At 36.0% G+C, this 57,671-nt stretch carries 62 protein-coding genes, 1 pseudogene and 1 riboswitch (2 of these 64 cut by a window edge); of the genes and pseudogenes, 22 read left to right on the top strand and 41 right to left on the bottom strand.

The annotated features are described in order from the left end of the window. A protein-coding gene (locus DN389_RS07930; protein WP_149236999.1) for an ABC transporter ATP-binding protein crosses the window boundary here: on the bottom strand, window positions 1-1,303 show its 5' portion. It extends 698 nt beyond the left edge of the window; the window shows 1,303 of its 2,001 coding nt (coding positions 1-1,303); it begins with the start codon at window positions 1,301-1,303; its stop codon lies off the left edge, out of view. Next, window positions 1,300-3,060, bottom strand: a complete 1,761-nt coding sequence (locus tag DN389_RS07925) for an ABC transporter ATP-binding protein (RefSeq protein ID WP_098802200.1) — start codon at window positions 3,058-3,060, stop codon at window positions 1,300-1,302. Before DN389_RS07925 ends, DN389_RS07930 begins: the two co-directional genes overlap by 4 nt. 585 nt (window positions 3,061-3,645) lie before the next feature. On the opposite strand from DN389_RS07925, the gene gapN reads away from it, so the two are divergent. The 6 genes from gapN (at window position 3,646) to DN389_RS07890 (ending at window position 11,447) form a co-directional block, all read left to right on the top strand. Then, window positions 3,646-5,085 (top strand): NADP-dependent glyceraldehyde-3-phosphate dehydrogenase, encoded by a 1,440-nt coding sequence (gapN, locus tag DN389_RS07915; RefSeq protein WP_000213652.1) that lies wholly within the window; start codon window positions 3,646-3,648, stop codon window positions 5,083-5,085. Between the two features lie 178 nt (window positions 5,086-5,263). After that, window positions 5,264-5,445, top strand: a riboswitch (Lysine riboswitch). 146 nt (window positions 5,446-5,591) lie between these two features. Further along, window positions 5,592-7,016 (top strand): amino acid permease, encoded by a 1,425-nt coding sequence (locus tag DN389_RS07910; RefSeq protein ID WP_087985765.1) that lies wholly within the window; start codon window positions 5,592-5,594, stop codon window positions 7,014-7,016. Between the two features lie 60 nt (window positions 7,017-7,076). Continuing rightward, on the top strand, window positions 7,077-8,276 hold the full coding sequence (locus DN389_RS07905; RefSeq protein WP_149236998.1) for an ABC transporter permease: 1,200 nt from the start codon (window positions 7,077-7,079) through the stop codon (window positions 8,274-8,276). A gap of 192 nt (window positions 8,277-8,468) precedes the next feature. Then, entirely contained in the window at window positions 8,469-10,466 is a 1,998-nt protein-coding gene (locus tag DN389_RS07900; protein WP_149236997.1) for a catalase, read from the top strand. 23 nt (window positions 10,467-10,489) lie between these two features. Beyond that, window positions 10,490-11,005, top strand: a complete 516-nt coding sequence (locus DN389_RS07895) for a type 1 glutamine amidotransferase domain-containing protein (RefSeq protein WP_088062087.1) — start codon at window positions 10,490-10,492, stop codon at window positions 11,003-11,005. 238 nt (window positions 11,006-11,243) lie between these two features. Further along, window positions 11,244-11,447: a hypothetical protein gene (locus tag DN389_RS07890; RefSeq protein WP_001063864.1), complete on the top strand. Its 204-nt coding sequence runs from the start codon at window positions 11,244-11,246 to the stop codon at window positions 11,445-11,447. A 46-nt stretch (window positions 11,448-11,493) separates the two neighbouring features. Here DN389_RS07890 and DN389_RS07885 read toward each other — a convergent pair whose 3' ends face one another. Further along, window positions 11,494-12,756, bottom strand: coding sequence for an MDR family MFS transporter (locus tag DN389_RS07885; RefSeq protein WP_149236996.1), 1,263 nt, complete (start codon window positions 12,754-12,756; stop codon window positions 11,494-11,496). A 105-nt stretch (window positions 12,757-12,861) separates the two neighbouring features. On the opposite strand from DN389_RS07885, the gene DN389_RS07880 reads away from it, so the two are divergent. Together DN389_RS07880 and DN389_RS07875 are read left to right on the top strand one after the other, a co-directional pair. Beyond that, complete coding sequence (locus tag DN389_RS07880; protein WP_149236995.1) at window positions 12,862-14,601, top strand: SgrR family transcriptional regulator; 1,740 nt, start codon at window positions 12,862-12,864, stop codon at window positions 14,599-14,601. A 181-nt stretch (window positions 14,602-14,782) separates the two neighbouring features. Next, a complete protein-coding gene (locus DN389_RS07875) occupies window positions 14,783-15,301 on the top strand; it encodes a general stress protein (protein WP_098802206.1) in 519 nt (172 codons plus the stop codon). Between the two features lie 44 nt (window positions 15,302-15,345). Here the strand turns inward: DN389_RS07875 and DN389_RS07870 are convergent, their stop codons facing one another. Both DN389_RS07870 and DN389_RS07865 read right to left on the bottom strand, forming a co-directional pair. Further along, window positions 15,346-15,894, bottom strand: coding sequence for an NAD(P)H-dependent oxidoreductase (locus DN389_RS07870; protein WP_088121521.1), 549 nt, complete (start codon window positions 15,892-15,894; stop codon window positions 15,346-15,348). A gap of 19 nt (window positions 15,895-15,913) precedes the next feature. Then, complete coding sequence (locus tag DN389_RS07865; protein ID WP_000511566.1) at window positions 15,914-16,453, bottom strand: ester cyclase; 540 nt, start codon at window positions 16,451-16,453, stop codon at window positions 15,914-15,916. Between the two features lie 170 nt (window positions 16,454-16,623). Between DN389_RS07865 and DN389_RS07860 the strand changes: the two genes are divergently transcribed. Then, complete coding sequence (locus DN389_RS07860; RefSeq protein ID WP_001059466.1) at window positions 16,624-16,962, top strand: winged helix-turn-helix transcriptional regulator; 339 nt, start codon at window positions 16,624-16,626, stop codon at window positions 16,960-16,962. 53 nt (window positions 16,963-17,015) lie between these two features. Here the strand turns inward: DN389_RS07860 and DN389_RS07855 are convergent, their stop codons facing one another. From DN389_RS07855 to DN389_RS07835, 5 genes are all read right to left on the bottom strand, one after another. Beyond that, a complete protein-coding gene (locus tag DN389_RS07855) occupies window positions 17,016-18,218 on the bottom strand; it encodes an MFS transporter (RefSeq protein ID WP_149236994.1) in 1,203 nt (400 codons plus the stop codon). Between the two features lie 210 nt (window positions 18,219-18,428). Next, window positions 18,429-19,007 carry a TetR/AcrR family transcriptional regulator gene (locus tag DN389_RS07850; protein WP_149236993.1) on the bottom strand — a complete coding sequence of 193 codons (579 nt, stop codon included), beginning with the start codon at window positions 19,005-19,007 and terminating at the stop codon, window positions 18,429-18,431. Window positions 19,008-19,157: 150 nt separating this feature from the next. Further along, on the bottom strand, window positions 19,158-19,472 hold the full coding sequence (locus tag DN389_RS07845) for a DMT family transporter (protein ID WP_000539670.1): 315 nt from the start codon (window positions 19,470-19,472) through the stop codon (window positions 19,158-19,160). Window positions 19,473-19,474: 2 nt separating this feature from the next. Beyond that, window positions 19,475-19,819 (bottom strand): DMT family transporter, encoded by a 345-nt coding sequence (locus DN389_RS07840; RefSeq protein ID WP_048545668.1) that lies wholly within the window; start codon window positions 19,817-19,819, stop codon window positions 19,475-19,477. Window positions 19,820-20,234: 415 nt separating this feature from the next. Next, on the bottom strand, window positions 20,235-20,594 hold the full coding sequence (locus DN389_RS07835; RefSeq protein WP_046957245.1) for a MerR family transcriptional regulator: 360 nt from the start codon (window positions 20,592-20,594) through the stop codon (window positions 20,235-20,237). A gap of 137 nt (window positions 20,595-20,731) precedes the next feature. Here DN389_RS07835 and DN389_RS07830 point away from each other — a divergent pair, with 137 nt between their 5' ends. Next, window positions 20,732-21,502, top strand: coding sequence for an SDR family NAD(P)-dependent oxidoreductase (locus DN389_RS07830; protein ID WP_098802209.1), 771 nt, complete (start codon window positions 20,732-20,734; stop codon window positions 21,500-21,502). Window positions 21,503-21,569: 67 nt separating this feature from the next. Here the strand turns inward: DN389_RS07830 and DN389_RS07825 are convergent, their stop codons facing one another. Beyond that, a complete protein-coding gene (locus DN389_RS07825) occupies window positions 21,570-22,025 on the bottom strand; it encodes an N-acetyltransferase (protein WP_000689146.1) in 456 nt (151 codons plus the stop codon). A gap of 128 nt (window positions 22,026-22,153) precedes the next feature. Then, window positions 22,154-22,648, bottom strand: a complete 495-nt coding sequence (locus tag DN389_RS07820) for an Lrp/AsnC family transcriptional regulator (protein WP_000446102.1) — start codon at window positions 22,646-22,648, stop codon at window positions 22,154-22,156. A 205-nt stretch (window positions 22,649-22,853) separates the two neighbouring features. Here DN389_RS07820 and DN389_RS07815 point away from each other — a divergent pair, with 205 nt between their 5' ends. Then, window positions 22,854-23,765 carry a DMT family transporter gene (locus DN389_RS07815; RefSeq protein WP_098190540.1) on the top strand — a complete coding sequence of 304 codons (912 nt, stop codon included), beginning with the start codon at window positions 22,854-22,856 and terminating at the stop codon, window positions 23,763-23,765. Window positions 23,766-23,798: 33 nt separating this feature from the next. On the opposite strand, the gene DN389_RS07810 is transcribed toward DN389_RS07815, so the two are convergent. From DN389_RS07810 to DN389_RS07765, 9 genes and pseudogenes are all read right to left on the bottom strand, one after another. Beyond that, window positions 23,799-24,284: a PRK06770 family protein gene (locus DN389_RS07810; RefSeq protein ID WP_098190539.1), complete on the bottom strand. Its 486-nt coding sequence runs from the start codon at window positions 24,282-24,284 to the stop codon at window positions 23,799-23,801. Beyond that, window positions 24,284-24,685: a nuclear transport factor 2 family protein gene (locus DN389_RS07805; RefSeq protein ID WP_046957249.1), complete on the bottom strand. Its 402-nt coding sequence runs from the start codon at window positions 24,683-24,685 to the stop codon at window positions 24,284-24,286. The genes DN389_RS07810 and DN389_RS07805 overlap by 1 nt, the downstream gene beginning before the upstream one ends. A gap of 155 nt (window positions 24,686-24,840) precedes the next feature. Then, entirely contained in the window at window positions 24,841-25,245 is a 405-nt protein-coding gene (locus tag DN389_RS07800; RefSeq protein ID WP_098190538.1) for a DoxX family protein, read from the bottom strand. A 160-nt stretch (window positions 25,246-25,405) separates the two neighbouring features. Next, a complete protein-coding gene (locus tag DN389_RS07795; RefSeq protein WP_098190537.1) occupies window positions 25,406-26,470 on the bottom strand; it encodes a DUF871 domain-containing protein in 1,065 nt (354 codons plus the stop codon). A 48-nt stretch (window positions 26,471-26,518) separates the two neighbouring features. Next, complete coding sequence (locus DN389_RS07790) at window positions 26,519-27,883, bottom strand: PTS transporter subunit EIIC (RefSeq protein WP_000711310.1); 1,365 nt, start codon at window positions 27,881-27,883, stop codon at window positions 26,519-26,521. A 24-nt stretch (window positions 27,884-27,907) separates the two neighbouring features. Continuing rightward, window positions 27,908-28,792: an N-acetylmuramic acid 6-phosphate etherase gene (gene murQ / locus DN389_RS07785; RefSeq protein ID WP_088062067.1), complete on the bottom strand. Its 885-nt coding sequence runs from the start codon at window positions 28,790-28,792 to the stop codon at window positions 27,908-27,910. 296 nt (window positions 28,793-29,088) lie between these two features. Next, window positions 29,089-29,952 carry a MurR/RpiR family transcriptional regulator gene (locus DN389_RS07780; protein WP_000648163.1) on the bottom strand — a complete coding sequence of 288 codons (864 nt, stop codon included), beginning with the start codon at window positions 29,950-29,952 and terminating at the stop codon, window positions 29,089-29,091. Window positions 29,953-30,218: 266 nt separating this feature from the next. Further along, a pseudogene (locus tag DN389_RS07770) lies at window positions 30,219-30,452 on the bottom strand (outer surface protein); the annotation flags it as partial. Between the two features lie 125 nt (window positions 30,453-30,577). Next, window positions 30,578-31,801 (bottom strand): cation:proton antiporter, encoded by a 1,224-nt coding sequence (locus DN389_RS07765; RefSeq protein ID WP_052767423.1) that lies wholly within the window; start codon window positions 31,799-31,801, stop codon window positions 30,578-30,580. A 179-nt stretch (window positions 31,802-31,980) separates the two neighbouring features. On the opposite strand from DN389_RS07765, the gene DN389_RS07760 reads away from it, so the two are divergent. After that, window positions 31,981-33,384 (top strand): branched-chain amino acid transporter BcaP, encoded by a 1,404-nt coding sequence (locus DN389_RS07760; RefSeq protein ID WP_098190534.1) that lies wholly within the window; start codon window positions 31,981-31,983, stop codon window positions 33,382-33,384. A 28-nt stretch (window positions 33,385-33,412) separates the two neighbouring features. Here the strand turns inward: DN389_RS07760 and DN389_RS28380 are convergent, their stop codons facing one another. The 4 genes from DN389_RS28380 to DN389_RS29140 all read right to left on the bottom strand — a co-directional run bounded on the left by DN389_RS28380 (window position 33,413) and on the right by DN389_RS29140 (window position 36,852). Next, a complete protein-coding gene (locus DN389_RS28380) occupies window positions 33,413-33,583 on the bottom strand; it encodes a hypothetical protein (RefSeq protein WP_001174844.1) in 171 nt (56 codons plus the stop codon). Between the two features lie 12 nt (window positions 33,584-33,595). Continuing rightward, window positions 33,596-33,799 carry a hypothetical protein gene (locus DN389_RS07755; protein WP_000391504.1) on the bottom strand — a complete coding sequence of 68 codons (204 nt, stop codon included), beginning with the start codon at window positions 33,797-33,799 and terminating at the stop codon, window positions 33,596-33,598. An 80-nt stretch (window positions 33,800-33,879) separates the two neighbouring features. Continuing rightward, complete coding sequence (locus tag DN389_RS07750) at window positions 33,880-36,342, bottom strand: LamG-like jellyroll fold domain-containing protein (RefSeq protein WP_149236992.1); 2,463 nt, start codon at window positions 36,340-36,342, stop codon at window positions 33,880-33,882. 261 nt (window positions 36,343-36,603) lie between these two features. Then, a complete protein-coding gene (locus tag DN389_RS29140; RefSeq protein WP_306651601.1) occupies window positions 36,604-36,852 on the bottom strand; it encodes a hypothetical protein in 249 nt (82 codons plus the stop codon). Here DN389_RS29140 and DN389_RS07745 point away from each other — a divergent pair. After that, a complete protein-coding gene (locus tag DN389_RS07745; RefSeq protein WP_370512816.1) occupies window positions 36,737-37,120 on the top strand; it encodes an S-Ena type endospore appendage in 384 nt (127 codons plus the stop codon). The genes DN389_RS29140 and DN389_RS07745 overlap by 116 nt on opposite strands. A 57-nt stretch (window positions 37,121-37,177) precedes the next feature. On the opposite strand, the gene DN389_RS07740 is transcribed toward DN389_RS07745, so the two are convergent. The 4 genes from DN389_RS07740 to DN389_RS07725 all read right to left on the bottom strand — a co-directional run bounded on the left by DN389_RS07740 (window position 37,178) and on the right by DN389_RS07725 (window position 38,908). Then, window positions 37,178-37,522, bottom strand: coding sequence for a DUF3992 domain-containing protein (locus tag DN389_RS07740; protein WP_000525810.1), 345 nt, complete (start codon window positions 37,520-37,522; stop codon window positions 37,178-37,180). Between the two features lie 20 nt (window positions 37,523-37,542). After that, the gene (locus DN389_RS07735) at window positions 37,543-37,911 is read right to left on the bottom strand and encodes a DUF3992 domain-containing protein (RefSeq protein WP_001277546.1); all 369 of its coding nucleotides are present in this window, start codon (window positions 37,909-37,911) and stop codon (window positions 37,543-37,545) included. 98 nt (window positions 37,912-38,009) lie between these two features. Further along, the gene (locus DN389_RS07730; RefSeq protein ID WP_046957258.1) at window positions 38,010-38,615 is read right to left on the bottom strand and encodes a DedA family protein; all 606 of its coding nucleotides are present in this window, start codon (window positions 38,613-38,615) and stop codon (window positions 38,010-38,012) included. A gap of 11 nt (window positions 38,616-38,626) precedes the next feature. Then, window positions 38,627-38,908: a YkvA family protein gene (locus DN389_RS07725; protein WP_098190532.1), complete on the bottom strand. Its 282-nt coding sequence runs from the start codon at window positions 38,906-38,908 to the stop codon at window positions 38,627-38,629. Between the two features lie 351 nt (window positions 38,909-39,259). Here DN389_RS07725 and ku point away from each other — a divergent pair, with 351 nt between their 5' ends. Beyond that, entirely contained in the window at window positions 39,260-40,072 is an 813-nt protein-coding gene (gene ku / locus DN389_RS07720; RefSeq protein WP_060487610.1) for a non-homologous end joining protein Ku, read from the top strand. Between the two features lie 17 nt (window positions 40,073-40,089). Here ku and DN389_RS07715 read toward each other — a convergent pair whose 3' ends face one another. Both DN389_RS07715 and DN389_RS07710 read right to left on the bottom strand, forming a co-directional pair. Further along, complete coding sequence (locus tag DN389_RS07715; protein ID WP_060487609.1) at window positions 40,090-40,869, bottom strand: DUF2935 domain-containing protein; 780 nt, start codon at window positions 40,867-40,869, stop codon at window positions 40,090-40,092. A gap of 14 nt (window positions 40,870-40,883) precedes the next feature. After that, window positions 40,884-41,297, bottom strand: a complete 414-nt coding sequence (locus tag DN389_RS07710; RefSeq protein ID WP_097857980.1) for a VOC family protein — start codon at window positions 41,295-41,297, stop codon at window positions 40,884-40,886. 48 nt (window positions 41,298-41,345) lie between these two features. On the opposite strand from DN389_RS07710, the gene DN389_RS07705 reads away from it, so the two are divergent. The 4 genes from DN389_RS07705 (at window position 41,346) to brnQ2 (ending at window position 43,949) form a co-directional block, all read left to right on the top strand. After that, window positions 41,346-41,561: a spore coat associated protein CotJA gene (locus DN389_RS07705; protein WP_149236990.1), complete on the top strand. Its 216-nt coding sequence runs from the start codon at window positions 41,346-41,348 to the stop codon at window positions 41,559-41,561. Between the two features lie 8 nt (window positions 41,562-41,569). Continuing rightward, the gene (locus DN389_RS07700) at window positions 41,570-41,833 is read left to right on the top strand and encodes a spore coat protein CotJB (RefSeq protein ID WP_000194492.1); all 264 of its coding nucleotides are present in this window, start codon (window positions 41,570-41,572) and stop codon (window positions 41,831-41,833) included. Window positions 41,834-41,845: 12 nt separating this feature from the next. Then, window positions 41,846-42,415: a spore coat protein CotJC gene (cotJC, locus tag DN389_RS07695; RefSeq protein ID WP_000265275.1), complete on the top strand. Its 570-nt coding sequence runs from the start codon at window positions 41,846-41,848 to the stop codon at window positions 42,413-42,415. A 217-nt stretch (window positions 42,416-42,632) separates the two neighbouring features. Further along, window positions 42,633-43,949 carry a branched-chain amino acid transport system II carrier protein BrnQ2 gene (gene brnQ2, locus DN389_RS07690; RefSeq protein ID WP_060487607.1) on the top strand — a complete coding sequence of 439 codons (1,317 nt, stop codon included), beginning with the start codon at window positions 42,633-42,635 and terminating at the stop codon, window positions 43,947-43,949. Between the two features lie 44 nt (window positions 43,950-43,993). Here the strand turns inward: brnQ2 and DN389_RS07685 are convergent, their stop codons facing one another. The 3 genes from DN389_RS07685 to DN389_RS07675 all read right to left on the bottom strand — a co-directional run bounded on the left by DN389_RS07685 (window position 43,994) and on the right by DN389_RS07675 (window position 46,692). Beyond that, window positions 43,994-44,998 (bottom strand): ABC transporter permease, encoded by a 1,005-nt coding sequence (locus tag DN389_RS07685; protein WP_098190531.1) that lies wholly within the window; start codon window positions 44,996-44,998, stop codon window positions 43,994-43,996. Window position 44,999: 1 nt separating this feature from the next. After that, complete coding sequence (locus tag DN389_RS07680) at window positions 45,000-45,866, bottom strand: ABC transporter permease subunit (protein WP_141555591.1); 867 nt, start codon at window positions 45,864-45,866, stop codon at window positions 45,000-45,002. Window positions 45,867-45,957: 91 nt separating this feature from the next. After that, entirely contained in the window at window positions 45,958-46,692 is a 735-nt protein-coding gene (locus tag DN389_RS07675; RefSeq protein WP_087985789.1) for a YwaF family protein, read from the bottom strand. 211 nt (window positions 46,693-46,903) lie between these two features. Here DN389_RS07675 and DN389_RS07670 point away from each other — a divergent pair, with 211 nt between their 5' ends. The 4 genes from DN389_RS07670 to entC all read left to right on the top strand — a co-directional run bounded on the left by DN389_RS07670 (window position 46,904) and on the right by entC (window position 51,850). Further along, window positions 46,904-48,007, top strand: coding sequence for an efflux RND transporter periplasmic adaptor subunit (locus DN389_RS07670; RefSeq protein WP_060487604.1), 1,104 nt, complete (start codon window positions 46,904-46,906; stop codon window positions 48,005-48,007). Continuing rightward, on the top strand, window positions 48,004-48,678 hold the full coding sequence (locus DN389_RS07665; RefSeq protein ID WP_000609098.1) for an ABC transporter ATP-binding protein: 675 nt from the start codon (window positions 48,004-48,006) through the stop codon (window positions 48,676-48,678). The genes DN389_RS07670 and DN389_RS07665 overlap by 4 nt, the downstream gene beginning before the upstream one ends. A 26-nt stretch (window positions 48,679-48,704) precedes the next feature. Next, window positions 48,705-49,856, top strand: a complete 1,152-nt coding sequence (locus DN389_RS07660; protein WP_438264003.1) for an ABC transporter permease — start codon at window positions 48,705-48,707, stop codon at window positions 49,854-49,856. 602 nt (window positions 49,857-50,458) lie between these two features. Then, a complete protein-coding gene (gene entC / locus DN389_RS07655) occupies window positions 50,459-51,850 on the top strand; it encodes a cell wall-binding protein EntC (protein WP_097844517.1) in 1,392 nt (463 codons plus the stop codon). A gap of 229 nt (window positions 51,851-52,079) precedes the next feature. Here the strand turns inward: entC and DN389_RS07645 are convergent, their stop codons facing one another. From DN389_RS07645 to DN389_RS07615, 7 genes are all read right to left on the bottom strand, one after another. Next, the gene (locus DN389_RS07645; RefSeq protein ID WP_149236987.1) at window positions 52,080-53,165 is read right to left on the bottom strand and encodes a DUF871 domain-containing protein; all 1,086 of its coding nucleotides are present in this window, start codon (window positions 53,163-53,165) and stop codon (window positions 52,080-52,082) included. Further along, on the bottom strand, window positions 53,155-53,433 hold the full coding sequence (locus DN389_RS07640) for a hypothetical protein (RefSeq protein WP_149236986.1): 279 nt from the start codon (window positions 53,431-53,433) through the stop codon (window positions 53,155-53,157). The genes DN389_RS07645 and DN389_RS07640 overlap by 11 nt, the downstream gene beginning before the upstream one ends. Continuing rightward, window positions 53,409-54,719: a PTS sugar transporter subunit IIC gene (locus DN389_RS07635; RefSeq protein ID WP_001013048.1), complete on the bottom strand. Its 1,311-nt coding sequence runs from the start codon at window positions 54,717-54,719 to the stop codon at window positions 53,409-53,411. Before DN389_RS07635 ends, DN389_RS07640 begins: the two co-directional genes overlap by 25 nt. 79 nt (window positions 54,720-54,798) lie before the next feature. Then, on the bottom strand, window positions 54,799-55,104 hold the full coding sequence (locus DN389_RS07630) for a PTS sugar transporter subunit IIB (protein ID WP_000275649.1): 306 nt from the start codon (window positions 55,102-55,104) through the stop codon (window positions 54,799-54,801). A gap of 1 nt (window position 55,105) precedes the next feature. Continuing rightward, complete coding sequence (locus tag DN389_RS07625) at window positions 55,106-55,426, bottom strand: PTS lactose/cellobiose transporter subunit IIA (protein ID WP_088082161.1); 321 nt, start codon at window positions 55,424-55,426, stop codon at window positions 55,106-55,108. A gap of 110 nt (window positions 55,427-55,536) precedes the next feature. Further along, the gene (locus DN389_RS07620; RefSeq protein WP_149236985.1) at window positions 55,537-57,477 is read right to left on the bottom strand and encodes a BglG family transcription antiterminator; all 1,941 of its coding nucleotides are present in this window, start codon (window positions 57,475-57,477) and stop codon (window positions 55,537-55,539) included. 76 nt (window positions 57,478-57,553) lie between these two features. Beyond that, window positions 57,554-57,671: the 3' end of a DUF871 domain-containing protein gene (locus DN389_RS07615; RefSeq protein WP_061680157.1), read on the bottom strand. 971 nt of this gene lie beyond the right edge of the window; the window shows 118 of its 1,089 coding nt (coding positions 972-1,089); its start codon lies beyond the right edge, outside the window; it ends in the stop codon at window positions 57,554-57,556.

The raw sequence follows: 57,671 nt of genomic DNA, 5'->3' as shown, positions 1-57,671 counted from the left end.
ACGACACATTATCAAACTTTACATTTCCTTGTAAGCGAGGCATACGTTCCTCTTCTACTGCTTCCCCTTTTTCCTCTAACAATTCAAAAACACGTTCTGATGCAACACGCGATTGTTCTAAGTTAGCAAGCTGATTTACCATATTTGTAATTGGCGAGAACAATCGTGTTAAATAATCAACGAACGCATACAGTATCCCTAGAGAAATGACGCCTGAAGCACTTAATGAAGCACCACCGAAATACCAAATCACACCTGTGAAAGCGATATTTCTTAATACAGACACTAAATTATGAGAAGTTGCTGCATTTAAATTCAAAATTTTATTTTGATATTTAAAATAATCGCCATTTAGTTCTTCAAACTCTTTCTTCGTTTCACGCTCTTGACGAAACGCTTGAATAATCGGCATCCCTTGAATAGATTCATTCACTGTTCCGTTAATATCAGATAAACGTGAGCGCATTTTATGATTGTATACAGACGCATACTTTCTATAAAGAATTGCCCAAACAATTAAAATCGGGATAATAAGTAAACATAACGTCGCCAATTTTACATCGAGTAAAAATAGCGCAGCGAATATCCCAATAATATAAATGATACTAGAAACGAATGTCGCCAGTACCGTTACGTATAAATCACGAATGGCTTCCGTATCATTCGTTACACGCGATACAATTTTCCCTGCTGGTAAATGATCGAAATAACGAATCGGCAACGTTTGAATATGAGAAAAGACATCTTCCCTCATAATTTGAATAATTTTGTTCGCTGCCTTCTGTAGGAAAAATTGCTTTCCGTATGCAAATAATGAGACAACTACTAATAAAGCGAAATAACCACCACCAAGTAATAATAGGGGGTTTATTTCTGGTTTATAAAACGCAAACACTTCTTCTTTCGTTAATGCTTTCGATTTATACACTTGCACCGCCTTACCATTTTGAACGGTAATCATATCACCTTTTACAGTACGTGATCCTTCCAGATTTACTTTATTCGGTACAAAATAATATTGAAAACCAACTTGCATCACACGTACTTCTTTTCCTTTTTTCTCCCCTTCTCCAAAGCGATCACTTCGCTTATAGAAGGTGCCATTATACGAAACAGCCTCTTCACTCTTTTCTGTTTCATACCACGGTTTCTCTATTCCAACGATATGATCGTCAATCATCGTTTTCGCGACGAAAGGACCAGCAAGCTCTGCGATGACGAAAATAAATAACATTAGCATCGCTGCAAAAATCGTCCCTTTCACTTTCATCGCATATTGAAACAATCGTTTTGAAACACTCATATTTTCACCCCACTATCCGCACTTTCACTTTCACCTTGTTGTCTTTCAAACTGCTCCGCATACCAGCCTCCGCTTTTGATAAGCTGATCATGCGTACCTTCTTCTATTACTTCACCTTCATCCATAACGAGAATCCAATCCGCATGTTGTACGGCAGATAAACGATGCGTCGTAATAATTGTCGTCTTTCCGCTTCTTTCTGTTCTTATATTTTCAATGATTGCTGCCTCCGTACGAGCATCAACAGCTGATAAAGAATCGTCCAAAATTAATATTTCCGGATTTTGAATAACAGCTCGCGCAATCGAGATCCTTTGTTTTTGCCCTCCCGATAAAGAAACACCCTTCTCTCCAACGAGCGTTTCTAACCCTTCTGGTAAAAACTCTAAATCCTTTTTAAACGCCGCAATTTCAATTGCTTTCTCGAGTTCTTCTTCCGTCGCTTCTCGGTTTCCAAATAAAATATTTTCCCTTGCTGTTTTTGAGAACAAAATATGTTCCTGAGGTACATACCCAATCCACCCGAGTATATTTTCATTCGTTATTTTATCTAACGTCACATCAGAGACTGCAATATCCCCATCTCCAAGCGGATATTGACGAAGAAGCTGACGTACGAGCGTCGTTTTTCCGCTTCCTGTTTTTCCAACAACCCCAAGCGTTTCCCCTTGTTTTAATGTAAACGAAACCTTTTTCAAATTTTCTCCAGTCGATGAAGGATATGAAAAGGAAACATCCTCAAACTGAATATAATCCGGCTCTTGTACAAGCTTTGGATTTTCCGGATTCTTTACATCCGGTTCGTACGCTAACGTTTCATTCACACGGTCTAACGAAGCGTTTCCTCTTTGCATAACATTAATTAATTCGCCAATTGCAAACATCGGCCAAATCATCATCCCTAAATACACGTTAAATGAAACAAGTTCACCAAGTGTTACCTTTGATTGAAATACAAGATACGCGCCGTACACTAAACCGATTAAATAACTAAGGCCAACAAGCATTTTCACCGTCGGCTGGAATAATGCATCAATTCTCGCTACTTTCATATTTTTTTCATAGACGTCATCTCCTAAATGATGAAACCTTCCCTCATCTGCATTCTCTTGTACGTATGCACGAATAACGCGCACACCAGCAATCGATTCAAGTACTTTATCATTCATATCTCCGAATGCATCTTGCGCAACTGTAAATCTTTCATGCAATTTCTTTCCATATATATTCATCGCATACGCCATAATCGGAAGCGGTATAAGTGCCGCAAATGTAAGCTCCCAACTAATTGTAAATCCCATCATAAAGACAATCGTAAGCATATATAAACTCGAATCCACGAGCGTTAATATACCGAAACCAGCTGTCATAGCGATTGCTTTTAAATCATTTGTCGCTCTCGCCATTAAATCACCAGTACGATTTTTATGATAAAACGTCGGTTTCATTTTAAGTAAATGCCCCATAAATTTAGAGCGCATCGTCTTCTCCAGTACGAATGCTCCACCAAAAAGCTGATGTTGCCAAACGAAAGTAAGACCATATCCAATTACCGTAACCCCTATTAAAATAAGAATAAATTGCATAATCGCCGCATTCGTTAACGTTCCTGTTTTTATATTATCAATCGTAACCCCTAACACTTTCGGGGGAATGACTTCAACTATATTCACAATTAAAAGAGCTCCAATGGCGATACTATATCTCTTCCAATGCTCTTTAAAAAACCATTTTAGCTTTAGTAATACTGATAACAATGTAACCTCTCCCTTCTCGTTCTCGTTTCACTCTCATTTCTTTACCCACTATCCAGATCCATCACATTTACATTTCGTAATCCATACAATCTCATCACATTTTTCCACCTTCCAAAGTTTTATATAGTAACGTGGAAAACAAAAAAAAGCATACCGCCGCTTGACGATATGCACAAAAATGCATAAAAGCGTACGTTACGATATACGCAACGTACGCTTTTTATAAGACAAAGATGCCTTATATATCCGCACGGGTTGCGTAATGATATGAATGTTTTCTGCCATTTGACAGAGCTAAGCCCATTACATTTACGATTACAATCATTACGCACACCCCCTTCATTTATTTTCCATTTATAATCTTACAACTTTATTGAGTATTCTGTCAATTGTTTTTTTACACACCGAATAAAAATATACGCTACATCATTTTGAAATAAGGGAATCTTCTGTAAGAAAGGGCATACAAAATAAAAAAAGAATAAGAAATCGTTTTCACAAACATTTCATTTGAAAAATGTTACCAAACACCCTACAATCACCTTATACTCACTCTTACAAGTTGCTATTTTAGGAGGACTAATCATGACAACTAGCAATACGTACAAATTTTATTTAAACGGAGAATGGAGAGAAACCTCTTCAGGAGAAACAATCGAAATTCCATCTCCATACTTACACGAAGTAATTGGACAAGTACAAGCAATTACTCGCGGAGAAGTAGATGAAGCAATTGCATCTGCAAAAGAAGCTCAAAAATCATGGGCGGAAGCTTCTCTACAAGATCGCGCAAAATATTTATATAAATGGGCTGATGAGCTCGTAAATATGCAAGATGAAATTGCCGATATCATTATGAAAGAAGTCGGTAAAGGATATAAAGATGCGAAGAAAGAAGTTGTTCGTACAGCTGATTTCATTCGTTACACGATTGAAGAAGCTCTTCATATGCACGGAGAAAGCATGATGGGCGATAGCTTCCCTGGCGGAACGAAATCTAAACTTGCGATCATCCAACGCGCACCACTTGGTGTTGTATTAGCAATCGCACCATTTAACTACCCAGTAAACTTATCTGCTGCAAAACTTGCACCAGCATTAATTATGGGTAACGCTGTTATTTTCAAACCAGCAACTCAAGGTGCAATTAGTGGTATTAAAATGGTTGAAGCACTACATAAAGCTGGCCTTCCAAAAGGTCTTGTAAACGTAGCTACAGGACGTGGTTCTGTAATTGGTGACTACTTAGTAGAACACGAAGGCATCAATATGGTATCGTTCACAGGTGGTACAAATACAGGTAAACATTTAGCGAAAAAAGCTGCAATGATTCCACTTGTATTAGAACTTGGTGGTAAAGACCCTGGTATCGTTCGTGAAGATGCTGACTTACAAGATGCTGCAAACCATATCGTAAGCGGTGCATTCTCTTACTCTGGTCAACGTTGTACAGCTATTAAACGTGTACTTGTACACGAAAACGTAGCAGATGAGCTTGTTAGCTTATTAAAAGCGCAAGTAGCTGAACTATCAGTTGGATCTCCAGAACAAGATAGCACAATCGTTCCATTAATCGACGACAAGTCTGCTGACTTCGTTCAAGGTTTAGTTGACGACGCTGTAGAAAAAGGTGCAACAATTGTTATCGGTAACAAACGTGAGCGTAACTTAATTTACCCAACATTAATCGACCACGTAACAGAAGAAATGAAAGTTGCTTGGGAAGAGCCATTCGGCCCAATCCTTCCAATCATCCGTGTTTCTTCAGATGAGCAAGCAATTGAAATTGCTAACAAATCAGAGTTCGGCTTACAAGCAAGTGTCTTCACAAAAGACATTAACAAAGCATTTGCAATTGCTAACAAAATCGAAACTGGTTCTGTTCAAATTAACGGACGCACAGAGCGCGGCCCTGACCACTTCCCATTCATCGGTGTAAAAGGTTCAGGTATGGGCGCACAAGGTATTCGTAAGAGCCTTGAGTCTATGACACGTGAAAAAGTAACTGTATTAAACTTCGTTTAATCTTATATGTAGAAGCTGATCTAATTTTGGATCAGCTTCTTTTTATATCAAATAATTATTCATTCCTAATCACAAACTCTTCTCTATAATCTGATTATTACTATATCCATTGACGTATAAAAATTCATTTGTTACTCTTAAAGACGTTAATTTAATATTTAAATCCTCATTCGTATCTCGGTGAGGTAGAGGTTGCAATCATTAAGAGTATCGTTTCAGGAGATGTAGTGGCATTGATGAAGGAATGAGAAAGGAATGATTGCCGAAGTAAGTTGTGTCCACCATGCACGCTTGCTGGGTCTGCATTTAATAAGTGCAGAACTGTCACAAACGTTTCGTTTGTGGAGAGCTATCGAGAGGTATGTCGTGGGTTTCTTATAAGATAGAAAGCATGTAGCGGCAAATTACGTGCTTTTTTTGTTTTGTTTGGGACTTCTCTTCTCTACTAAGAAGACATACATATCTCCTCGCTTGACTTGGTTATACTAACTTTGGAGGTATTTTCTATGCAACAAAAAAAATGGGGCTTTTGGGTATTAACAGCTTTCGTTGTCGGTAACATGGTTGGCGCTGGTATTTTCATGGTGCCAAGTACGTTGGCACAAACAGCAAGCCCTCTCGGTGTCACTTTAGCTTGGTTAACAACAGGGTTTGGTGTTTTAATGCTAGCTCTTGTTTTCGGTAATTTAGCAATTCGTCGTCCTGATTTAACGACAGGACCACAAAGTCATGCATATGCTTTATTCTCAACACCAAAAAAGAAAAAAATGGCTGGTTTCAGTATGGTATGGGGATATTGGGTAGCAAACTGGGCAAGTAACGTTGCCATCATTACATCATTTGCGGGATATTTATCACTCTTCTTCCCAATTATGAAAGATACACGACTACTATTTTCAATCGGTTCTTTTAACATAGAAGTCGGAAAACTAATTACATTTACGATTTGTTCCATCTTACTTTGGGGAACTCATATTATATTAACAAACGGTGTAAGCGGAGCTGGAAAGCTAAACTTCTTAGCAACAACAACGAAAGTAACTGGATTCCTTTTATTCATCGTCGTTACTTTATTTGCATTCGAGGCTTCTAAGTTTGGACAATGGTACACACCGATGATCGATAAATCAGGTGTATCACACGGCCTTCTTTCACAAGTAAATTTAGCCGCTCTTACAACGCTTTGGGCATTTATCGGAATTGAATCAGCAGTACTTTTATCAAACCGTGCTACCTCTCCTAAAACAGTAAAACGCGCAACGGTTGCGGGATTACTTATTACAGTTGCGATTTACTTAGGAATTACGATTTTAACAATGGGTGTCCTTCACGTTGATAAATTACAAGCTTCTGAACGTCCATTAGCAGACGCATTAAACGCTGCAATGGGGCATGGCGGTGGGAAACTGATGGCATTACTTGCTCTTACTTCCCTATTCGGTTCTATCTTGGGCTGGATTTTATTAAGCTCAGAAGTACCATATCAAGCTGCAAAAGAAGGTTTCTTCCCTTCCTTCTTTACGAAAACAAATAAAAAAGGAAGTCCAATTTACTCATTACGATTAACAAACATTATGTCGCAAGTGTTCTTATTCTCAACACTATCCGGAACAATTGCGGAAGCTTATACATTCGTTATTACCGTATCAACACTAGCCTACCTTATTCCATATCTCGTTTCACCAATCTTCCAGTTAAAACTAGTCGCAACTGGTGAAACATATAAAAATGAAATGCGGGCAAGAATTACAGATGGCATAGTCGCAGTAATCGCACTTTGCTACGCACTATGGGTTATTAAAACCGGCGCAGCCGATATAAAAACGTTCCTTCTCGGAATTGGTTTATTCGTAATCGGATTTGCTTTCTATCCATTAATGAATCGTGATGAGAAAAAAAATAACGAAAAGAAAAACGGGCAAGTTGCATAACGCAATTTGCTCGTTTTTTCTTTTGTAAAACATATATAATAGAACAAAGAGGTGAAAAACATGTCAATCGAATCACTATGGAGCAGCCGCTTCCAACAACATATGCAAAATATCATTACATACTTTGCACGTATGATTAACGGTTTACTATATAGCTTTATCTTCGTTGCCTGTATAGGTGCTTACTATTACGCAAAGTTTCTTAAGACAGCTCCTTCTAAAGGACTATCTTTATTACTTATTACAATCGTCCTAACAGCGATTATAACGAGATGCCCGATCCGTACATTTATTCAAAAACCTGATGCTGTCTATTTGCTTGCATTAGAAGAGAAACTAACGTCTTATTTTAAAAAATCTCTTCTATATAATTACATCATTCAGCTTTTCCCATTATTATTTACGTTCCTTATTCTCGTTCCACTTGCACTGCAATCATTACAATTAACTGTACCTTTCTTATGTACAACCTTTATCATTTTAATGATTACGAAAGCTTGGAATATATATACACATTGGATGTGGCGTGATAGTTATGAAAAAAACATATGGTTCATTATTCGTATTACTTGTAACGCCCTAATCATTTACATGCTATTTTACTCAGCACATGTTCTCATATTAGGCGGATTACTCTTACTACTTGCTTTCCTACTTCTATATACGAAGAAACAGCCTACAAAACGAATACCGTGGGATTACATAATTGAACAAGAAGAAAAAATAAACGTTCGTTTTTATCAATTTGCTAGCATTTTCACCGATGTTCCGCAACTGAATAAGCAAGTAAATAAAAGAAAATGGCTTACAAATTGGATTGAACCTTTATTACATAAAAAACGAGCAACTTTCTTCTATTTACATACACTAGCATTTTTACGCGGGAATGATTATTTCGGTATATATATTCGTTTAGGGTTGATCGGTGCCTTCGCCTTATATTTTATACCAAACATATACGTAAAAGGCGCTATCGCTTACATCGTCCTATATATGATTTCTATGCAGCTCCGTTCCCTGTGGAAATATTTTTCGGGAAATATTATTGTAGCATTATATCCAATTGATACTGAAAAACGAATGAATCAATTTCTTCACTTAATCTTTATATTGCTAAGCATTCAACTCATTGTATTTTCAATTGTTATACTCATTGCTACAAGTCAATTTTTACATAGCCTTATCATTATGATTGTCGGGTTACTCTGGATTAAATTTATTATTGTACCAAAAACGAAGCAACGAATTTCTGCGTTTTAACGAAAGGAATTATCTTAAAAGCCAAGGAGAGAATAAATTCTCTCCTTGGCTTTTTTATTTTTCTTCCCCAAACAAGAATTACTGAAACAACCGATATTTTATGATTTTTACATACAAAAACGATAATACATGTTTACGCCCTAACAAAAAGGGTATGTATTAAATTAACAGGGCAAAGGAGGTGCCTATATTGTGAATAAGAAAATGGAGCAATTGGAACATCACATTACAGATAATCAATGCAAACATGCTTTAACAACAAACCAAGGAGTAAAAATAGCCGAGGATGAATTTTCTTTAAAGATGGGCTTAAGAGGCCCAACCTTAATGGAGGATTTCCACTTTCGCGAGAAAATGACCCACTTTGATCATGAACGAATTCCTGAAAGGATTGTTCATGCGCGCGGAGTTGGCGCACATGGTTATTTTCAGCTTTATGAATCTTTAGAGGCATATACAAAAGCAGATTTTCTTACTAACCCTTCAAAAAAAACACCTGTATTTGTACGGTTCTCGACCGTTCAAGGCTCTAAAGGATCCAATGACACAGTAAGAGATGTGCGCGGATTTGCCACAAAATTTTATACAGATGAAGGTAACTATGATTTAGTAGGTAATAATATGCCAGTATTCTTTATCCAAGATGCTATTAAATTTCCTGATTTTGTACATGCAGTTAAACCAGAGCCACATAATGATATTCCTCAGGGAGCTAGTGCTCATGATACATTTTGGGATTTTGTTGCGCATAATCCCGAGTCTACTCATATGGTTATGTGGCAGATGAGTGATCGCGCAATTCCGCGTAGTTTACGAATGATGGAAGGTTTTGGAGTTCATACATTTCGACTTATTAATAAAGAAGGAAAAGCCCACTTCGTAAAGTTTCACTGGAAACCTACCCTAGGGGTTCATTCATTAGTATGGGATGAGGCTCAAAGGATTGCTGGGAAAAACCCTGATTTCCATCGTCAAGATTTATACGAAGCAATTGAAAAAGGCGATTATCCGGAATGGGAGCTTGGATTACAGTTAATTCCGGAAGAAGATGAGCATGCATTTGATTTTGATATTTTAGATCCAACGAAACTATGGCCTGAAGAAGAAGTTCCTGTAAAACTAGTTGGTAAAATGACACTGAACAAAAATGTTGATAACTTCTTTGCCGAAACGGAACAGGTAGCTTTTCACCCTGGCCATGTCGTACCAGGTATTGATTTTTCAAATGATCCTCTTCTGCAAGGAAGATTGTTCTCCTATACAGATACACAATTATCTCGTTTAGGAGGTCCTAATTTCCACCAAATCCCTATTAACCAGCCTGTATGTCCTTTTCATAATAATCAACGTGATGGTATGCATCAAATGCAGATTCATCGCAGTCAAACAAGCTATCATCCTAATGGCTTAAATAACAATCAACCAGCAACCGTCCAAGCCGAACAGGGTGGATATGAACATTATCAAGAAAAGGTTGATGGACATAAAATTAGGGGGCTCAGTAAAAGCTTCCTTAACTTTTATTCTCAAGCTAAACTTTTCTACAATAGTATGAATGCTATTGAAAAGCAGCACATAAAAGACGCATTTTGCTTTGAAGTTGGGAAGTGCAAATCAGACATGGTGAAGGCAAATGTAATTGCTCTTTTAAACCACGTCGATCGTCAATTAGCAAAGGAAGTCGCTAACATGATTGGAGCTCCCTTGCCTAAGGAAAATCAAGAAATAAATTCGGATGCAAAATCACCTGCACTCAGCATGTCCAATACTATTTTTAAAGCTGATTCCAAAAATGTGGCAATTCTATTAAATGGCGATCCAAGCATTTCCCTTCTGTCCGAATGGATTCAAGTTTTTGCACAGCACCGAATTAACTATGGCATCATAGATAATAAAATTCATCATTTCAATGATTCTATTAAAGTAACGGATACTTATACAACAGCAGACTCCTCACTTTTTGATGCAGTCTTAGTGTTTAGTAGTGAATCTGTCATTAAACCCCCTGTTTTAGAATTTGCAGAAACTACTTTTAAACACTTTAAACCGATAGCCTATGTCCTTAGCGACCCTCATGCTTTAGACCATAGTAAGGTTAAACTGGATGGAGCAGGAGTTTACAACTTAACAGATACTTCAATTGAATCATTTATAGAAGGCATTGCCCAAGGACGATTCTGGAACCGATAATATAATGTAAGGAGCGGATTAGAATGAGTAAAAAAATTGCTACTTTAATAACAGATTATTTCGAGGACACAGAATACACAGAGCCAGCAGAAGCTTTTAAACAAAAGGGATATGAATTAACAACTATTGAAGCAGAAAAAGGTAAAACGGTACACGGTAAACAAGGAAAAAGTGAAGTTGTAATTGATAAAGGTATCGATGATGTTTCTCCAGAGAACTTTGATGCCCTCTTCATACCAGGCGGATTTTCCCCAGATATACTTCGTGCAGATGAACGTTTCGTTCGCTTTAGCAAAGCATTTATGGACGCGAAAAAACCTGTTTTTGCTATTTGTCACGGACCCCAATTACTCATCACTGCACAAACTCTTGAAGGACGTGATGTGACTGGATATAAATCCATTTCGGTCGATTTAAAAAATGCCGGCGGAAATTTTCATGACAAAGAGGTTGTCGTATGCCAAAATCAGCTAGTAACAAGTAGACAACCGGAGGATATCCCAGCGTTTATTGAAGAATCATTGCGTATATTAGGATAGTTATTATAGGTTAACCAAAATAGCTGTTTAGCTACTTTGGTTAACCTTTTTATTTGTATGAAAATTAAAAAGGAATATCATTTTTAATGACCTGTGGATTCCTCCCTTCTTCGTCCCCAAATTTCTAATCACTTTTCATAGGCATTTCTCATATAGTGAAAATGACTATACGATTCCTATCCATAAGTTAAATAATAATTTTACACATATATAAATACAAAAGATGGGAGCCTTAATTATGAATAACAATCCACCTTCAACGCCCCCAAATCCAACGGAAACGAATAATAATGAAGTAAGCTTACAAACGTTACGCGTTATTGGGCTTATTGTACTAATTAGTGGCTACATATTAGTAGCTCTTTCTGAAGTAGGAACGTTAAAAAATCTTTTACTACAGCCTAGTACTACTCCAAATTTAGCTGAAGTTGATCCGTTTTAAAAATTATATAAAAAGCGAGTCCAGTTCGTTCGCTTTTTATATAGTTTTACCCAATCTGAGAAACCTCTCTCTCATCCTCATACTTCTCTTTCCCAATCGCCTTCATAAATAATAAAATACTGCTCATACCAACGATAAAGTACAGAGCACTCATGCCCCAAGATGCAATAAATGACCCCAACATAACACCCAATGCTCCGTTCATTTTTGCCACTTGAAAGACCATTCCGTTAATCGCCATATATGAACCTCTTGCCTCATTCGGCACCATATCTGCCATAATAGATTGACGAACTGGTACATACATCATCTCACCTACCGTTTGGAAAAGCCCTGCAATTAATAAGACCCATAAACTATTGCTCGTTCCGAGTATTGTAAATCCAATTGTGTAAATGAATAAACCTACATATAAAATTTTTAAATCGTTGAAGCTTTTTAGCATTTTAATAAGAAGTGCTGAACATAACACAACTAAAATTGTATTCTCTGCTGAAATCCAGCTCAACATTCGAATACCTGTTAAATCAAACGTAAAACCATTCCCGAATAAAAAGTGCACTGTTTCAAATTCCTGCTGCAAACGTACTCCTAAATAATTATTAATTTGAAACTCTAAAGATAATGTACATATACTTGCTGCGCAAAAAATTAAAAACGTTCTATCTTTCATCACGACTTTATAACTATCCGCCATATCTTTTAATACATTTTTCTTCTCTACTATTTTTCGTGCTACATACACTTCTTCCATATATACAGCCATCACATATAAAGTAATAATTGCAATAACTGTTAATCCGATAAACAATTGTAATCTATAGTTTTCAAATAGTAATCCGCCAAATATCGCTCCAATTGCAATAGATAAATTAATCGCCCAGTAGTTAATGCTGTACATCACTTTTCGATTTTCAGGTGTACTCACATCGATTAACATCGCTTCCGTCGCTGGATTCATAAGTCCAGACCCTAAACTATTCACTAACATAAACACAAATGTTAGCCACGGTGAATCTATATAATCCGAATTTGCAATCCCCATACAAGCGATTGAAATGGCTTGTATACTTTGACCGATAATCATTACTTTTTTACGACCGAGCCGATCCCCAACATACCCACCGTATAGACCAATTACTAATGAAGCTATTACATTAATGAGTAGTAACGCACCAGCAATCGCACTACCTAACTTTATTGAAAAGTAAATCGCCATAAATGGAAAAATCATCGTGGACACAGTACGTGTTAAAAACGAAGTTATAATTCTAATTTTTATATTTCGATGCATACTCCAAAATCCCATTGTTTCCCCCTCCTTATGCTTACTTATTTTACTTTGAAAAAAAGGAAGAAAAAGGTTAGAATATTCTAAAGAGTTTCCCCTTTTATTATAGAAGGAAGTGTATATATGAAAATTATGGACTATTACATTCGGTTAAGATTACATGCGCAAGATCAACAACATATACGAAATAGCTTACAAGAGTTAGCAGATATTTTATATTGCAGTACGAAAAACGTAAAAATTTTATTAAAGAAGATGAGTGAGGAGCAATTAATTCGCTGGACTCCCGGGCGAGGCCGCGGGAATAAAACGGAAATCCTATTTATACATAATTTCGTAGAAGCGATTGAGTCCTATACAGATGAACTGTTAACGCAAGAAAAGTTAAAGGATATTTTTCTTCTTTTAAAAGAGCCCCTACCCTTTGCACTTCAAAAAAAAATAGAAAATAAACTACATCATCATTTTGGATACGAACCTTCAAATGATATGTATGACATATTAAAGATTCCTATATCAAGAAAGATATTCCCATTAGATCCGGCTTTTGTGGCTGTAACTACAGAGAGCCATCTTACGAGTCAAATTTTTGACACGTTAGTCGTTTATAACGATGTTACTGAAAAAATGGAACCACACATTGCACATACGTGGGAATTAAGTGAAGACGGGCTTACGTGGACCTTTTATTTACGAAAGGATATACATTTTCATAACGAAACAGTTTTAACTTCTAAAGATGTACAATTTTCATTTGAACGATTAAAGCAAGTTCACTCTCCTTTCGAATGGTTAACAGAAGAAATTGTTCAAATCGAAACACCATCACCACTACAAATACGGTTCCATTTAGCAAAACCCAACTTTTTTTTCTTACACTATGTAAGTTCCATGCAACTAGCTATTTTGCCGCGTGATGCTAGTATTCAAAATCATCATTATGTAGGTACTGGACCTTTCAAACTTGCTCATTACACTGAAGACAATATCGTACTCGAAGCGTTCACCCATTATTTTAAAGAGCGTGCGTTACTAGACCGTATTGAATTTTGGGGTATTCCTGATCATGTGCAAATAGATGCTGATTATGAACTACCAAATGAAGAAGAAAATGAAAGACATGATATACAAATAGAAGAAATAGGTTGTATTTATGCTAGCTTCAACTTTACAAAACCTGGTCCTCATCACGACATGTACTTTCGAAAAGCTTGGAGAGAACTATATGACGTTGAAACGATACTTCGTAGCATAGAGGGTAGACGGACAATTGCTGCATCAAGCTTTTTCCCTGAAAGAAGCCGCAAAGCTACTAAAAGGTCCTACTCTTTAGAAAAAGCGAAAGAGTATTTAAAAAAGAGCACCTATAATGGCGAAACGATACATATTTACTTCTTCGCATTTAAAGATAGTGCAAATGACGCACATTTCCTAAAGGAACGTTGCGAACAATTAGGAGTACACGTAGAACTTCATCCATTTCTCGTTTCAGATTATATGGATCATTCTATCAATAAACACGCCGATATTATTTTCATGGGAGAAGTGTTTGCTGCCGATCATGAACTTGCATTCTTAAATGTATTTAAAAATAAAAGTTGCTTCGTAAATAGGTTCATGGACCCGCACTATGCAAAACAAGTTAACTGTTTACTTGATACATTTTTATTAGAAGAAAATAAAGAAAAACGCTATGAGCTCATGTATGAGATCGAAGAATTTGTACAAGCAGAACACATCATTTTATTTAACTATCACGTTTTAAAAAGAAAAACATATCCCTCTTCCTTAAAAAATGTAACAATTGATTCATTCGGCTGGGCAAATTTTGCGAAGTTATGGATACAGCCATCCACGTATTAAAATGTGAGTTTTTATAAAGTGAAACTTTAATCAGTGGGGTTTTGTTCATCCCCACTGATTATTAGCCCTCACCAATCGGGCTTTTACGGGCAGTTGATCCCCCACCTAATTTCTTTGCTTCCGCTGAATTTTGAGGTGGGGGTCTTACTGCCCGTTAATGCGGGGTAAAAGGAGAGGAACCATGAAAAGCACCCTAGAAAAAAGACTTTCTTATCTATACACAGGTGAGTTATTTTCAGTCATTACTTTTATTTTCACAAGTTACTTACTTAATTTTGCTTATCCTACGTTACATTTATATTCCCTATATTCTTTTTGGGGATCATTTCTTCTTTTAGAGTTTATCTTATTGCAAGGAGTAATTTACTGGTACGTAAAATGGAAACGAATAAAAAAAGAGAAAACATCTGTTACCCCTATTAGGGTGGTTCAATATTTAAAAATACTTCAAAAGATAAATATAGCATTCATTATCACAGAATTTATTACGTTTACTATTGATTTTATAATTTGGTATCCCCACTTACCTTTAGGCGGGCTATCATTCACTCTATTTATTTATATTTTCGCATTACTTGAGTACATTAACTATTATCATACTCAGCTTTCATACGATAACATCCCTGATATTAAACATTTAATCAAATCAAAAAAACTAAAACAGTCCTGTATAAGTAAAGATTTTCAACGTATTTCATGATAGAGAAGGTACTACATCCTTAGTAGTACCTTCTTCACATACTATTATTTAATTACTCCATCTAAGTGATCTTTCAAGTTCAATACATATTGCTCAATATTCGGATTCTTCACCACATCATAACAAGCAAAGCTCTTTAACGGACTCATGCCAAGAAACTTTTGCACGCGGTGTAAATGGCTAAGCGTTGACTCTAAACTTTCCCCTTCAAAGAACTTCGTCTTATCTCCAAATGCCTTTTCAGGTGCATTCCAAGTTGTAGAAAACATATACTGCTTCTCTTTTAATAAACCACCTGTTCCATATTCATCAGCACCCTTAAAGAACAAACCGTATTCATATACTTCATCCATATACGTTTTAAATAACCCAGGTACACTAAACCAGTAAATTGGCGTTTGATAAATCACAACATCCGCCCATAAAAACTTCTCTTGTTCTTCTTTAATACTATAGCCATCTTGAATCGTTGTTGTTTTCACATGATGCTTCTCACTTAATACCGTTACCATATAATCAACTAACGTTCTATTTAATCGTCCTTCTTTCGTACCGTATTTTTCATGTCCATTTATAATAAATATATTTTTCATCACTTTTCTCTCCCCTATTTTATTCCTCGGCTATTAACCCAAGTTGTTGTTTCAGCGTAAGATTATCTTCTAAATGCCAGTCTTCCGTTATCTTTCCGTCTTTCACATGTAAAATATCAATTGCAAAAAAATTGATTTTCTTATCCTTATGCGTTCCTGTAAAAGAAAGACGAGCTGTTACTTTATCACCGACGACTAATAAATCTTCAATCTCGCAATGTATATTAGGAACGACTTTACGAAAATTTTGTGCCGCAAACTTTAATCCTTCAGTGCCTTGTGGTCGCCCTTTCGGCAATGTATTATCGGAAAAATCTTCAGAAACAGTTTGCAGAATAAGTTCCTCCTTACCTGTATCCCAAAATGCATAAAAACGCTGCGCTGCATGAACCATTTCGGTCGCTTCCTTTTTACTTAGTGAGGGATCAATTGTCATCGCTTTTGGCTTTGGCATTTCTTTTAATAACTGGATTTCCGTTTTTTGTTCCCCGCTACATGCTACAAGTACAATACAAACAACAAACAAACTAAGGAATCCAAACAACTTTTTTATCCCCATGAAAATCACCTCCTCCTTCATACAAACCCTTTGTATTTCATATTACTATTGTATATGCACTAACTTCCTTTATGGAAGTAGTGATATTTTTTTCATATAGTTACCAAAAGTATAGTTTTGTGATACTATAAAGCAAATTCATCAAAAAAATTTTTATGGAGGCTATTTCCATGAACAATATAGATCCAGTTGAATTAACGAAAGGTTTACCAGGCATACCTTGTCCTATCGCTAAAACCCTTGATGTAATTCGTACAAAATGGACGTTTTTAATCATTCGCGACCTTCTTATCGAAGGAACATTACGCTTTAGTGATTTACAAAAATCAATGGACGGGATTAGTCCGAAAACATTATCACTTCGCCTAAAAGAATTGGAAGCACAAGGGATTATAACGCGAAAAGTATATCCAGAGGTTCCGCCTCGCGTAGAGTACACGTTAACGGATAAAGGAAAGCAATTAGAGGGGATATTTATTGAATTAAAGCGTTTTGGATTAAGTTTATAAACGAAAAGCCCCTTACCATAAAAATAGTAAGAGGCTTTTCGTTATTCACTACATTACTTCGCAAAACTTTGAGCTAGCTGTTTCTCTCTCCACATAAATGTAATGCCGAGACCAACTATTAAAACAACTCCTGAAAATGCATATGGATAATGAATATTCATATCAAATAATATTCCGCCCATCGCTGGCCCTGCAATATTTCCTAAACTCGTATAAGTCGAGTTCATACCAGCAACGAATCCTTGCTCTTTTCCAGCTGCTTTTGATAAAAACGTCGTTAAAGCTGGACGAAGCAAATCGAATGCAAGGAAAATAAAGCAAGTAACGAGAAGTACAATCCAATAATTAAAGACTACAGTTGAAACAAACGCTAATACTGCACCTACAATTAAACATATTTGAATCAACACTTTTTCACCGAACATATCAACCAATTTACCAAACATAGATACTTGCACAACTACCCCAAAGATGGAGCTAATCGTAATAATTGCCGCAATATCTTTCGGTGTGAATCCAAACTTATGATCAGAAAATAGACTAAACACAGTTTCATACGCTGATAATCCGAATGCGAGTACAAATACGATAATAAATGCAATTGCATACATTGGATGTAATGATTTCTTTAAATCACCAATAAAACTTGATTCTTTCGTGTTAGCAGAAATCTCTGCAAGTTCTTCTTTCGTTAACGGTTCTTTTAAAATAAAGATCGAAATTACACATGCTATAAAGGCAATTGCTGCTGCAACGAAAAACGGCACACGTATACCATACTCTGCAATAAATCCGCCAATTCCAGGTCCTATAATAAAACCAGTACTAATCGCTGCTGATAAATATCCCATCGCTTTTGGACGTTCCTGCATAGATGTAATATCCGCAACATATGCCGTAACACCAGGCATAATAAACGCAGCACTAATTCCGCCTAACACCCGTGCTGCATAAAGCATCCACACATCTTTTCCTAATCCAAAAAGAAGTTCTGAAACACCAAAAATAAATAATCCAATGATGATCATTTTCTTCCTACCGTAAAGATCGACCCACCGGCCTGTAATAGGTGACGTAATGAGCTGAGCCATTGCGAATACTGCAACGAGATATCCCATCGTCTTCCCTGTTAAACTCATGTCATTCATAAAGGACGGCATAACCGGAATGATTAATCCAATCCCTAAAAAAGCGATAAATATATTACTCAAAAGAATGACCAATACCATCTTTTGTTCTTTTATCGGTTTCTTCACTTTTTAACACCTCTTCCCGTAAGTTCCTCAAAAAAATAATGCCCAAGAAGCTTTTTCTTTATCCTGCTATTTGTGGGCTAATCATGAGTAGAGATGCCCCACTCATTAGAATTTCACTCTATCCTTCCACACATACATACGCATTAGGTGAATGACTATCATTCAGTTTTCCTCAAAAATGAACCTACCTTTTCAGACAGGTTCATCTTACTACTTCTTTATATGTAGTGCATGTGTTAAAAAATCTAGTACTTCTGCCTTTTGTAGCTCGACTTGCTCAACATCTTTATGGTCATATAAATAAACTTGTTCCGCTGCAGATTCAACAAGAGCGATAAATAACTTAGCCGTTCTTTCCGCGTGAACCGAATCACGAATTTCACCAGCTTCTTTCGCCGCACTTAAAAACTCGCTTAGCCACATATAAAGAGGCTCATACACAGCTTCCCATTCTTTTATATGTTCTGTAGATGCAAGACCCGCATACATTAAAGCTTGTATTTCACGATATTCCGCTATAAAGTGAAACACCGCATCTATTACTTGCGTCACTTTACTTGAGAAAGGCGCATCATTTTGCACTTTTTCTTTCACTGCAAGTATCATCTTTTCAACCATCACTTCTGCTATTGCAGGCATAACAGATAACTTAGAAGGAAAATATAAATAGAAAGTTCCTTGTGCAATGCCAGCCAATTTCACGATATCAGAAATCTTCGTTTTTTCAACGCCCTTTTCCTGAAACACTTCAATAGCTGCATAGACAATTTTTTCTTTTTTATTCATCATCTAAACCCTTTCACACACATATTGAATGACTGTCACTCATTTTATAAGATAATCGATTGTACTGTCAATGATAGTGAACTCTAAGAGGAAATCATTTTTTAATAATAAAAATCTCCTAATAAACCATTAGGAGATAAATACAATATATCTTTAAGAAAGAGCCTTCAATCCTGTCACTCCGCATACAATAAGAGCCACACTAATGATACGTGCTTTACTTTTCGACTCACCAAACAGGAACATGTTTAATAAAACGGCACCTGCTGTTCCAATACCAATCCAAACCGCATAAGCGACACTTACTTGTAAAAATAAGAAAGATGTATACAAGAATGCGAAGGATGTAGCAAATCCACCTATATAAATTGCACCATTTGCTAACGTTTTATCTTTACTATACATTTTAAGACCAATCACACCGACTATTTCACTAATTGCAGCACAAAATACGAAAAACCAACCCATCTTTAAGCAGCTCCTTCCACAGTTTCTTCTTTATTATCAGCCAGCTTTAAACCGATAACGCCAGCTACAACCATCATGATAAAGAATAGTTTCCCTACGCTAAAACTCCCGCCGAAAAGGAATACATCCATTAAGAAAGTACCTACCGTACCAGCTCCGGCAAAAATGGCATATACAGTCCCTGTCGCAAGATGTTCACACGCTTTAGAAAGGAAGTGAAAATCAACAGCGATAACTCCTAAAATAATAATCCAATGCCACCAAGTATCCGCGGTATTAAAACCAAACACCCAAAAAATTTCAAAGATACATGTTAATATGACATATAACCAAGCTCTATTTTTCATACCTCTCACCTCTTATGACTGACTATCAGTCATTTTTTATTTTAAAAAAATATACTCCTTCATCACTACTATATATAAACAACTATCATCCTCATTTACCATTATATTTGTTCCATTTCCAAGCTAACTACATCCTTTTATAGAAAAATGACTGAATGTCATTCATAAACATTGTACATGAATATTTTAAAAACTGTCAATGTCGAAAAGTTATTTAAAATTTATTTCCTCCAATTTGTATATTTCCTAATAATCTGCCAATACTGCTAGTAACATAATATTTTCTCCACTCCCCCTTGGAGAGATCCCTTTAATAGAGCAGTTAGCTTTTGCTAGCTGCTCTTTTTTATTTGCCGGCACACTATGAGATCAAATCCATTTTTATCATAAATAATTAAGAGTCGGATTATGTTTTCTATTTACTTTCCAAAGAGGCCTTATATGCAATAATTTTATTCTCCAGCATCTTTTCTGTAATTACTAAATTTTCTCTTTGAATCTGAATAGATTTCCTATGATCTTCTAGGAGCTGTAAACGAGCTTCGGTTGTATGCTCCCCTTCTAAATATAACCTAGCATATTCTCTTATTTTCGCTATCGGCATTTGCGTTTGTTTTAATTTCATGACAAACTGCAACCACTTTATATGTGACTCTTCATAAAGTCGATTCCCATTTGTATCGCGATTTGCAATTAATATATTTTCCTTTTCATAATAACGCAGTGTATGTGTGCTCACTCCTATTAATTTAGCCACCTCACTAATTGTGTACATACTTTAACTCCCTCCACGTACTTACCCTCATACATTTTATAGCCTTATCAAATTGATAAAAAACATTTGACTTAGAGTATACTCTAACAAATAAAATCTAACCATAATACATTTATTTGAACTTAGGGGGATTTTATATGAAATACACAGTTATTACTGGTGCTAGTTCTGGAATTGGCTATGAATCGGCTTTAGCCTTTGCATCTCGCGGAAAGAACTTAATACTTGTAGCTCGAAGACAAGAAGAATTAGACGGATTAAAATTAAAAATTAACGAAATGAATCCAGAATTGGATGTTGTTATTCGAAGAACAGATTTATCTATTACGGAAAATGTTTATAAACTTTCTGAAAGCCTACAAGGCTTTCAAATTGAAACGTGGATTAACAACGCAGGGTTTGGTAATTTCGCCTCAATTGCTGAACAAAATTTAAATAAAATAGAAACGATGTTACATGTAAATATAGAAGCACTAACAATACTCTCTTCTCTTTTCGTTCGAGATTATTCCATGGTTGATGGCACACAACTTATTAACGTTTCATCAGGCGGTGGATACACAATTGTTGCTGATGCTGTTACGTATTGCGCTACGAAATTCTATGTAAGTGCATTTACAGAAGGTTTATCACACGAACTGAAACAACAAGGCGCGAAACTGCAAGCAAAAGTTTTAGCTCCTGCTGCAACTGAAACAGAATTTGCAAAACGTTCATTTGATATTGATGAATTCCAATACGATAATGTTGTACCGAAATTCCACACTGCAAAACAAATGGCACAATTTATGCTTGATCTTTACGATAGTGATAAAGTTGTAGGGCTTGTCGATGGTTCTACTTATAACTATGAGCTTAAAAATCCTATTTTTAATTTTGCAGTAAGAAAAACGAATTCAAGTTCTTAATTTCCCCTAAAATATAGATACCCACTATTACGTAAATAATAGTGGGACTTTTTTCTCTCTGAAAATTTCACCCAACATATCGAATCATCGCCACCTCATCACAATAATCAACTTTTGGACAATGTTTACAATCAATCCATACTTTCTCAGGTAACGCCTCTCTATTCACAAAATCAAACCCGCACTTTTGAAAAAATTCCGTTTCATATGTTAAAGAAATGACTCTACTCACTTTTATTTTCGCTGCCTCATTTATTACATGGTTCACTAACATGCGACCGATTCCTTTCCCTGCATATGTATGCGAGACGACTAACGACCGGACTTCTGCAAGGTCCTCCCCTAACACATGTAAACCAGCAACTCCAACGATTTCTTCCCCTTCTTTCATAACATATAAACATTGTAAATATTGATAGAGAGATAAAAGAGAACGTGGTAAAACTACTCCTTCTTTTGCATAAGCTTCAATAAGACTATAAATTTCTTTCACATCACTCGTAACCGCATTAAAGATTTTCATATTATATCCCCTTGTCCCCGATATTAATATTTATAACCTAAATTGAATTTTAATACATAATTTTATATAATAATACATCTCTCCTTTCCCCTCGTCAATCACTTTATACAAACAAAAAACCAAGCAATCTAATCGATGCTCGGTTCCCCATTTCGTATCGGTAATACTGTCGAATATTTAATTTCACGAAGTGCTAAACTCGTCTGTATCCTTGTAATACCCAGCTTATTCAACTTTCTAATAAACTGCTCCAGCTCTTTACGATCGCGATTTGCAACCTTTAATAAATAATCATACTCTCCTGTTAAACAGTGACATTCTAACACTTCCGGCATCGATTCTAATTCTTTTTCCAACACGTCAAGTTTATCCGATTGATGAATATTCGTACTCATAAAAATGAAGCATAACAAATCAAAACCAAGCTTTTCTTGATTTAAAATGGCTACTTGCTTATCAATGAACCCTTCTCCATCTAATCTTTTTATTCTCGCATGCATCGCAGCTGGTGATAAATTAACGCGTCGCGCAAGCTCAGCATTACTTACTTGAGACTCCTTCTGCAATATATCTAAAATTTGTACGTCCAAATCATCTAACACTTTAATAACAGACGACTCCATTACAATTCCCCCTTTTTTCTTACCGATGATTATTCGAAAAAACACGCCTTAAATTACATAAAACTGAATATTTTTCTGTAAATAGTATTAATAACAAAACATTTTATCGACTTTTACCCATTATACAAAATAATATATTGCACAATGAAGAAAAATGCTAAAATTATTTACAATTCGTATCGATTACAACAAAGGGGATTTTAGTATGCCTTATTTTTATGTCTTTTTACTATTATTAACGAGCTTATTATGGGGGGGAAATTTCGTCGTTGGAAAATCACTCGTTGATCACGCGTCTCCGATGACACTTACAAGTTTAAGATGGATGATTGCGATCGTTTGTTTATTACCAATGGTATGGTTTAAAGAAAAGAAAATCATTCCACCTCGCGCGGCAATACTTCCGTTAGTACTCATGGGAATTTCAGGGGTTGCTCTTTTTAACATCTTTCAATTTTTAGCATTAGAAAAAACATCCGCAACAAATGTAGGGCTTATTTCTACATTAAACGCAATTTCAATCGCATTATTTTCTGTCTTATTTCTAAAAGAAAAAGTAAATACACTTCAAATCCTATCCATGGTTCTTTCATTCTTTGGGGTTATTCTTGTCCTATTAAAAGGTAATTTCTCACTTTTATTTTCATTACATTTTAATAGCGGCGATTTATGGATGATGGCTGCTGTTTGTATTTGGGGAATCTATTCTGTTTGTAGTAAATGGGCAACAAAAACAACGACACCACTCATGGCAACATTATACTCAGGAATTTTCGGCGTTATTCTATTACTGCCCTTTAACATAGGGAGCTTCACTGTTACAAACATAAATACTTCTTTCCTAACATCACTTTTATATACTGGGCTTATTTCCACAGTTCTTTGTATGGTGTTCTGGAATATTGGCGTGCAAAAATTAGGGGCTACGACATCCGGTATTTTTCTAAACTTCAATCCAATTTTCACAGCTATTTTAGCATTCCTTTTCCTCGGAGAAGAACTAACGTGGATACAAATTTTAGGGACAATGATCGTTGTGACAGGATGTTATTTATTTTCTCATTTCAAAACGGTTACTGTTCAACCAACTAGAGCTTTAATGCGAAAACATTCTTAATGAAAAAACATCGTCATCCGGGTGGCGATGTTTTTATTTACTCTTCATTTCTTTTATATACCGTTTTTCCTCTTCTGGCGATAAACGTTCCGTCGCTTTGCCGGTATCTCCACCTTGAAGGCCCCATAAAAAGTTATGCTCCTCAACTGTTTGTGAAAAATCTCCTTTTTCCCATCTATTTATAATAGAAAGTAACCTCGTTTTATATTGAAAACCTATACTATTTTCAATATCTTTCTTTACGCTATAAATTTCTTTTGTTGTCATTTCTACAAATCCCCATTTCTCAGAGGATTTTACCTTTTGGTGTACCATTTTGTGCATAGTAGAAATAATTTCACCTTCGCTAACTCGTGGGGCTTCTTCTGCAACTTTCTTCTCTTTTTCATTTGCCGCTTGCTGGGTTTGAATATTTTTATTTTCTTTTTCCACATATGCAAGCAATTTCTTTCCGCCAACTATAGACGAGATAATTACTATAATTGTAATGCATATACCTACGATCCATTTAAAAAGCATTAGCTCTTCATCGCTTCCCTAACAATATGACTATCTACATACTGCTTAAACTTCACAATTTTTCCGTTCTCAAGTTGCCATACATGAACAAATTCTGCTTCAAATGATTTTCCAGTTTCTTTATAAACTCCTGAATAAACACCTTCAGCAATAATTACATCTTTTCCGTTTACTTCATGGTACATATTTACACTCGCTTTATAATCATGCCATTCTGATCCTAATCGGCTAAATACATTTTCCATTATTGCTTCTACACCTATATAAGTTCCCCCGTATGGAAATCCTTCTGCCTCTGTCCATTCTACTTTTTCAGAGAGGGCCTCTACTAAATGTTTTGCATTTGAAGAAGCTGACCCTTCATACGTGCTTCGAATAATTTCTAAATTTGATTTAGGCATATTACTTCCTCCCGTTTTATTTATTTTTTACACAGGTTGTAACCAACAACATTACAACCTGTGTAAAAAAATATTTAAATTGTTTTATTCTTAATCAACTAGTTGTAATCATTATAGTTACAATTGTGATTCAAGTCAACAATTTATAAATAAGTTTACTTCGCTTTCATTACTTTCTCTTTTACGAAACGATCTACATATCCTTCTGCTTTTACAACGAATAAATACGCACCCATTGCTAATAATGCAAGATCTAATTCATATCCTGGGTTCTTTCCATCTCCTAATAAACCTGCTGCTCCATTTACCTTTACGATAGCTCCAGCTAAAATAAGAGCAAATAACAATCCTACATATTTTACGCCTAAACCGATAATTAATAATATACCACCAACTAATTCAACTGTTGCTACGCCATATGCAAGACCACCTGGTAAGCCGATGCTTGTAAACCATCCTGCTACGTTATCGATACCTGATTGAAGCTTCGCTAAACCGTGTGCAAAGAACGTTACTCCTAACACGATACGAATCATTAAATTCCCAATATATTGATTCATTTTGAACTCTCCTTTTTGTTTTGTTATGGTAAACTTTTATTTACAAGTCAAAACAATACGGTATTTCATTTCATTCGTCAAATACTTTTTTTAAGGAAACAAAAAACATTATCCCTTTTACGGATAATGTTTTCCTACAAAATAGCGCTAATTCAAGCTTTTACTCTATCGCACAAAAAAGTTGAAACATTTTTCCAGCACCAACATACGGCAATAAAGACAAGTCCTCTTCTACAACCATTCCAACAACATTCACTTTCTCATCTTTAGGCAAATCATGTGTGGCAACTTGCATCTCTCCTGCATACCTACCGTACAATTCATTATCAATTGTAATGCTGCCTTTCTTTCTTGCAATGGCATCCATCGGCCGTAAAATCACTTTATTCTCCTCTCGCGATTCTACAGAACGAATGACATCACGAGCTGGATCTAGTCTATTTGTATGCACTTGTTCTACCATTTTTAATACTTCACTTTTCTTTATCAATGGCTCATACCGCAGCGGAATAATCCCTCTACTCGCACTCGCTATCTCTTGTACACTTTCTACACTTCCGCTTATATCTCCAATTAGCACCTTATCTACACCACAATCTTGTACAAGTTCTAAGTACGCTTCAAGCAGGCGCATATTGCGGTGCTTTTCTAACGTTGGTAAGCCTTCATATAACGGACCACGTTTTTCATCATCTCCCGGAATAAATGCCATCGTTTTTATTCCGCACTCATGTAAGTATTCGTTTTGTTTTTGTAAAAAGGACTTTGCTAGTCCTGTTTCTGGACGCGGATAAAAATTATGCCACGCTTCTACATTCTCTACTTTTATATTTTCTATGATTAACTCTTTCCAAAATGAATCTGTAATCGTACTCGCATTTAAAGCTACTTTCATTTTATGAGATACGCGTGCGATTTCTTTCGGCTTGATGCCGTAGTCCATTCTTAAGCCTGTAATGCCCCAGTCTAATAGCTCCTCCACATTTTCATACGTCATCCCTAAATGGTGTAACGATTTTGGAGAAACATCGACCATTAATTCCATGTCATTTTCAAGAGCTTGTTTCCCAAGTATTTGAATTAGCTCTTTGTACGTACCAGGATCATCTTCAGGAATGTGAAGTGATGTAAAAATAGATGAAAACCCGTTTTCCTTCGCTACTTTTAGCCACTCTTCTTGCTTCTTTACTCGTTCTTTTGAAAGATAAATTGAAACTCCTATCATATGAATCTCCCTTTCTATGAATAGAAAAAGAGAAAGGAATCCCTTTCTCTATATGTTTTCTGCCATTTCTTCTTTAAAGCCAAAGAAGTACGTAAAAATGAATCCGAACGTATATGCCACTACTAATCCAAGGAAATATAATAAATATTTATTATCAGCAATTAACGGAATTAATGATAACCCTGATACACCGATTCCGAGTGCGGCTGTTTTCATAACTGCTTGGAATGCACCACCAACTGCTGCACCTAAACAAGCTGTAAGAAACGGTTTCCCAAGTGGTAATGTAACCCCGTATAATAACGGTTCGCCAATTCCTAAAAATCCAACTGGTAATGCACCTTTAATTACGTTACGAAGTCGTTTGTTTTTTGTTTTTACAAAAATCGCAATGGCTGCTCCTACTTGCCCAGCCCCAGCCATTGCTAGTACTGGTAATAAAGGTGTTACGTGCGTTTGATTAATAAACTCCATATGAATTGGTGTTAAACCGTGATGTAATCCGACCATAACGAGAGGTAAAAATGTTCCAGCAAGCACTGCTCCAGCAAATGCGCCGCCAATACTTAAAATACCATTAATTCCGCTTGTAATTCCTTCAGATAAGAAACCTGCTACCGGCTGAATGGCTAACATCGTTACGATACTCACCACTAACACAGTAATAAGCGGCGTTACAATAATATCAACTGCATTTGGCACTGCTTTTCGAACCTGTCTTTCTACTACAACCATAAGCCATGCTGCAAAAATAACTGCAAACAATCCGCCCCGTCCGGGTACGAGCGCTTCACCGAATAATTTTACGTTCGCCATCGCTGGGTTAAAAATTAAAATACCAGCAATCGCCCCAAGAACTGGTGTCCCGCCAAACTCTTTCGCTGTATTCCAGCCGACTAAAATTCCTAAGAATGTAAAGATACCGCCGCCAATAAGTAATAGCATTTGTAGCCACGTTGCATTCGGATCAGCACCTGCGTTTTTCGCAAAGTTAGCGACCCCGTTTATAATACCTGACGCCACAAGACCAGGAATTAACGGAATGAAAATACTTCCTATTTTTCTTAAAAAGTTTTTCACTGGTGTATTATTTTTCTTCTTAATCTCTGACTTCATTTCTTGCCCAAGGTCTTCAAGGTGATGATCTGCCACCTCACCAATTCGCAGTCCTGTTAAGCCTTCCATTTCGGCTGCTACTTTATTTACTGTCCCTGGGCCAACAACAACTTGAAGCGTCTCATCTTCAATAACGCCCATAACCCCTTCAACCTTTTTCAAAAGGTCCATATTCACTTTACTTTCATCATGAAGCGTTAATCGCAGCCTTGTCATACAATGAGCAATGCCACGAATATTTTTTACTCCCCCAAGTTGCTCTGATATTTCTTTGGCCATTCTCTCTTCTTTCTTCATAATAGAATCCCCCTCCCTATTATTTTATAGTGCCTTCTTCACAAACCCTTTCGCTTCTTTTAATTTCTCCAGTGCTTCCCCATACTCACACTGTAGTAACACCATAACAATCGCGGCTTTCACATTACGTTCTGCTTTTTCATAACACTCTGCTGCTATTTCATAGCTCACACCTGTTGCTTCCACAATAATGCGTTTTGATCGTTCTACTAACTTTTCATTTGTAGATTGAACATCTACCATTAAGTTTTTATATACTTTCCCCACACCAATCATAGAAGCTGTTGAAATCATATTAAGTACTAATTTTTGCGCTGTACCAGCTTTCAAACGCGTTGATCCTGTTAAAATTTCTGCGCCTGTTTCTACTTCCACATTTAGTTTTGCATATTTACTTATTTCAGCATTTTTATTACAAGAAATACTCGCCGTGCTCGCTCCCACGCTAGCCGCGTACTTCAAACCGCCAATTACATAAGGAGTTCGACCACTTGCCGCAATTCCAATCACTGTATCTTTCTCGTTTAATCCAATACTTTTTAAATCTTCTTCTGCTAACTCTTCGCGGTCTTCTGCACCTTCCACCGCCTTAGTAAACGCTTTCAATCCACCTGCTATAAATCCTTGTACCATTTTATCATCTGTGCCAAATGTCGGCGGACATTCCACCGCATCCAAAATACCTAAACGGCCACTCGTACCAGCCCCAATGTAAATTAATCGTCCCTCATCTTCAAAGGATTTAATGACAATCTGTACAACCTTTTCAATTTCTTCTATTTCATTTTCAACTGCTAACGCAACAGTTCGATCTTCTTCATTCATACTTTGCAACACTTCTTTTATACTCATCTCATCTAAATTCATCGTCTTCTCATTACGATGTTCTGTCGATAAATTTTCTAACATATTATCACCTGCTTTGAAATTTAATTTCATACTTTCATTATAACTTCAAGAAATTAAAAATCAATATTACTTTATTATTTTATGAAATTTTATTTCTTTTCATGACGAATTTATCCCACTTTAACTGGCAGTAAGACCCCCACCTCAAATTCAGCGAAAGCAAAGAAGATAGGTGGGGGATCAACTGCCTGTAAAAGTCCGATTGGTTCAACTAATAATAAGTGGGGGATGCCCCCCCACTTATTAAAGTTTCACTTTATGTCCTTATGCCAAAAAAGATGGGTTTCCCCATCTTCTCATTTTAACTTCCGTAACCGCAAGGCTTCTTCCCTTGTCTCCATAAATTGATCCAGCACTTTATTACCAATACGATTAAAAGTAATCACATATAAAGCATCAATCATATTCAGCTGTGTCATTCTCGAAGCAATACTCGCAATACGATGATCTTGCTCTACATCTGGCATACAAAGACGAATATCCGCTTCTTTATATAAAGGTGATGATTGGTCAAGCTTTGTAATCGCAATAACTGTTGCACCTTGTCTCTTCGCATATTGCGCCATTTCAAGTACATCTTTCGTACGACCAGATGTTGAAATGGCAACAAATATATCGCCCTCTTTTAAATTCGTCACAAGCGGCAACATCATATGAAAATCTGATAGCATCATCGCTGTAAATCCGAGCCTTGTAAATTTATAAGCCCCGTCCATCGCAGGAGTAGCTGATCCGCCTACTCCATAAAATATAATTTTATCTGCATTTACAATACGATCTGCAGCTTTCTCAAGTTCCTTTTTATCTATCGCAGTAACGCTCGCCTCAATTGCAGCTTTATTCACATACGTAACTTTATTAAACAAGTCATACGGTCCATCTTCCGTATTCATAACTGAAAAATCATTAATATTATAATCAGCAATCGTCAATTCACGAACGAGCGCGATTTTAAATGCTTTAAAGCTTCCGATTCCGATTGACTTACAAAAGCGAACAACACTTGCTTCACTCGCGCCTGCATTCGTTGACACTTCTTTCGTCGTTAAGTTCGGAACAATCTCTGCATTCTCCATTATGTACATGGCAACCTTCTTTTCAGCTGGTGAAAATTGATCCATATTACTTTCAATTTTAAATAGTAATGTTGAAGCTTTCACTATTTAACCTCCACTTCTTACGGTTGCGTTTATTCTCTAATATCATTTACATCGTATAGATAAAAACCATCATTACCAGGTGGATGGTGAACAATTACAGTTCGATCCCCTTTTTTATCCCGCTTTAATGGGCAGTAAGACCCCCCACCTCAAAATTCAGCGAAAGCAAACAAGTTAGGTGGGGGGCGGGCTGCCCATTAAAGTCCGATTGGTTCAACTAATAATCAGTGGGGGATGAAGAGAACCCCCACTGATTAAAGTTTCACTTTATATGACATTATTTCACCTTCAGATCGCTGTTTTTCCCATCCATGTATCCAAATTGCAAAGTCAGGTACAAAAGCAGTGTAATTATAGTCTTTCGGATTTTCGACTTCTACATAGGAAGAAAAAATAGAAACTGGAAAGCCTTTCACTTTTGATTCTTTCCATGCAGTAAATGGTATACATAGCGCAATAAGTATGATTACGCCGATAACCTTCCCCTTCGTAATCCTCACACATTTTCTCTCCTCGACTTATCATATACGTAGATTTTACCATAATTACAACCTATTCACGCTATATGACTATTGCTTTTTCCAATAAAAAAAGAGCTTACCTACATCAGATAAGCTCTTCCTCTCTATACAAAATATTTTTTCAAAAGCGGCGGCGTAATAATCGTCGTTAATATAACAACAATAACAATCGCTGTGAAATTTTCTTTCGCTAATAAATTCGCCGCAAGTCCATTCGCTGCGATAATAAGCGCCACTTCTCCGCGCGAAACCATCCCCGCACCAATACTAATAGAAGATTGAAGGTTGAACCCTGTCAGTCTTGCTCCTAAACCTGATCCGATTAACTTTGTAAAAATTGCAATAAGCGTCATGATGATAATGAACCAAAGCTGGCTTCCGATACCTTGAAATGTAATTTCCATTCCGATACTTACGAAGAACACCGGTACAAATATTGCATAAGCAATCGGTTCAATTTTATGTTCTACTTCGTGCTTATACTCTGTTTGCGAAATGGCAATTCCGGCTGCAAATGCCCCAATAATACCTGCGATCCCCATCATTTCACTGTAATACGAAAATGAGAAACAAATAATAAGAGCTGCACTAATTAACGCTTCTGTTACGCGAAGTGGTACGAGCATTTTCATAATCCATGGAACAACTTTCCAAGAGATAAAAACGATACTTACAAAAAAGATAATTTTCTTTGCAATGACAAGCGTTACATTTACATCTTGTGTACCTAAAAAACTCATCACAAATGCTAATAAAATAACAACAATTACATCATCAAATACAGCTGCCCCTAAAATCGTCGTACTTTCTCTCGTATTCATTTTCCCTAAATCTCTTAGTGTTTGAACAGAAATACTAACCGAAGTGGCACAAAGTAATAACCCTAAAAAGATCGCATGCGACTGTAACATTCCAAATGCAAGTCCTGCTAAATATCCACCAAGGAATGGGAAAATAATTCCTCCCATCGCTACTGCGAATGCAGATTTCAAATTTCGATTTAACTCTTCTAAATCTGTTTCAAGTCCTGCCATAAACATAAGTAGTAAAACACCAATTTCACTCAGTTCATCAATGAGTTCAGAACTATTAATAATACCAAGCACAGCCGGACCGATAATAATACCAACGATTAATTTACCAAGTACAGAAGGCTGGCCAAGCCTAACGCTAATATCACCAGCTAATTTCGTACAAAGTAAAATGACGACAAGTTCAAAATAAAATAACATAACATCTTCTCCTACTTTATAAAGTAAAACTTTTATGAGTGGTTTTGTCACTCTGTTAACCCTCGTCCATTCCTGCCAGTAGTTTCCCCTATTCATTCGCATTTTATTTGTCACATTTTTATTTGACAAAATATTCTGAATTATATTAAGATTAATCCAGCAATTTTAAAAAACTAGACACCATAACTGTACCTCCATTTACTTACATACTCTTTTCTAGTGGGCTCATACTATATTCGCAGTTATGGAAATGAAGAACGGGGGGAGAGTCCAAAGTGAAGTCATTATTACGAAAAAAACCGCTTAGTACTGAATCACCACGGCAGTTAGATAGAACATTAACGGCACTTGATTTAACTTTCTTAGGAATTGGCGCCGTAATTGGGACAGGGATTTTTGTATTAACAGGTATTGTCGCAGCGAAACATTCTGGTCCTGGTATTATGCTATCATTCCTTATTGCTGCATTTACTTGTGCTTGTGTAGCCTTTTGTTATGCTGAATTTGCTTCTTCTATTCCTGTCTCAGGAAGTGTGTACACTTACGCATATATGACAGTCGGAGAAGTCGTCGCCTTCATCGTCGGCTGGTGTTTAATGCTCGAATATTTACTTGCAGTCGCGGCGGTAGCTGTCGGTTGGTCTGGTTATTTACAATCTTTACTACAAGGATTTAACATCCATCTGCCCACCATAATAGCCTCGGCCCCGGGCGTAGGAAAAGGCGGCATTATCGATTTACCGGCTGTTTGTATTTTACTACTCATTACGGGACTTTTAAGTTTCGGTATACGCGAAAGCGCACGCATTAATAATATTATGGTTCTTATCAAGTTAGCTGTTATTATCGCCTTTATCGTAGCAGGTGCAAAATATGTAAAACCTGAAAATTGGACGCCGTTCATTCCATTCGGATACGACGGTATCATTACTGGGGCTGCCACTGTATTCTTCGCCTTCTTAGGATTTGATGCAATCGCAACAGCTGCAGAAGAAACGAAAAAACCGCAGCGCGATTTACCAATTGGCATTATCGGTTCCCTTCTTATTTGTACTGTTTTATACATGATTGTATCTTTCGTTTTAACAGGTATGGTTCCGTATACACAATTAGATGTTTCTGATCCGGTTGCGTTTGCCTTACATTTCGTTGGCGAAGATACAATTGCAGGACTACTCGCTGTTGGAGCGATGACTGGAATGACAACCGTTCTCTTAGTCGTTATGTATGGACAAGTTCGCGTTTCGTATGCGATGAGCCGCGACGGTTTACTTCCAAAAGCGTTAGCACGTGTGAATAAAAGAGTAAAAATCCCTTTATTAAACACGTGGATTACTGGCGTTGTGTCAGCTTTATTAGCAGGACTGTTAGACTTACATTTACTAGCGAATTTAGTAAACATCGGTACGTTAACAGCATTCACATTCGTTTGCTGCGCTGTACTTATTTTACGAAAAACACATCCTGATTTAAAACGTGGATTCCGCGCACCTTTCGTACCTGTATTACCAGTTGTTGCAATTCTTTGCTGTTTATATTTAATGATCAATTTGTCTAAAACGACATGGATAAGCTTTGCAGTTTGGCTTCTAGTCGGCTTATGCTTCTATTTCTTCTACTCTAGAAAACATAGCCATTTAGCTACTGAAAAAACAAATGATGAAGAGAAAAAATCATAACAAAATAGCTCGCCAATAAAACGGTGAGCTATCTTTCTGTATTATTATATTTTTTCGTTAACGATTGTAAAATGAAAAATATGCCGATGCAAGCTGTAAACGATGCCCAATTTCCTATCGGTGTAGCGTATTTAAAAACGCCAATACCTACAAGCAATAGGAAAATAATCACCTGATATATAAGCTTCCACTTTTGCATATATTCCCTCCTTTACTTCGTTCCCTTCTTTTTCTTCTTCCATGCATTTAAACTATCAAAGAAGAAATTAATAAATAACGTGCCTAAACCCGCTAATAAAAACGTCATTAAAAATAGAACCCATATACTTTTCTCTTTTAAGAAATAATATCCTACAAGGAGCACAACCGCGATCCATACATATTCAAGAATTCTTTTTAGCTTTTTCTCTTCCAAATTATTCGCTCCTTCATTCTATACTATTTTTAGTATAACAAAAAAGAAGCCTATCATGATAAGCTTCTTTTTCTTCTCTCTTATTTGCTTATGCTTTTTTCAACGAGTGAAATCGCATATTCTATCGTACGATTCATCGTTTCTACTTGTGCATCTTTTACTTTCGCATCTTTTAATACAGCTTCTGCCACTGTAATTTTTTGACTCAATGATTTCACTGAACCGTCCGTTACATTTGCAGCTCGCGCTTTTTTCACCACTGCTTTTGCAGTTTCAATATTGATTTGTAATTTTTCTTTCAGTGTTTTCGGTTGTTCTTCTGCCACTTTTGATTGTACAAATGTTACATTAGCTGTTTTTAATTCGTTGTACGTTTGGACGATTTGCTCTCCAGTACTTCCTACATTTTCAAATGCTTGCTTTGCAGTGTTATAGCTTTTCTCTAAAGCTTGAAATGCTTCCTTTGAATATTGACCTGGTTTGTCACCAAACTCATACGTACCAGCTAACATTTCTTTCACTTTCCCAAGCTCTTCATATAACGCGTTTACTTGCTCTAATTTTGTACGATTAGAAAACTCATTATACGCTGCTAATACTTCTGAAGAACTTAACGCTTTACTATATAATTTCGCAAGCGCAATTTGTCCATTTAACGGAATACCACCATTCCCATTACTATCAGGGTCTGCCCCAAGCGCAAATGGTACGTTCGGGTGATATACTTTCCCTGTAGCTGGTTGGCTATTTACTTTTTTACCATCTACGTAAATTGCTACTTCACTTCCGTTATACGTTCCTGTTAAATGGTACGTTTTATTAGCCTCTAATTGAACGCCAACACGTTTATAACTTCCACCAATATGAGCCCATAATTCTACATAACCACTTCCTGTAGATTCAAAACCAATTCCGCCACTCTCTGTATTTTGCAAAATACCTTGTCCGCGAATTTCATTCATTGAAAACACAGTTTCTAACGTAAACGTATTTGCTACTTTCTCTTTTTGTGCTGCTGAAAATGGAAGGTATCCAAATGTATTTGCTTTTCCGTTTAGCTTCATAACATTCTTTTTCAATGCTTTATCATATTCAATAGTCACATTACCCTTAACATCACCTTTTGTACCAAATGATGAATTGTCTTTAAATGTACCATCTGCAAAGTTCACATCAAAAACATCCGCCTTTGGTACTTTCACATTCGGGTCAATATTATCTTTTTTTGTAGTAATTTCTGCCGTTAATGGTTGTACACTTTCATTGCCGAATGAATCAATCGCAACGACTTCCAGTGTATATGTTTTCCCACCATCTAGTCCTGCAAGCGTAAATGTCAGTTCTTTCGGCACTGGATCACGATAAAACTCTGAGAATGCTAACAATTTATTCTTTATTTCTCCCGTTTGCTTATCTCTCGCTTGTACACGGTAAGAATGAACAAGAAGGTTGTCCAATGCTTGCATAAATGTTACTGTTGCTGCATTTTCTGTTACATTGGATACCGATAACTTCGCATCTTTTGCAAAGTATGGCTTTTCTTTATCACGATCTTCTACATGTGTAAATGTGTCTTTCTTTGATGGTAATTTAATTTTCCAAGGCTCGCCTGTCCAAGAATTTGTATGGAAATCACGGCGATTAATCGTTACTTCTTTATCATCTACTTCTACTAATAAACCTTGGCTTAATGTACTAGCTCCTGACGGGATATTTCCTTGTACTTTACCACCTTCAACCTCCATATAACTTACTGAAGATGTGCCAACTGATGTAAAGTCTTTTTGATGAATCGATCTTGGATCATCTAACGGATAATGTGAATGACCTGAAAACGTAATAACTTGTGGGTATTGTTTTAATACCTCATTAATTTTCGCACTATCTTTTGTTCCCCATTCTTGGCTACCGTATACTGTATCTTTAATATGTTGGTGTAAAAATACGAAAATCGGCTTTTCTGGATCATCTTTTTGTGCCTTTTCCATTTCTTCTTTTAACCAATTAATTTGTTTGTCTGAATAATATCCGTGAGTTGTCCCGTCCTCTGGAGACATAACAAGGAAGTGATAACCCTTTACCACATTATGATAATAAATTGATTTCATACCTGTTTTTTCTAAGAAACGCTTCTGCGCTCCTTCTACAGATAAACCGTTCCAATAATCATGATTTCCTAGAGAATTCATTCGTACCGCATCTTTATTTGCATTTTCATTATATACTTGCATGAAACGATCATATTGTTGTACCGATCCTGAATCAGTAAAGTCTCCCACAATTACGAACGCATCTTGTTTAGGTGCAAGTGTATTAAGTTGCTCGATTGCTCGTTTCCAGCGAAACGTATCATCCGTTCCACTATTTTTAATATGTACATCACTTACGACTGGAAAAACGATCTTCTTCTCACTTGGTGCCTTTTCTTGCTTCTTCTCTTCCGCTTTGACTGATGTACTCCACGGAAATGATACGAACGCTAATACAAAAACCATTAATAATCCAATAAGGCCTTTTACTTTTCGTAAAATAGTTCTTTCCACGTGAATCCTCCTCATAATAATTGATTCATTACAAGGGCTATTTTATCTAAAACATATTAATGCCGTTTAAATAACAAATGAATTTTATTAGATTTTTGTAAATATACAGTTAATTATAAGTTAAGTCCAACATTCCTCGTACTATTGTATACAACCACCTTTTGTCTAAAAGAGTCTGGTCATTCTTTTCCTATGATGATTCACATATAATCTTTTCTATAACACTAATGATAAGTTAAGGTTTAAGCCTATTAGACAATCTTAATTTTTAACATTTCCTTCTTTTTTTAACACATCGGCCATGCTTCTACATTTAATAATAGTAAAAGACAACTTAAAAGGAGGGGTTGTATTGAAGAAACAAAAAAATATTGGCTGTTTCGCTCCTTTATCTATCATTTGTCCAGACCCTTGTCCACCGCCCCCTCCTCCAAATCCAAGTTGCGAGCGAGTAACTAATGAATTTGCAGGGAATTTCCTCATAACGAATAACACCATCTCCTCTGTCAAAGATGCATCACAATCAATGATACTGTGGCAAAGTGATGGAATACTACTTATATCAGGTAATGTCTCGGTTTACAATAGTACTAGCAACACAGAAGCAATTACAATTCAAATCGTTGGAGCAGCAACTAATGTTTTCACTGTGTTTCCTGGTAATACAATATCGTACACAGGAAAAGACTTACAGTCAGTCAGTATTACTAATATACAAAATAATCCTTCACTATATTTAGAAGGCAAGTACTGTTGCCAATTTACATGCTGCTTATAGAATACCAATTTCATTACTTTCTTAATTAAAAAAGCATACCATTTACGGTATGCTTTTTTATGAAATCGGATAACGTACTGTAATACAAAACTCACCTTGATTAACAGTTGTTCCTGTTGTAGTAATTCGAACACTCGTAAAATATCGTACAGTGAAAGTACCACTACTTTGTGGTTGTACAGTAATTGTGTCAACTACTGTAGCACCTACTAAAAAATCAACTGTAATCGGAGCCGCACCTACATCATATTTCACGTAACCTGAACCATATACTTCTTGCGTGATATTATTTGTATATACAATTTGAGTACCAGCACCTGTAATAGACCAGTCTGTACATACTTGATCTTGTACAAGCGTTTTATTAGAACAACAAGACAAACTGGAACTTCTCATTCCCATTTTGATCCTCTCCTATTCTGCTATGAAAGTGGATAGCGTGTTGTAATACAAAATTCTCCCTGATACGTTCCAGCAGGTGTTGCAGGTAATACAACTTGTATAATATCAAAACGACGATACGTAAACCCGATACTCGTTCCTGGATTTAATGTTTGTGTATCTATTACAGTACCAGCAGAATCAAGCGCCTCTACAGTAATTGGTCCTGGTCCAACATCGTATTTAACAAAACCAGTCCCCACTACGTTTTGGTTAATATTATTTGTATAGAGAACATTATCAATTGCTGTTGCAACTACAGTACCAGACCACGGACTACACACTTTATCTTGCACATAATTTTTATCTGGACAACAAGTCAATGCTGACCCTGAGCACTCACAAGACATAGTTGTTTCCCCTCTCTCTTTTATATTCCCTATATGTGCATGTCCCTCAGAGTCTTTTGCCTGTACTATTCATCTATTTTCAAAAAATATTCATGTGACTAGATAGATTCCGTTTTGTTTCTTTTTTTCATATATTTATAGACGAAGATACTAGCAACGATAAGAATAACGCCTCCTAATATCGGTAACATATATTGTCCAACAACATCCGCCGCTTTTGCCCAATGCGGACCTAATTTCATCCCAAAATAAATATACAAAGTCGTTAACGGGAACATTGCTACAAATGTATATATACTAAATTTCCATATGTTCATTTTTGCCATACCACATGGAACAGAAATAAGCGTTCGAACCCCTGGCACAAAGCGTCCAACAAATGCTACAACTGGTCCATATTTCTCAAAGAAATCATCTGCTTTTTGAATTTGTTCTTCTTTAATAAAGAAGTATTTCCCGTACTTTATTAATAGAGGACGACCACCGTAATAACCGAGTGCATATAAAGTTAACGGTCCTGTCGTTCCGCCAAGTGTCCCTGCTAATACAGCTAGCCAAAAATTCATATCTCCCTCGTACACCCAATACCCAACCATGGGTAAAACTACTTCTGCTGGAATAAATTCAAACGTTAATGCTAACACAACTCCAAAATAAGAAAACTGCTTTAAAAACTCGATTATATCTAAAATAATTTGCTCCATATTTTCAACTCCTATCCTACGTTTACGTTATGCTTTTCTTGCAATTGCACTGGCGCCATTTTTACAATTCTGTTCAAAATGAATAACACAATTCCAATATCATCTAAAATACCGATAAACGGCAGGAAGTCTGGAATTAAATCAAGCGGCATCGCAACATACCCAACTAAAAAAGCAACAGATAAAATTTTCTTCTTTATTGAAACCTCTTTTGAAGTAAAAAAGTCAAATAGGAATGGAACGAAATGACGAACATGAAATACAACTCTTAATCTACTAATAAGTTTTTTCATTTTTATTTCTCCTCTCTTTGTATACGAAAAGGACCCTACCAAATATGGTAAGGGTCCTAAAAAAGACAATAAGGGGCCTTTACCATTGCTGGTAAAGGTCTCACTAACAACGAAACGTTGCCAATAAAGCCGAGGGTTTCTCCCTGTAATGACGACTTTACTGTAATAAGTTACTCCCCTTTATACACAATTTTATACACTCACATTAAAATATTTCAGAGGGCTTGTCAATATATTTTAAGTCTCAACTCTTCTGCTTACTCTTCATTAAAAACAAATAAACGTATAGGAAATTTCTTACTATCTAATAATATACATACTCATTCTTTTAAATGAAAGGAGAAATTTCATTTGCATACCGTATGGAAAGGTGCACTTTCACTCGGATTATTAAATATAGGAATCAAACTATATAGCGCCGTAGAGGAAAACGATATAAAGTTTTTAAGTCTCCATAAAGAATGCTTAACACCTATTAAATATAAAAAATTCGCTCCCGATTGTACGGATGAAGAAGTCGATGATAAAGATATTGTAAAAGCCTATGAATACGCACCTCATAAATACATCATTATTGATGAAAAAGAATTAGCTGAGTTGCAAAAAGCTCACGAACCACGATCCATTCGTATTATATCTTTTGTCCAAAATAACGAAATTGATTCTGTTCTTTATGATCGCTCTTATTTTATAGGTCCTACCCCAGGATATGAAAAATCATATTTATTATTAAAAGAAGCTCTTGAACGTACAAATAAACTTGGGCTTATTCATATTTCTATTAGAAAAAAACAACATTTAGCGATTATCCGTAACTTTGAAGATGGGCTTATGTTACAAACCATTCACTATCCTAATGAAATTCGCGATATAACAAATACACCTAACTTACCAAGTAACGAAAATTATCCTATCCAAAAACAAGAACTCACCGCAGCAATCAATTTAATTCACCACCTTACAAACCCTTTTGAACAAGAAGTATATACAGATGAGTATAAAGAAGCCCTTACCGAATTAATCGAAAATAAAATTGAACAACAGGAAAAAACTGAAACAATCTCTCCAGCTCCGAACATCATTAATATTATGGAGACATTACAGGCAAGTATTGAACAAGCAAAAATAAAAAAAGGAAATAAAAAAGAACAAGAGGCCAAATGAAATCGACCTCTTGTTCTTTAAAGTGGATTACATTTCGGCATTTCAAGTCCAGACGATTGTGCTAATTTTAATAAGTAATAACATTCCTCTCTTGCCATATGATCTGCCATTCTAGCTGATAATGCACTTAATATTTCATTCGATAACTCCAGCTCTTCCACTTCATGTAAAAAATGCGAAAATAATTTCAATTCAAGTGAAACATCTTTTGTAAACTTCTTTAATGCTGGAAAATGATGAAGCTCCGTTCGTAAATACCCAGTCATCTCAACTGCCTTTAAGTAAAATTGTTCAAAATGCTTCGTAAATTCTTCGCTTTTCTCTTTTAATCTTTTTTCAACAAGATCTAGCCCACCAGAAATAGAGCCCGCATGACCAGCCGCATCCGTTAACCAAACGAGATGATAATGCAATTCATGAAAAACAGGCGGAACTTCCCCTTTCTTCAAAAACTCTAAAACCGTTATATACTCTTCCACTTCGTTTACCATATGATTAATAAAAGTTGGTGTAAAATGAATAGTAATTTTCCCTTCCAACTGCTTCTGTATAATACTTAATTTAAACGTCCGAATTTCCTTAGCAGCTTGTTCTGCCTCTTTTGAGAATGCCATCAGATTCACATTCCGAACTTTATTTAACAGGTTCGTAAATGTTTCAACAAAGTAAGTAGCTTTTTTTATATCCTCTTTTTCCTTCGGAGCTAATGCATCAAGTAAAAATTGTGCATGATCAGTAAGTACCTTTAGCCAAAATTGATGCTCAAACAACGCACTTTCTTCATAATTTCTCTCCACTAAATCCCCTCCGTTTATTCATCCTTATCTACCACTTGAAGTTTATATCCATCTGGGTCTTGTACTACAATACTTTTCTCACTTTTGTTTTCTGTATATGCAATTTTATAAAATACTAACCTCTTCTTTACATTCTCTATGTTAGAAATTGAAAACGTTAGAACATCAACTGAGTCCGTAACACTCTTCTCACGTCCTCCCAAACTGCGATTCATAACAAAACTAATTCTCGTTGAATCGGTATCATACCAAACCCCTGTAATATCTAATTGCGGCCTCTCTGAACTAGGTGTTATTCCTAAAATCCCTTCGTAAAAATACAGAGTTTCCTTTAAGTTCTTTACTTCTAACACAATTAAATTCTTTACATTCTCCACATTCATTCCCCCTGTACTTATTACTTTTTTATATGTGTCATAAATGCTCATTATGTCTGAATACAATACGTAGTAATGAACATTTAAGGAGGTTTATTCGTGAATAAATATATGAGATCATTCGTGCCCTATCATAGTCCTCTCGACCCTTGTCCTCCTATCAGAAAAAAATATTATTCTACTCCTCCTAATTTATTTTTAGGCTTTCAACCGCCAAACTTACCACAATTCACGCCAAAAGAAGCATTGCAAAAAGGGACTTTATGGCCTGTTTTTTATGACTATTATGAAAATCCTTATAAAAAAGGGCGGTGACTACTGACGTGACTCAATCGCTACCAGAAGAATACTATCAGCTTTTACTGGAGCTTCAAGAGCTGGACTTTGTACTAGTTGAACTCACTCTTTATTTAGATACACATCCAGATGACACCGCTGCGATTAATCAATTTAATGATTTTTCCTATAAACGGCGAGTATTAAAACAAAAGATGGAAGAAAAATACGGGCCACTCCAACAGTTTGGAAACAGCTATTCCAATGCTCCTTGGGAATGGAGCAAAGGTCCTTGGCCATGGCAAATATAAAGGAGAGAAACTATGTGGATTTATGAAAAGAAATTACAATACCCAGTTAAAGTGGGAACTTGCAATCCAGCACTTGCAAAATTATTAATTGAGCAATATGGCGGTGCAGATGGCGAGCTAGCTGCTGCACTACGTTACTTAAATCAACGTTATACAATTCCTGATAAAGTCATTGGCCTACTTACTGATATTGGTACAGAAGAATTTGCTCACCTTGAAATGATTGCTACGATGGTTTATAAACTAACGAAAGATGCAACTCCTGAACAAATGAAAGCCGCTGGACTTGATCCTCATTATGTTGATCATGATAGTGCACTTCATTACCATAATGCTGCTGGTGTTCCCTTTACTGCAACCTATATACAGGCTAAAGGTGATCCAATTGCCGATCTATACGAGGATATCGCAGCTGAAGAAAAAGCACGCGCAACATATCAATGGCTCATTAACTTATCAGATGATCCAGATATAAATGACAGCCTACGCTTCTTACGTGAACGAGAAATTGTCCATTCACAACGTTTCCGAGAAGCAGTTGAAATTTTAAAAGAAGAACGTGATAAAAAAATATTTTTTTAAAACACGTATCCTAGTGATATGTGTTTTTTTACGTTAAAAGTTAAATCCTTCCTATTAAAGATATAAATAGTATATTTATTCGATTTAATGTATTATTTTTTAATATTTTCAAAATTCCCTATTGCTTTCTAGTCATCAGACCTTTAAAATAGTAACAGTTACTCGACAAATTATTTGAATTTTCGACAAAAATACTCATTAGGAGGATTTTCTTTATATGCGTACAACTTTAAAGCCAGCGCAAATACTTTCGATTAGTTTATTACTATTCGCAGTTTTCTTCGGTGCTGGTAATATGATTTTTCCGCCCCTTCTCGGTCTTTCTTCCGGAGAAAATATGTGGGTCTCCATTACAGGATTTATTATTACAGACGTCGGTTTATCTTTACTAGCTATCGTCGCTGTTGCCCTTGCCGGTGGTAGTTTTAACACTTTAGCAAGCCGTGTTCATCCAAAATTCGCAGCAATATTTGCTATCATTATTTATCTTTCAATCGGCCCACTATTTGTTATTCCACGAACTGGATCTGTATCTTACGAAATTGGGATTGCACCACTTTTCCCGGACCAATGGTACTCTATGTTAATCTTTAGTGCGATTTTCTTTACAGTCGTTTACTTCTTATCATTAAATCCATCAAAATTAGTAGATCATATCGGAAAAATATTAACGCCAATTTTACTTGGAATTATTGCAATTATGGCAACAAAAGCGATTCTTTCACCAGGAACGTTTGCAGAACCTATTGGTGACTATAAAGAAATTCCATTTTTCAAAGGATTTCTTGAAGGATTTTTAACGTTAGATGCAATCGGTGCTCTCGTATTATCAACAATTGTTGTAAATGCAATTCGCCAAAACGGTATACAAGAGAAGAAATCAATTGCGAAATATACAATTATTTGCGGAAGCATTGCAGCCTTATTCTTAACAATTGTTTATTTCTTACTTGGTTATATCGGCGCTTCAAACGGCAACTTAGGACAATTCGAGAACGGTGGTCAACTATTAGCTACTGTTATGTACCAATTCTTTGGGACAAGCGGTAATGTTTTATTAAGCATCGCCATTATTTTCGCTTGTTTAACGACAGCCATTGGTGTTGTAAGTGCATTCGCCAACTATTTTGCAACAGTATTAACAAACGTTTCTTACAAAAAGCTCGTACTATACGTTTGTATTTTTAGCTTCGTGATTTCAAACTTAGGATTAAGTTTATTAATCAAAATTACATTACCTGTATTAATTATTTTATATCCAATTACAATCATTTTAATTTTCGTATCATTTATTGATAAATATACGAAACGTAAACCTTCTGTCTACATCGGAGCAATGATCGCAGCATTCATTATTAGCTGTATTCATGCACTGGATAATGTGGGAATGATACCAAGTTTTATCGCTAATATCGTACACACCATTCCTTTTTACAACTTAGGAATCGGCTGGATTATTCCAGCAATCATCGGTGGTATAATTGGATACTTTATTCCGCAAACAGAAGCTGAAGGTGAAGTTTCTACAAAATAAAGAAAAGAAGCAAGCATGAAATCCGTGCTTGCTTCTTTTTCTCTTCACATCGTATGTTTAAAAGTAAATAACTCTTCTTTTGACTGTACAGCAGATTGTTCCTCTTCTACAATGTCCTTCTTTATCTCTCCTCCTAACCTTACTTTCATCATCGCCTCTTCTATACTTTTTACAATCATATTTCCTGAAAAAATAGTAAGTCCAAAAAATGTAATGGGAACGAGCGGGATCCACGGATTCACTGTTAATGATCTAAAATAGACTCCAATTAAACCTGACCATTCATGTGTATAAGATTCCACCTCTTTTATATATCCACCAAACGTAACAGTTCCACCAAAGAACACTTCAAGTAATCCTAAGTGGAGTAAAATAGTAAGAGTTTGCGTAAACTGCTGAAAAAATACAAGTATAAACGTCATATAGAGATGCGGGAAAATATGCTTTATAACAATGTGCCTTCTCGATCCACCCAATATGTACGCAGCTTCAATAAATTCTTCGGTTCTCAACTTACGGACTTCCTTCGCAACATACAGTGCAATAACTGGCATCACAAGCATTACAAGTAATAAAACTTGAAACGAAGCCCTTTCAAAAAAGGTTGTTGTTTCCTCTCCACTCCCAAATGCATTTGCAGATTGAAGAAAAAAATATGCAATCATAACTGTTGGAATAACTGTAAAACTATCAAAAAAAGCCTCAATTTTTGAAAAACCTCTTTTTACATATGTTCCGAGTACGACACCGAAAAACACACCTATCACCATTCTAAGTGCCGCAATTAAAATAGATATACCAATTGTCCACTTCGCACCTTCAATGACTAAATGTAACAAATCGTATCCTTTCCGGTCTGTCCCAAGTAAAAATTGGAATGAAGGTGAAAACGGTGGTACTTGTGGATTTTCATCCGCATCATATTGCAATGTAACTTGTCTAATATGTCCATCATTCCATATCGTATTTCCGATGCTCAAAAGAACTAATATGAGAAGAAACCCAATGCTTATCCAAAATCTTTTATCACGTTTTATATACGTCCACATATTATAGTCTCTCCTTCATCGCAGCTGGAATGAAATAATGAAACAATTTAAACAAAATAAAAATTGGAATATAAATAAGCAGCACACTAACGATGAAAACCTCAATCCTAATACCTGCATACGATTTCAAAAACATAAAAATACCACCCGTATTAAAAATCCATTCTATAATATATAAATTAGATAACATAAAAAAGATATTCGTTTTCGCAAAGAATAGTGTACTAAGCAACACATTTCGTAAAATATGACGATTTAAAATATGAAAGCGCCCCAGCCCTTTCGCCTTAGCAAATAGTACATAATCTTTTTCTAGCTCATTTTCGAAACGAAGCACTAACATTTTTACAAACAGAATCGTAGTCGGTATACTCAAACAAAATATCGGCAATCCTCTAATCGACTCGCCTCCGATTGACGCAATTTGAAAAGGTAAAAAGCCTGTTTGTTTAAAAACCCATACAACTAAAATTTGCGATACTAAAATAAGTAAAATGTCTGGAATAGATTCTAGGAAGATAAGAAATGATTTAATACGATGTTGTATACGAGGTGAACTACTCATAATGACATAAACAATACAAAATGCTACAAATAATGAAATGAAAAAAGCAGCTAAAAATATAACAATTGTTTCTTTATAATGGACAAACAACTGCGGAAATAAAAATTTATCTCCCACATATTTAAAATTGGAGATGTCCATTAAATTCACAAACACTTCTTGTAAACTCTTTATGTACTGTGATGCATGCAGCTCAAATCCGTAAAACAACTTTGGCAGTGCCCCTAAACAAATAATACCCAAAATCGAAATAATAAATTGAACCGTCACTTCCATCCCATTCAGAAAAACTTTTTTGACCACGTTTTCCCTTCTCTCTCTATATAATTTACCCCTTTAATTTTATTCTTAATTTTCTGAATTGTAAATATTTATACATAAAAAAATCACTAGGTTACGATCCTAGTGATTCTTTATGCGCATGCCCTTCTCTTTTCGCAAATGGCATATACAAAATAAAACATCCAATAAGCGCAGCTATTTCTAATGAAATAATATAGTAAGGGTGCGGCCCTAACATATCAAGTAATGAAGCAGTTTCTGGCTTACGAGCTAAAAACATATAATTGCCACCTGTTTTGTAGTTCACAAAAGAAACGATTGGAATTATTATGTTTAAAAATATCATCGTACGCTTAATTGATTGCAAGGTCGGTCTATATCCTTCTACCCACGTCATAAAGAGTGGTGCCCAAATGAGTAATACATGTGCAGCGAAGAATTCTATAAAGCGAAAATGTGGAAAAGCATATTGCACGTTCGGCGTTAAAATAGCTTGTGATGCACCGATAATCCCTGTAAAAAATACAATCTCATATATGCGGTAACTTTTCGTTACAATCATAATCGATGCTAACAATAAACTAATCGTACATAGCTCAAATGGTAATGAAGTGCCTAGTTCAAAAATCCCCGCTTTCCATTCCCACATATGGAGCCCAATTTCACTCCCAACAAATAAAAATGCAATCGCATATCGAACCGTTATATTCCACTCACTTTGCCGTAATATATCTTGGTATTGATACAGAAAAAATATCCCCACCAACATAATAAATAATATAAGGACGTGTTGCCTTGAGTATGGAATAAATGGTTTTAATGGATGCGCACTAAAATAAGCTTCCATCTTCCCTCCTCCTCTCTTTCATACAATATTATTGTAAGAAAGAAACGACGAGTCAATTCATTTGCTTACACTAGGACAAGATCTACCTTACATTTACATATTCATACCTTACAAAACTGTAAGGTTATTGTAAGCTAAAACGATTTGTCAGATTCTTCACCTCTTCTATACTTAATGTAGATACTAAAACGAACGAAAAGGTGATAAATAGATGAAGAAGAAAAATAAAGTGTTAATTACTAGTGTAGTAGCAATCGGTATTGCAGCTGGATCATATTTTGCATTTGCTGGCGGCGGTTCAGAAGTAGCAATGGCATATAGCGGATATAAAGTAACAGAAAAACAAATTGAAAACGCGCAAAAATTTGGCGGTGAAGTCATTCCAAACGGCATCGAAACAATTTCATTTGATCCAACAAAAGGTACGTATGAATTAGCTGTAAAAAAAGGTGATGAAGTAAAAAAAGGTCAACTCCTTTTTAAATATAATGACCCTACTGCGAAACAAGGTGTAACAGAAGCAGAAATGCAAAAGAAAATCGCACAAAAAGAAGTAACATTGTTCCAAAAGCAAATTGATGCAGCGAAACAAAAATTACAAAAAGATAAAAATGCAGGCCTTCCCGCTGAAGCATTAAAAGCATCGGAAGTCGAAGTGCAACAATTAGAATCGCAACTTGAAATGAAAAAGTTTGAAGTTGAAAAATCTGATGAAATGATTAAAGCAGCAAAAGAGAAAGTAAACACACTTTCTGTAACAAGTCCTGCTGATGGCGTAATTGATGATATCGTGAAAACTGCTGATGAAAAAACAGGTATGAGCGGCATTACACTTCGCCACGCTGGGCCATTTAAAGTAAAAGGTCAACTTTCTGAATATGAGCTTGCTAGTATGAAAGTCGGGCAAGAAGTAACTGTTTCCTCAAAAACTGTCGCTGGTAAGACTTGGACAGGAAAAGTAACAGAAATCGGTTCTACACCATTAAAGAGCATGGATGAAAACAAAACAGTTTCTAACTATCAATTCACTGTCACATTAGATAATAGTGAAGAATTACAAAACGGCTTCCACGTTTACGTAACAAGTAAATCTGGCGAAGCAACTGGTACGATTGTTCCGAAAAGCAGCATCGTGAAAAAAGGTGACAAAAATATTGTCTTCGTTGTAAAAGACGGTAAAGCGAAAGAACAAGCAGTTACTGTTGAATTCGAGACTGATAGCGAAGCGAAAGTTTCTGGAGTGAAAAAAGGAGAACAAATTATCTCTAAACCTGAAAAAGACTTAAAAGATGGTATGGAGGTCGTCGCCCGATGATTAACTTAAAAGGCATCACGAAATCTTTCCAAAATGGGGCAGAATCCGTTCAAATATTACACGGCATTGACGTAACACTGAACCAAGGAGAATTCACTTCTATTATGGGACCATCTGGTTCTGGTAAATCAACATTAATGAACATTATCGGTTGCTTAGATAAACCAACGACAGGTGCGTATGAACTAGCTGGTCAAAATATTTCAAACATGTCTGAGACAGAACTTGCACGCGTTCGTAATAAAGAGATTGGGTTCGTATTCCAAAACTTCATGTTATTACCGAGACTTACAGCACTTCAAAATGTAGAGCTACCTCTTATTTACGCTGGAGTCGATAAAAAAGAAAGACGCGAGCGCTCATTAGCCGCTTTAACAAAAGTAGGTTTAGCTGATCGTGCTACTCACCTACCGAACGAATTATCAGGTGGACAAAAACAGCGTGTCGCAGTCGCACGTGCAATCGTAAATAATCCAAAGTTCATTTTAGCCGATGAACCGACAGGAGCACTTGATACGAAAACAAGTACACAAATTATGGATCTCTTTTACGAATTAAACAAACAAGGCTCAACAATCATTATGATTACCCACGATCGTGAAATTGGGGAAGCAGCAGCACGCCAAATTGTAATTCGTGACGGAAATATCGTCCAAGATTGGAGAGGTTAATTTTGAACACGAGTGAAAATATACGCATGGCCCTTTCCTCTATCTTTGCCCATAAAATGCGTTCTATCTTAACGATGCTAGGAATTATTATCGGTATTAGTGCCATTATTACTATCATTTCAATGGGTGATGGTACTAACGCAAAGTTTAAAAAAGAGTTAGGCCAAGGAAAAGATAACGAAGTAACGATTTACTACAACAATCCTGACTATGGAACAGATAATGCCAAAATTACAGCTGATATGCTAAACCGTCTGCAAACTGTACCAGGCGTTAAAGATGTGTATCCTGATGTAAGTATGAAAGTAAAAGCATCTGCTGGTTCAAAAGATGTAAATCTTGATTTAAAAGGTGGAACAGGCGCCTTTATGACAGATTCGAAAATAAAATTAGTTCACGGTCGTGAATTAAACGACAGTGAATTAAACCAAGCAATCCCTGCTGTTATATTAAATGAAGAAGCTTTCAACAAATTATTTAGTGGTTGGGAATCAAGTCAATACACAGATATAAAAGGAAAGCCGTATAAAATAGTCGGTGTATACGAAACGAAAAACGACTTCGGAATGCCTATGCCTGAAGGTTACACATCACTTGAAAACGCGCCTGTCATTTCAGGAGTAAATGAGTATGACTCTGTAAGATTAACAATGACCTCTCCGACAGAGCGTAAAAGTGTAGAAAAACAAGCCGTTTCTGTTTTAAATGAAATGAAAGCTCCTAAATTTGAGCATAAATTCGAAGCACAGGACTTAGGTGAATTTACGAAGCAATTAGATGAATCAATCGGTATGATGAAGATGGTATTCGGTGGTATTGCCGCTATTTCCTTACTTGTTGGTGGTATCGGTGTAATGAACATTATGCTTGTATCTGTAACAGAACGTACACGTGAGATTGGTATTCGTAAAGCACTTGGTGCAACTCGCGGTAAAGTGTTAACACAATTCTTAATCGAATCTTGTATTTTAACAGGACTCGGTGGTTTCATCGGATTCATGCTCGGTATCTTCTTCGCTTGGATCGTCTCAATCTTTGCTGGATGGCCACTCGTTGTCTCAAAAGAACTTGGACTTCTTGCAGTAGGTATCTCCATGTTAATCGGTATTATATTCGGTTTACTTCCAGCTAACAAAGCTGCAAAACTGGATCCAATTGAATGTTTACGATATGAATAAATAAAAAGCGTAGGAGTTTACACTCCTACGCTTTTTATTTATCCCGCTTTAATGGGCAGTAAGACCCCCACCTCAAAATTCAGCGAAAGCAAAGAATTTAGGTGGGGGTCGGGCTGCCCATTAAAGCCCGATTGGTGAGGGCTGATAATCAGTGGGGGAGGAAGAATCCCCCCCACTGATTAAAGTTTCACTTTATCTATTAAATCGTGTTTCTTCTATTATATATGTTTCACGTTATCAACATCTTTAATTATTTTAACCTACTAAAGCTATTATAGAATCCTATTATTGCAAAAATAATATGTAACAGACTAAAATCAAGGCGTAATTTTTTCCATAACTCGACTTATTTTGTAACAATTATAACGATATTTCATTAAATTTCACCTCATTTCAATCTCTCCACAGCGAAAATAGTTATTTTTACATAACTAATCACCTGTTCTAACAGCAAAATACGCCATTTTTGTAATGATTACGAAATAATTACGTAATACTACAGAAATATTATTAACCTATTAGAAATTGAAATACTCTCATTTTTATGCATCACATGCTCTAACCTCCCCTAACAACTATAAGAAAGCGCTTTTAGGATATTACTGGAATTATTACAGAATATTAATGACCCGTTACGAATGCTTTGTAGTTTTGTGTTTTCCGCAAATAAGAAAATAATGGTTGCTATAATGAGGTCAACGAAAACAAATGCAATGGAGGCTATTATGAAAAAATTTATGGGTATAGCAACAGCAGCGGTTTTTGGTCTTGGGATTTTCACAACATCTGCTAAAGCAGAAACAATCGTAACGACTGATGTACTAAATGTACGAGAAAACCCAACTACTGAATCACAAGTTGTCGGAAAGTTATTAGATGGATATAAAGTTAACGTTTTACATACAGAAAACGGATGGTCAAAAGTGAAATTGAATAGCGGTAAAGAAGCTTTCATTAGCGCTGACTATACAAAAGACACTTACTACGTAACAGCAAACGTATTAAACGTACGTGCTGGTGCAAACACAGACTCAGAAATTCTTGGTAAATTGAAACAAGATGATGTAATCGAAACAACACACCAAGTACAAAATGACTGGATTCAATTTGAATATAACGGAAAAACAGCTTATGTTCACGTTCCTTACTTAACAGGTAAAGCTCCAGTTAAAGTTCAGCCAGCAGTTAAAGTTGAAAAAACAACTAAAGTTCAAGATACAGCTAAAGTTCGTGAAGCAGTTAAAGCCGGTGAGGTAGCTGAAACTCAAGCAAAGGCTAAAGCACAAGAAGCAACTAAAGCTCGTGAAGCAGCTGAGGCTCAAGCAGAAGCTAAAGCTCAAGAAGCGGCTAAAGCTCGTGAAGCAGCTAAAGCTCAGGCAGAAGCTAAAGCTCAAGCAGAAGCTAAGGCCGGGGAAGCAGCTAAAGCTCGTGAAGCAGCTAAAGCCGAGGCAGCAGCTGAAGCTCAAGCAGCGGCTAAAGCTCAAGAAGCAGCTAAAGCTCGTGAAGCAGCTAAAGCCGAGGCAGCAGCTGAAGCTCAAGCAGCGGCTAAAGCTCAAGAGGCAGCTAAAGCTCGTGAAGCAGCTAAAGCTCAAGAAGCAGCTGAAGCTCGTGAAGCGGCTAAAGCTCAAAAACCAGCTACACAACAACCTGTTGCAAAAGAAACTGAAACAAGTGCACCATCATCTTCTCGTGAGTTACGTGTTGTAGCAACAGCTTACACAGCAGATCCACTTGAAAATGGTTATAAAGCAGGCGACCAAGTAAAATCAGCTTTAGGTCACAACTTAACAGCTAATCCAAATATGAAACTTATTGCAGTTGACCCAAGTGTAATTCCATTAGGTTCAAAAGTATGGGTTGAAGGTTACGGAGTAGCAATCGCTGGTGATACTGGTGGAGCTATTAAAGGAAATAAAATCGACGTTTTAATGCCAGACAAAGGTACATCAAGTAACTGGGGACGTAAAACAGTTACAGTTAAAGTATTAAACTAGTTCGTATAAAAAAAAGTCAGTCTCATTGAGGCTGACTTTTTTTGCGTTCCTTCTAAAGGAAAATATACTCTACCTGAAATTATATCCACGATTTTTCAAATATATCTATCGTAACCTACAATATATCCACGATTCGACAAGGAATATCGATTTACCGACAAACTTTGACATTGAAAAGTACTTTATGATAAAAAGGCTGCCCAAAATTCGGACAGCCCCCTATACTCCCCTATTCCACACAAGTAAACTGCGTCCAAGCTCCTACATAATCTAGTAAGAATAACTCTTCTTCTGCAATTGTACCGACAATATTTTTCCGTTCATCTATCGGCATCTCTTTTAGAATGATTTGCAGTTCACCTTTATACTTACCAAATGAGTTGTTCCCAATTACAACTTGCCCTCTTTCCTGTAATACACTTTCGCGCACTGGGAAGTTATAGTCTTTATACTTTTTACGTACTTCTGTAGAACGTACCATATATTCTGTTATGTCGCCGCGTCTTACGTGTAATTCTTGCAGTGTCGCTTTCTTCTCTACTTCCGTCGCTTCGTCTACAAAGTGTACCTTTAGCTGTAACATGTAACGATTTAAGTTTCCTAGTTTCTCTAACTCTTCTTCACTCGCATAAGCATTTCCGATAATCACATCATCAATAAGCCCTGTTGCCCATAAATGTTTTGCTTGTACTTCAATCGGTAAGTTACGATGTTGTTCTAACGTACATAATCCGTCATTAATATCCCATGGACCAATGTCGGCTGCATGTGACGTAATAAATGCTGCCGTGCGAATACCGTGTTTTTTAAAGCGTTCACTACAGCGAATGAAATAATCATACGGAAGTCCAGTAAATTTTTGCGGATAGAAGTTATGACAACCAATTAAAGCTGGTTTATTCGCCTGATGCGAAAGAATATTTTCTAAGTATGCAATATCGTTACTTACGTTCAGTTCAATTTTTAAGCCATACGGATTATTCGTCATTTTCGCTTCTGTTAATCCGTCAAAACCTAAATCTAAACGAATACCATCTGCACCTAACTCTGCAAAGAATGATAGATCGCTATAGCTAATACCGAGTTGATCGAATACTGCCGGAGCTACATCTAAAATAACTTCCATATTGTTATCTTTTGCATGATTAATAATTTCTTTAAATTCAGCTACAATTTCTTCTTTTGGACGATTCACAGATAATAGACATGTGAATATTCTTGAAAAACCGTGGCGTGCCGCTGCCGAAATGTATGCCATATCTTGTTCTTTCGTTGAATGCTCTGGATAAAGTGAAATTCCTAATTTACGCTCCATGCTTTTGCATCTCCTTCACACGTTGTATTAATACCATGCTCGTAAATCTATATTTTGCAGATAAACATGTTGCACATAAAATCGTTGGTACAATAATTACGTACGGTGATTGTAAGCTTAGCATTACATATGCACCCATTGAACTACCGATAAATAAAATTGATATGAGTAGTAACACTAATAAAGATTTACTTTGTACCCATTTTGAATAATGTGCAATACACTGCCCCGCTACGAATGTAATTAAGATGATAATTGCTCCGAGCATTCTGTTTTCTCCTCTCCTGCTAATTGTTGTTTCTCATACATTTTGAAGAATGGATAGTAAATAACGAATGAGATCACAAAGTTAACAAGTACAAGTACACCCGCCATAATTGTCCAGTCTGTACTAATAATCGCTGCAATTGGAGCTAACATCGTAAATGGCAATTTCGCCATCATCAGCGGAATCATACCTGAAACAACTGCGAAATATGATACTGTCGTTGTAACTAACGGTGTAATAACGAATGGAATAATTAAGATTGGGTTCATTACAATTGGTGCCCCGAAAATAATCGGTTCGTTAATATTGAATAAACCTGGTACGAATGATAATCTACCTAACTCTTTTAGGAACTTAGATTTAGAGAACATAAACATAATAACTAAAGCTAACGTTGAGCCTGATCCACCGATCCATACGAACCATTGAATAAATTGCTCTGTAAATAAGTTTGGTAATTGATGTGCATTTCCTGTAGCTGTGAATACTTCCATATTTTCAAGAATTGCTGAATCCCACATTGGACGAATAATTGGTCCTAAAATGGCTGGGCCATGTATACCGAATGACCAGAAGAACACGATTAAGAATACTGTTAATAAACCGCCGAATAAATTATTTCCTACTAATACTGATTTTAGTGGTGCAATTAAATACGTGATTGTTGTATTTACATCAAATTTTAAACCGTAACGAATACCCCAGAATAAAAGAATAACGACTAAAGTTGGAATTAATGCAGCAAACGAGTTTGCAACTGCTGGTGGCACACTGTCTGGTAATTTAATCGAGATATTATGCTTAATCATAAAGTGATAAATTTCTACTGCAATTAAAGCTGTGACAATTGCGCCGAATAAAGACGTTGCACTTAATGTTCCTACTGAAATATATCTTCCCGCATCAATAACACCGGGTACAGCTTTCGTAATTTGAATTGGTTCAACTGATGCTAGTAAAAAGGCGAGTACAGATAACAACCCTGCACTTAACTGATTGAGCTGATAAAAGTTTGCGAGTGAAGCTCCTACCCCAAATGCTGCGTATAATGCCATTAAACCTACTGTAAACCGGAATGGAATATCTAAAATATGGCGAAATGGTGCAATCCATTCCATATATGCATCAATTGGTAAATTTAAAAAGATAACGAAAAATGATCCGACAATCGTTAACGGCAATGTAGAAATAACTCCGTTTCGAATTGCTAATAAATGTCGTTGTCCTGCAATCTTTTGCGTTGTTGGCATAATCTTTTGTTCCATAAAACTCATAAAACCATTCATCAATACCCCTCCTCTTTCTCTTTACTACGTAAGGACAAAAAGTTATAACATTATAATGTTTATATTTAAAAAAATATATTTATGCTAAAACTAATTGTTCTGCTTGTTTCAGTACTTTTAAACCGTCACACATGCCATAATCTCTTTGTTCTATTATTGCAACCGGTATATCGTATGATTTCGCAAGAAACTGTACCGCTGGAAACAAATACTTCACCTGTGGCCCGATTAAAACAACATCAGCATTTTTTATTTCCAGTTTCACAAGTTCTGAATCAACTGCTTTAATTTTATAATCCTTCCCTTGTTTCATTGCCTCTTCTTGCATTTTTCTTACAACCATACTCGTTGACATGCCTGCTGCACAACATAATAAAATGTACATCTTATACTGTCACTTTCTCTTCTACTCGTTTATGAAGAGTGATAAATTCTTCAGCAAGTTCTTTCACTGTAATTGCATTCATTAAATGATCTTGTGCATGCACTAACAGTAAACTGATTTCTGCATGATTTCCTCTTGCTTCTTCTTGAATTAAGTCTGTTTGAATGCGATGAGCTGCTGAAATCTCTTCACTAGCAAGTTTCATCTTTTCACTCGCATTCTCAAAATCTCCTTGTCTTGCAAAAGCAATTGCTTCAAGCGCCGCGCTTCTCGCATTGCCACCATGTAAAATTAACGCAAATGGAGTTTGCATATCGTTCATTTTAAATTCCCCCAAGCTATCTTTTTTCTATATTGTTATCTTATTATGAAAACGCATACAATTAAACATAAAAAACTTCCGTTGTGTAACGGAAGTTTTTATATACTTTTTCAAAACGATAGTAAAATCTCTTGAAATTCTTCAATCATTCCAGCCTGAGTTAATTTCTCTATCGTATGCTGACTAGACATAATATCATATAAAAAATCATAAAGCTTTTGTAAATCTTCATTATTATTGCGCTTTACACTAAATAAAATAATAACTTGTACTTTCTTATCTCCCCAGTCAACCGCTTTATTAAGTGTACAAAACATCAAAAATGTTTTCTCACTTAATAACTGCATCGGATGTGGAATTGCAACTAAATTCCCAACCGCTGTCGGAGATGTATTCTCTCTTTCCATAACAGAATCATAAAAGTTTTCTGATACATAGTTTTTCTCAGCAGCTTTCTCACATAAAAACTGAATAACCTCTTCCTTCGTAGAAGCGCTATGATTTAAAAAGATTAAATCTTCCTTTATATACTGCTGCACACTAATATTCACATGCGTAAACAACTGCTGACCGATTAACTTAATCTCTTTATCATCAAATATTGAGTTCACTTTTATAACAGGCACAGGCAAACCACTCGGTATATGAATCGTACTAATAATACAATCTATTTTATCTTTATAAATGTCTTCTACTTTCAATTGATAATAACCTGTAATACCTACAATCTCTAATTTATCTCGGAACTGTGATAAAATTTTATATTTCAATAGCTGAGCGCTTCCTTGACCAGTCGCACAAACTAGTAAACATCTTTTCTTTTGATTCTGTTCCTGTAAACGACTCATCGCTCCGCCGAAGTGAATCGCAATATAACCAATTTCACTTTCCGGAATCGATTCTCCCGTATATTCACCAATTATATCTCCTACAAGAACTGCAATTTCAAAAGCATACGGATAATTCTTTTTCACTTCTGCCAATAGAGGATTTCTCGTATTTAACTTATACTTCAAACGGTTTAATAACGTTTTTAAATGAACACCAAATCCAAATAATAATTCTTCATCATAATAAAAAATAAGATTCCGTTCTTCCGCTACTTTAAAAAGAATATGTTGCATAAATGCATATAGATCTTTCCCTAATAGCTCTTCCACATTTTCATAACGATCTTTCGCTGTAACAGCAGTACTTAATAAATGCATCGTCACATATAAAACTTCTTCTTCTGGAAATGAAAGATGCAACTCTTTCTCTAAATCCCCTACAATCTGTTTCGCAATTGTATATTCTTTCTTTATGATAAGTTCTGATTGCTCCGCATTCAGTCCTTTCATATAATGTTGATCTTCACAACGCCTTAATGCAATTGCAATATGAATGACTAAATTATCAATTTCAATATCTGATAAATATATCGTACCTCCCTCGATATACTTTAAGATAACCGAACGGATAAATGGGATATGAGGTAACGATAAATATGTATCCCTCTGCTCAAATTGCTCATGAAACGGAGTATGATCATAGCGCGGTAAACCATATTGTGATAAACAAGAACGAATATGAAACTCCTCTCCCACAATACGTATACCATAATACGGTCTCTTTTCAATTTGTAATTGATAGCGACCACATATATCTGTCACATCTTTCATAATTAAATTTACAGTCGATTTACTCACATAAATCTCCTCTGCTAACTGTGAAAGCTTCACATACCCCTCTGACGTTACAATACGTTGCAGGATATACGCTATCCTTTCTTCATAAGAAGTTGGGATCTTTTCCGTCTGTTTTTGAAATAGACTCACGCAAAACTCTTCAAATTTCTTCGTTTGTATAATTTCTAGTTCGTATCCAGTCCCTCTTTGCGATTCAATTTTCGCCCCGTTTTCTTCCAATATATCATTTAATAATTTTATATCTTTTTGAATCGTCTTCGTTGATACATGTAAACGGCTCGCTAAAAAAGCTCGATTTAACATCGATTTCTCTTCTAAAAACTCCTCTAAAATAGAAATTAATCGCTGATGCACTTTTGTCATAGCTCTTCCTCTCACAATTTATATATAAAAAGGAAAAAGCTGCTGAGGTCAGTAGTTTTTTCCTTTTTCATTTTATCTATTTCTTTAATGTAAATCCGAATTTATCCCATGCTTGTAAATAATCTAATAAGAAAATTTCTTCTTCTACAATTCGGCCAACTACATTTGTTTTTCCTGTGTTCACCATATCTTTT

The sequence above is a fragment of the Bacillus sp. AY3-1 genome (assembly GCF_008368785.1).
GTDB lineage: Bacteria > Bacillota > Bacilli > Bacillales > Bacillaceae_G > Bacillus_A > Bacillus_A wiedmannii.
Note: the sequence above shows the minus strand (reverse complement) of the source record. Positions and strands in the feature narration are given on the sequence as shown.

Coding starts and splice junctions, on each gene's coding strand:
- gapN (WP_000213652.1), top strand. CDS start 3,646: ATGACAACTAGCAATACGTACAAATTTTATTTAAACGGAGAATGGAGA.
- DN389_RS07910 (WP_087985765.1), top strand. CDS start 5,592: ATGCAACAAAAAAAATGGGGCTTTTGGGTATTAACAGCTTTCGTTGTC.
- DN389_RS07905 (WP_149236998.1), top strand. CDS start 7,077: ATGTCAATCGAATCACTATGGAGCAGCCGCTTCCAACAACATATGCAA.
- DN389_RS07895 (WP_088062087.1), top strand. CDS start 10,490: ATGAGTAAAAAAATTGCTACTTTAATAACAGATTATTTCGAGGACACA.
- DN389_RS07890 (WP_001063864.1), top strand. CDS start 11,244: ATGAATAACAATCCACCTTCAACGCCCCCAAATCCAACGGAAACGAAT.
- DN389_RS07885 (WP_149236996.1), bottom strand. CDS start 12,756: ATGGGATTTTGGAGTATGCATCGAAATATAAAAATTAGAATTATAACT.
- DN389_RS07880 (WP_149236995.1), top strand. CDS start 12,862: ATGAAAATTATGGACTATTACATTCGGTTAAGATTACATGCGCAAGAT.
- DN389_RS07875 (WP_098802206.1), top strand. CDS start 14,783: ATGAAAAGCACCCTAGAAAAAAGACTTTCTTATCTATACACAGGTGAG.
- DN389_RS07870 (WP_088121521.1), bottom strand. CDS start 15,894: ATGAAAAATATATTTATTATAAATGGACATGAAAAATACGGTACGAAA.
- DN389_RS07865 (WP_000511566.1), bottom strand. CDS start 16,453: ATGGGGATAAAAAAGTTGTTTGGATTCCTTAGTTTGTTTGTTGTTTGT.
- DN389_RS07860 (WP_001059466.1), top strand. CDS start 16,624: ATGAACAATATAGATCCAGTTGAATTAACGAAAGGTTTACCAGGCATA.
- DN389_RS07850 (WP_149236993.1), bottom strand. CDS start 19,007: ATGATGAATAAAAAAGAAAAAATTGTCTATGCAGCTATTGAAGTGTTT.
- DN389_RS07845 (WP_000539670.1), bottom strand. CDS start 19,472: ATGGGTTGGTTTTTCGTATTTTGTGCTGCAATTAGTGAAATAGTCGGT.
- DN389_RS07840 (WP_048545668.1), bottom strand. CDS start 19,819: ATGAAAAATAGAGCTTGGTTATATGTCATATTAACATGTATCTTTGAA.
- DN389_RS07835 (WP_046957245.1), bottom strand. CDS start 20,594: ATGTACACAATTAGTGAGGTGGCTAAATTAATAGGAGTGAGCACACAT.
- DN389_RS07830 (WP_098802209.1), top strand. CDS start 20,732: ATGAAATACACAGTTATTACTGGTGCTAGTTCTGGAATTGGCTATGAA.
- DN389_RS07825 (WP_000689146.1), bottom strand. CDS start 22,025: ATGAAAATCTTTAATGCGGTTACGAGTGATGTGAAAGAAATTTATAGT.
- DN389_RS07820 (WP_000446102.1), bottom strand. CDS start 22,648: ATGGAGTCGTCTGTTATTAAAGTGTTAGATGATTTGGACGTACAAATT.
- DN389_RS07815 (WP_098190540.1), top strand. CDS start 22,854: ATGCCTTATTTTTATGTCTTTTTACTATTATTAACGAGCTTATTATGG.
- DN389_RS07810 (WP_098190539.1), bottom strand. CDS start 24,284: ATGCTTTTTAAATGGATCGTAGGTATATGCATTACAATTATAGTAATT.
- DN389_RS07805 (WP_046957249.1), bottom strand. CDS start 24,685: ATGCCTAAATCAAATTTAGAAATTATTCGAAGCACGTATGAAGGGTCA.
- DN389_RS07800 (WP_098190538.1), bottom strand. CDS start 25,245: ATGAATCAATATATTGGGAATTTAATGATTCGTATCGTGTTAGGAGTA.
- DN389_RS07795 (WP_098190537.1), bottom strand. CDS start 26,470: ATGATAGGAGTTTCAATTTATCTTTCAAAAGAACGAGTAAAGAAGCAA.
- DN389_RS07790 (WP_000711310.1), bottom strand. CDS start 27,883: ATGAAGAAAGAAGAGAGAATGGCCAAAGAAATATCAGAGCAACTTGGG.
- murQ (WP_088062067.1), bottom strand. CDS start 28,792: ATGTTAGAAAATTTATCGACAGAACATCGTAATGAGAAGACGATGAAT.
- DN389_RS07765 (WP_052767423.1), bottom strand. CDS start 31,801: ATGAATAGGGGAAACTACTGGCAGGAATGGACGAGGGTTAACAGAGTG.
- DN389_RS28380 (WP_001174844.1), bottom strand. CDS start 33,583: ATGCAAAAGTGGAAGCTTATATATCAGGTGATTATTTTCCTATTGCTT.
- DN389_RS07740 (WP_000525810.1), bottom strand. CDS start 37,522: ATGGGAATGAGAAGTTCCAGTTTGTCTTGTTGTTCTAATAAAACGCTT.
- DN389_RS07735 (WP_001277546.1), bottom strand. CDS start 37,911: ATGTCTTGTGAGTGCTCAGGGTCAGCATTGACTTGTTGTCCAGATAAA.
- DN389_RS07730 (WP_046957258.1), bottom strand. CDS start 38,615: ATGGAGCAAATTATTTTAGATATAATCGAGTTTTTAAAGCAGTTTTCT.
- DN389_RS07725 (WP_098190532.1), bottom strand. CDS start 38,908: ATGAAAAAACTTATTAGTAGATTAAGAGTTGTATTTCATGTTCGTCAT.
- DN389_RS07710 (WP_097857980.1), bottom strand. CDS start 41,297: ATGAGCATTTATGACACATATAAAAAAGTAATAAGTACAGGGGGAATG.
- cotJC (WP_000265275.1), top strand. CDS start 41,846: ATGTGGATTTATGAAAAGAAATTACAATACCCAGTTAAAGTGGGAACT.
- brnQ2 (WP_060487607.1), top strand. CDS start 42,633: ATGCGTACAACTTTAAAGCCAGCGCAAATACTTTCGATTAGTTTATTA.
- DN389_RS07685 (WP_098190531.1), bottom strand. CDS start 44,998: ATGTGGACGTATATAAAACGTGATAAAAGATTTTGGATAAGCATTGGG.
- DN389_RS07675 (WP_087985789.1), bottom strand. CDS start 46,692: ATGGAAGCTTATTTTAGTGCGCATCCATTAAAACCATTTATTCCATAC.
- DN389_RS07670 (WP_060487604.1), top strand. CDS start 46,904: ATGAAGAAGAAAAATAAAGTGTTAATTACTAGTGTAGTAGCAATCGGT.
- DN389_RS07665 (WP_000609098.1), top strand. CDS start 48,004: ATGATTAACTTAAAAGGCATCACGAAATCTTTCCAAAATGGGGCAGAA.
- DN389_RS07660 (WP_438264003.1), top strand. CDS start 48,705: ATGGCCCTTTCCTCTATCTTTGCCCATAAAATGCGTTCTATCTTAACG.
- DN389_RS07645 (WP_149236987.1), bottom strand. CDS start 53,165: ATGGAGCGTAAATTAGGAATTTCACTTTATCCAGAGCATTCAACGAAA.
- DN389_RS07640 (WP_149236986.1), bottom strand. CDS start 53,433: ATGCTCGGAGCAATTATCATCTTAATTACATTCGTAGCGGGGCAGTGT.
- DN389_RS07635 (WP_001013048.1), bottom strand. CDS start 54,719: ATGAATGGTTTTATGAGTTTTATGGAACAAAAGATTATGCCAACAACG.
- DN389_RS07630 (WP_000275649.1), bottom strand. CDS start 55,104: ATGTACATTTTATTATGTTGTGCAGCAGGCATGTCAACGAGTATGGTT.
- DN389_RS07625 (WP_088082161.1), bottom strand. CDS start 55,426: ATGAACGATATGCAAACTCCATTTGCGTTAATTTTACATGGTGGCAAT.
- DN389_RS07620 (WP_149236985.1), bottom strand. CDS start 57,477: ATGACAAAAGTGCATCAGCGATTAATTTCTATTTTAGAGGAGTTTTTA.